Source organism: bacterium (assembly GCA_035703895.1).
Taxonomy (GTDB): Bacteria; Sysuimicrobiota; Sysuimicrobiia; order Sysuimicrobiales; family Segetimicrobiaceae; genus Segetimicrobium.
In genome coordinates, this window is sequence record DASSXJ010000169.1 from 1 (window position 1) to 41469 (window position 41469).

Genomic DNA, 41469 nt, shown 5'->3' on the forward strand with positions numbered 1-41469 from the left:
CGGGGGCGAAGAACGCGCTGCCGGTCTTGAGCAGGCTCACGATCTCCGCGCCGCCCTTCCGAGTGCGTTCCGCGAGCGCCGCGATCTGCTCAGGGGGGAGCAGGGTGGCGAGCGGGATGCCTCCGACCGTCGCGAGGCTGCTCAGCGGGACCATGTGCGTATCGCTGTGAGCACCGATCACCATCGCGGAGACATCCTGCACCGAGACGCCGAGGGCCTGCGCGATGAACGTCCGAAACCGGGTGCTGTCGAGCGCGCCGCTCTGCCCCATCACCCGTTCTGGGGGGAATCCGCTCACCTTGAAGGCCAGGTACACCATCACATCGAGCGGATTGGTGACGACAATCAAGTGGGCGGTCGGTGAGCGCTTGGTCACCTGCTCGGTCACGCCTCGGACGATCCCGGCGTTTGTGGCGAGGAGGTCCTCCCGGCTCATCCCAGGCTTGCGGGCGATCCCGGCAACGATCACGACGATATCCGAATGCGCGGTCTCATCGTATCCGTTAGTGCCGGTAATACGGAAGTCGACGCCTTCGATCGGCTCCGCTTCCATGAGATCCAGCGCCTTCCCCTGGGGCATCCCCTCGATGACGTCCACCAGCACCACGTCGGCGAGCCGGTGCGAAAGCATCCACTGGGCGGCCGAATGCCCGACATTTCCGGCTCCGACAATCGTCACTTTTGCCCGCGTCCTGACCACCCGGTGTCCCTCCAATGCCTCACATGCTGTCGATGACGGACGTGGCGAACTCGCTGGTGCGCACCTCGTGCGCGCCCTCGGTGAGCCGCGCCAGGTCGTAGGTCATGATCTTGCGACGGAATGTTGCTTCCATTCCTTTGATGATCAGGTCCCCCGCCTCCCGCCATCCGAGGTGCTCCAGCATCATCACCCCGGACAGGATCAACGACCCGGGGTTCACCTTGTCCTGGTTTGCGTACTTGGGTGCGGTACCGTGCGTCGCCTCGAACACCGCGTGGAAATCGCTGATGTTCCCACCCGGCGCCATGCCGATCCCACCCACCTGAGCGGCCACCGCGTCGGAAATGTAGTCACCGTTGAGGTTGCCGGTGGCGATGACATCGAACGACCTCGGCCGGGTCAGCAGGTGTTGGAACGTGACGTCGGCGATGTAGTCCTGGATCAAGATCTTCCCGGACGGGATCTTCCCGCGGTGCTTCTCTTCGACCTCGCCCCAACGGATCGTCCGATCGCCGAACTCTTCGCGGGCCAATTCATAGCCCCACTGCGCGAACGCCCCCTCAGTGTACTTCATGATGTTGCCCTTGTGCACGAGGGTGACGCTCCGGCGGCCGTGGTCGATCGCGTACTGGATGGCCTTGCGGACCAGCCGCTTGGTCCCAAACGGGCTCATCGGCTTGAGCCCGACCCCGGCGCCCTCGCGGATCTTCCACTTGAACTCGCGGCCCACAAAGTCGATCAGCTTCTTGGCCTCGGGGGTGCCGCCCGCAAACTCGTACCCGACGTAGATATCCTCGGTGTTCTCCCGGAACACGACGACGTCCACCTGCTCCGGGTGGCACACCGGGCTCGGCACGCCCTCGAAGTACCGCACGGGACGGATGCACGCGTACAGGTCGAGCTGCTGACGGAGCGACACGTTGAGGCTCCTGAACCCACCCCCGATCGGGGTCGTCAGCGGGCCCTTGATCCCGACGGTGTAGTACTCGAACGCGCGCAGGGTATCGTCGAGGAGCCAGGTCCCGAACTGGGTGTGGGCCTTCTCCCCCGCGAAGACCTCGAACCACACGATCTGCTTCCGCCCGCCATAGGCCTTCTTGACGGCCGCTTCCAGCACGCGCACGGTCGCCCGCCAGATGTCGGGTCCGGTGCCGTCGCCCTCGATGAACGGGATGATCGGAGTGTCGGGGACGTGCAGCGTGCCGTGGCGGATTTCGATCCGCTGCCCCTCGCGGGGAGGGGTGAGCGTCTCTAGGTTCAGCATCCCCCCGGTTCCTTTCTTCCGAGGATCGGGAGAAGAGCCCGCCAGTAGTCTTTCACAGCTTCATGAGGACGACCACGGTAAGGATGGTGCCGACAATGGCACTGCCGTAACACGCGAAGGCCACGAGACCCCGGCCGCCCTTTAACCCTAGGTCGACGAGCGCGAAGCGGAACCGGTGCGCCCAATGGAAGAGTGGGAGCGAGATCAGGACGAAGAGGTAGAGCCGGCTGATCGGGTGGGAAACCAGCGCAAGCACCCGGTCGTATTCGAACGACTCCCGAACCCAGCCCGCGGGCCCCGCGATCCCGGTGAGCACGATGTGGACCGGTACAAGGAAGGCGGCAACGACTCCTCCGACCGCGAAGAGCGCCCACCAGAACGGATCGTTTGACCTGGCCATTTCTCACTTCCACCACAGCACAATGGACGTCATGGCGATGGAGGCGCCAATCCACGCTACGTAAGTGCCACCCACGACGATCAGCGGTGGCACCCTCCGCTCTCCGAACTGCATTCGCATCGCCATCGGGGTGAGATTGAACCACGTGACGGTGTGGAAGAGTGCGGCGGCGAGCACCAGGACATGAAAGACGATCATCCCGGGGGATGCAAGAAACCGCAGGTAAGCCTCGTACGCTTCGCGTCCCTTGGCAAGGTTGTGCAGCATCAGCAGGAAGAGTATCAGATAGGCGACGATGAAGACGCTGGTCAGCTCCCGTATCATGAAGAGAAAGTAGGCGCGGTTGGTGAGCCACCAGGTAGGTGACATGGGACGGTGATACGGGCTCATCATCTCCCCCACGGCCAGAGGACGCTCTTAAACCAATCGATGGTGCTGGACACCTTGGCCTGCTGGATGGCCCCCGCAGGATCGACGTGTGCCGGACAGACGACAGTGCATTCGCCAACGAGGGTACACTCCCAGATGCCCTCATCGCCGGCGACGATCTCCTGGCGCTGCGGGCGTCCCTGGTCGCGCGAGTCCATGCTGTACCGCTGGGCCAGGGCGGTCGCCGCCGGGCCCAGGAAGCGATTATCCATGCCATAGACCGGGCAGGCGGAGTAACAGAGCATACAATTGATACACATGCTGAACTGCTTGTACCGATCCAGCTCGGCCGGATTCTGGAGGAACTCCCCCTCGGAGAGCGGTCTCTCCTCCTTGCGGATGATCCAGGGCTTGATGCTCGTGAGCTTCTCCATAAAGTCGTCCAAGACGATCACCAGGTCGCGCTCGACCGGGAAATTCGCCAGCGGCTCGACCCGTACCGGGGCCGGGTAATAGTCCTTCAAAAAAGTGGCGCAGCTGAGCTTCGGAACCCCGTTGATCATCATCCCGCAACTGCCGCACACGCCCATCCGGCAGGACCAGCGATAAGAAAGGGTTCCATCAATCTCGTCCTTGATGTAGTTGATGGCATCTAGGACCACCCAGTCGTCGCGATACGGGACACGATACGTCTGCAAGGTGGGCGCGGGGTCTTGCTCCCCTCGGTACCTGAAGATCTCCAAGGTCATCGTCGCCGCCGGCATCTTCATCTCCCGTACACGCGTTCCGCGGGCGGCCAGCGGGTGATGACGACATTCAGGTATTCGATCCGCGGCGCACCGCCGGTTCGATAAGCCATGCTGTGCTTGAGGAAGCGTTCGTCGTCGCGCTTCGGATGATCGGTCCGCTGGTGTGATCCGCGCGACTCGGTGCGCGCCACGGCCGAATGGGCGATCGCCTCAGCGACATCCAGCATGAAATCGAGTTCGAGCGCAGATGTGAGTTGGGTGTTGAAACTCAGGCTGCGATCGTCGAGGCGGATGTTCGAGAACCGTTCGCGGAGCCCCGCCAGCCGGTCGCAGGTCTCCCGGAGCGACGCCTCGTCGCGGTAGATGCCGGCGCCGGCCTCCATCGTCCGGGTCATCTCGGTCCGCAACGTTACAATGCGCTCGGTGCCCCCCTCTTTCCGGATGAAGTCGCTGGCGATGCGCTGCTGCTCGTCGCGTGCCTGGGCGGCCAGGGCCGTGCGGTCGATCTCCGAGTGCTCCAAGGCGAACGTGGCCGCACTCTTGCCCGCCCGGGCTCCGAACACCAACAGCTCCGGCAGCGAGTTCGACCCCAGCCGGTTCGCCCCGTTGATGCTGACGCAGGCGACTTCGCCCGCGGCGAACAGGCCGGTCAGGGATGACGCGCCGTGCACGTCTGTGTGCACACCCCCCATCATGTAGTGCACGACCGGCCGGACCGGGATGGGCTCGTACACCGGGTCGATGCCGACATAGCGGCGCGCGAGCTCGCGCAGGAAGGGGAGGTCTGCATTGATCTTCTTCTCGCCCAAGTGCCGCATGTCGAGAAGCACGACCTCCCCGTAAGGACCTTCGATGGTACGACCCTTTTGGGCCTCCTTCACAAACGCCTGCGACACCTTGTCTCGAGGCCCCATTTCCATGGCCCGCAACCGCGGCCAGGGCTCCGGGGGGCCCAGGCCGTAGTCCTGCAGATAGCGGTAGCCATCCTTGTTGACGAGGATGGCCCCCTCCCCCCGGGCCCCCTCGGTGATGAGGATACCCGTGCCCGGCAGCCCCGTGGGGTGGTATTGGACGAATTCCATGTCCTTGAGCGGCACCCCGGCCCGATAGGCCATGGCCATCCCGTCACCGGTCTTGATGGCCCCGTTGGTGGTAAAGGGAAAAACGCGACCCGCTCCGCCCGTACAAAGAATCACCGCCCTGGCCGCGATCAGCCGGACGTGCCCGGTGCGCATCTCGATGGCCGTGACGCCTTGACATCGGCCATTCTCCACGAGCAGCTTCGTCGCGAACCACTCGTCGTACCGCTTGATCGCAGCGAATTTCAGCGAGGTCTGGAACAGGGTATGCAGCATGTGGAAGCCGGTCTTATCGGCCGCAAACCATGTACGCTCGATCGTCATCCCGCCAAAGGGCCGGACGGCGACGCTTCCGTTCGGATCGCGGCTCCAGGGGCAGCCCCAATGCTCGAGCTGGATCATCTCGCGTGGAGCTTCCTTGACGAACGCTTCGACGGCATCCTGATCCGCCAGCCAATCGGACCCGCTGATCGTGTCGGTCATATGGTCCTCGACGCTGTCGTTCTCTTTGATCACCGCGGCGGCGCCCCCTTCGGCCGACACGGTGTGGCTGCGCATCGGGTAGACCTTCGAGACGATCGCGATGTCAAGCTCGGGATTCGTCTCGGCCGCGGCGATGGCAGCGCGCAGCCCGGCCCCCCCGCCGCCGATGATGACGATGTCGTGCTGGATGATCTCTGCCACTCTCCTAGGTGCCCCGCGGCTCCTTCTTTTTCCCGAACACCCGGAGGAGCGACCGCCAGGGATCAAAGTAGTCGTCCGCCATGCGCTCCTTGAGGGGGATGATGGCGTTATCGGTGATGTGGATGTGCTCCGGGCAGACCTCCTCACAGCACTTGGTAATGTTGCAGAACCCGATCCCGCCGCTCCCTCGGAGGAGGTCCGTCCGCGAGAGCGTGTCCTTGGGGTGCATTTCCAGGGCGGCAACCCGCACCATGAATCGGGGGCCCATGTAGCGGTCGAACCCATCGTGCTCCCGCAGGACGTGGCAGACGTCCTGGCAGAGGAAGCACTCGATACACTTCCGGAACTCGAAGAGCCGTTCCACGTCCTCGGGATACATCTTCCATGGTCCGGGGTCATACGGGCTGGGTGTAAACGGCGGGATCTGCTTGTTGACCCGATAGTTCCAGGAGACATCCGAGACGAGGTCTTTGATGACAGGAAAGGCTTTCATCGGCCGCACAGTAATCGGCTCGCCCTTGAAGTCGTCCACGCGGGTCTTGCACATCAACCGGGGGTGACCATTGATCTCCGCACTGCACGACCCGCACTTCGCCGCCTTGCAGTTCCAGCGGCACGCAAGGGTGCCATCCAGGTGAGCCTGGATGTAATGGATCCCGTCGAGTACAACCATGCCTTCGGTAACGGGCACCCCGTATGTGACCAGATCACCACCTTTGGCATCACCGCGGAATACGTGGAAGGTCGCCTCCGCCATTTCTCCTCCTAGGCCGTCTGTTGGATGAGCCGGGCGAGGTCGAGCGGCATCTGCGGGACCGGCCGCGTCGTCGCCTTCATCTTGCCGTCGCGGTACACGACGACGTTCAAGGTCCCCCACTGGGGGTCTTGGTTGGGGTAGTCCAGGCGCCAGTGTGCCCCGCGACTCTCCTGACGCTCGATCGCCGACCGGAAGATCGCTTCGCACAGCGTCAGCATGAAGCGGACGTCGCGGCACGCGTGCCACCCGGGATTGAAAAGCCTCGAGCCTCCGACCCGGAGTCCCTCGACGCGCTTCTGCAGCGCCCCCACCTTTTCGAGTCCTTGGGCAAGCCCCTCTCCGGTCCGCGCGATCCCGGCGTGTGTGCTCATCACCTCTTGCAACTCCTCGTGCAGACCGAAGGGATTCTCCTGTCCGTCCCCCTCGAACGGGCGCTGGAGTAGGGTCCGCTCTTCTTCGGCCTGGTGCTCGTCCACCTGCGGCGCGGCGCGGAGCCCCCCGACGTAGGCAGCCGCATGCTCGCCAGCCCGCTTGCCGAAAACCAGGAGGTCGCCCAGCGAGTTACCTCCAAGCCGGTTGGCGCCGTGAAGTCCCGCAGCCACCTCCCCGACGGCAAACAGGCCAGGCACAGTCGTCGCCCCAGTCCCCGCTTCCACGCGCACGCCACCCATCACGTAGTGGACCGTTGGCGCGACTTCCATCGGGGACTTCGTAATGTCGATATTCGCCAGCTTGAGGAACTGCTCGTACATGCTAGGCAGTTTCCGTTTGATGAACTCCGGCTCCCAGTGGGTGATGTCCAGAAACGCCCCGCCATGGGGGCTTCCGCGCCCCGCCCGAACTTCCTCATAGATGGACCGCGCGACTACGTCCCGACTGCTGAGCTCCTTTTTCTTCGGGTCGTACCGCTCCATGAAGCGCTCGCCCAGACTGTTCCGGAGGACTCCACCCTCCCCGCGGACCGCCTCGGTCACCAGGATGCCCCGCACGCCGGGAGGCCAAACCATCCCGGTAGGGTGGAACTGCACCATCTCCATGTCCATGAGTTCGGCGCCGGCATCGTAGGCCATCGCACACCCGTCCCCGGTGCACTCCCAGGAGTTGCTCGTGACCTTGTAGACTTTGCCCCACCCGCCGGTGGCCAGGATCACAGCCTTCGCCCGGAAGAGCACGAACCGCCCATCTTCGCGCCGGTAGCCAAACGCCCCGGCGATCCGTTCCGCGTCCTTGAGCAGCCAGGTGAGCGTCACCTCCATGTAGACCTCGATCCTACTGTGCACCGCCTTGTCCTGGAGCGTCCGGATGAGTTCAAGCCCGGTCCGGTCACCGACGTGACAGGCCCGCGGGTAGGTGTGGGCCCCGAACGGACGCTGGAGAATTTTTCCATCGGGTGTGCGGTCGAATAGACCTCCCCACTGTTCCAACTCGTACACACGGTCGGGCACTTCCCTGGCAAAGATCTCCACCATGCGATAGTCATTGATCAGCTTACCGCCGCGCATGGTATCGATGAAGTGTGCCTGCCAGTTGTCCCTAGGATCCACGTTCCCGAGGGCCGCAGCGATCCCCCCCTCCGCCATGACCGTATGGGCCTTGCCGAGGAGCGACTTGCACACCAAGCCGACGGAGAGCCCAGCCTCCACCGCGGCGATCGCCGCACGCATGCCGGCGCCTCCCGCGCCGATTACCAAGACGTCGTGCTCGAATGTCTCGTACCAGTCAGCCATTCACGCCTCCCACAAGATCCCAGGCTAGAACAAGGCCGGGTCGACGATCTCTTTCGCCATCAGCAGGCGCAGGTAGACGTCGACGGCGACGACGGAAAAGAGGCTCGCCCATGCCCACACTGCGTGCTCGTGGTTCAACGGCGTCACCCACTGCCACAGGCGAAAACGCGCTCGGCCGCCGCTGGCGCAGGAGTAGCAGTCGAGGTTGCCGCCAACGATGTGGCGGAACGCATGGCAGCCGAGCGTGTACCCGGAGAGTAGAACGACGTTGGCGAGGAACAGCAGCGAGCCCAGGTGGATCCCGAAACGCCCGTTAAACACAAACGCCTTGATCGCATCGATCCACAGGAAGACGAGCACCACGATTGCCGCGTACAGCAGGTAGCGGTGGAGGTTGTTGAGGACGAAGGGAAACGATGTCTCGCCGCTGTACTGACGGCGGGACTCAGGGATCATGCACGAGATGGGGTCGGCGAAGTAGGAGCGATAGTACGCCTTGCGGTAATAATAGCAAGTCGCCCGGAACCCGGCTGGGGCCCACAGCACCCAAAACGCCGGCGAGATCGGGATGGCAGCGATCGTCACCGGAGGCGAGTAGAATGGCGAGAGGTACGACCCGATAGACCCGTGCCCCTGGAACGCTACCCAGGTCGCGTAGACCACGAAGCCCGACAGGATGGTAACGGTGGCGGCCGGCTGGAGCCACCAGGGCATGGATGAGGCATACGAATGCGTCGCCGCATGGTCGGCCATGAGACTCTACCCGACTCCGACGTGGGACTGGGGAGCCTATTCCGCTCCGTCAGAGTCGTTTCCTCCCCCACTGACGACGCGCCCGCGCAGTATACTTGTTACGCCGAAAGCACTGTCGCTATGGAGGATGCCAATGAGCACGGACGGACAGTACCGGATCGAACGTGATGCCTTAGGGGAGGTGCGGGTTCCCGCCGATGCCTACTACGGCTCGCAGACCGCCCGCGCGATCGAGAACTTTCCCATCAGCGGCCTCAGGCTCCCACGGGCGTTCATCGCCGCCACCGCAATGATCAAGCGGGCGGCCGCAGAGGTGAATGCCGCGCTGAAGCTTCTCGATCCGAAGGTCGCGGACGCGATAGTGCAAGCGGCGGAGGAAGTCATCGACGGGAAGTGGGACGCGCAATTTCCGATCGACGCGTTCCAGATGGGCGCCGGCACGTCCCAGAACATGAACGCGAACGAGGTGATCGCCAACCGCGCGATCGAGCTGCTCGGCGGCAGGCGGGCTGACTACAAACTCGTCAACCCCAACGACCATGTCAACATGGCCCAGTCCACCAACGATGTCACGCCGACCGCGATCCGACTTGCCGCGCTGATGACCCTCGGCGACCTGCTCTCAGCCCTCGAGGGCCTTGTGGAAGCGCTGGGGCAGAAGGCCCACGAGTTCGACAGCATCGTGAAGGCCGGCCGCACCCACCTCCAGGACGCCGTCCCGGTTCGGCTGGGCCAGGAGTTCGGCGCGTACGCGCAGGCGGTCGCCATCGACATCGAACGCATCAAGAACGCTCGTGAACGCCTGCTCTACATCGGGATCGGCGGGACGGCGACGGGAACCGGGCTCAACGCCGATCCGCAGTATCACGTCCGGATGGTGCGCCGACTCTCCGAGTTGACCGGGCTGCCGCTTCGCAGTTCGGGGAACCTCTTCGAGTCGATGCAGAACATGGCGGATGCGCTCGAGTGCTCGGCCGCGCTCCGGACCCTCGCCGCCACCCTCACACGCATTGCCAACGATCTGCGCCTGATGGCCTCGGGGCCGAACACAGGCCTCGACGAGATCCGCCTCCCGGCGGTGCAGCCCGGATCCTCGATCATGCCCGGGAAGGTCAACCCATCGATGGCCGAGATGTTGAACATGGTCTGCTTCCATGTGATGGGCAATGATCTGACCGTCTTGACCGCGGTCCAGGCGGGTCAGCTCGAGCTCAACGTCATGCTGCCGGTCATCGCGCTCAACCTCCTTCAGTCGATCCAGATTTTGACCAACGCCGTCGGAGCGTTCACCGACCGGTGCGTACGGGGCATCGTGGCCAACGAGGAGCGGTGCCGTCACTGGGTCGAACACAGCGCGGCGCTGGCGACCGCGCTCAACCCGTACCTTGGTTACAGCACCGTGGCCGAGGTCGTGAAGGAGTTCGTCCGCACGGGCCGCCCGATCCGGCAGATCGTCTTGGAGCGGGGCCTCCTCTCCGAGGCGCAACTCAACGAGATCTTGTCGGTCCGCGCGATGACCGAGCCAGGGATTCCGGGCAAGGCCCGAGCGCTGTAGGCCCGCGCCGGAGGACCGAGGGGGTGGGCGATGCACATCTCGTTGTCCGACCTGCTATGGGTGTTTTTCATCATCTCCTTCCTCCAACCGCTGCTCTCCCGACAGTGGCAGCAGACAAGCCGCCTGCGGCTGTTCCAGCAGCTGGAACGCAGCCGGGGCAGCCGGGTCATCGCCCTGATCCACCGCGAAGAGACGATGAGCCTGCTGGGGTTTCCGATCGTCCGGTACATCGACATCCAGGACTCGGAGGAGGTGCTGCGGGCGATCCGGCTGACGCCGCCCGAGATGCCGATCGATGTCATCCTCCACACGCCCGGCGGGCTGGTGCTCGCGGCGGAGCAGATCGCACGGGCGCTCCGCGATCATCCGGGGCGGGTCACGATGTTCGTCCCGCACTACGCGATGTCGGGCGGCACCCTGGTGGCCCTGGCCGCCGACGAGATCGTCATGGACCCCCACGGGGTGCTGGGCCCGGTTGACCCGCAGCTCGGCAACCATCCCGCCGTCTCGATCATCGCCGCAGTGAATCGCAAGCCGGTGGAGCGCGTTGACGATGAGACGTTGATCCTCGCGGACATGTCCCAAAAAGCGCTGCAGCAGGTCCGGGCGGTCGTGGTCGAGTTGGCGTCGCGGCGGCTTCCGACCGACCGGGCGGAGGCGCTGGCCGCGCGCCTGACCGGCGGCGGCTGGACCCACGACTATCCGATCACGGTGACGGAGGCGCGGGAGCTCGGATTTGCGATCTCCACGGAAATGCCGAGAGCCATTTACGATATGATGCAACTCTACCCGCAGTCGGGGCGCCGCCGGCCCTCCGTGGAATATGTGCCGCTTCCCTACCGGGCGCCGGCCGCTCCCCTCCCGCGCGACCGCGAACACCGCTAGGGCGGGGCGGGCGGGAGTTTCCGTCGGGTCAGCGAGAGGCGATCCAGGTCACGTCGGGTCGCCCCGACATGTGGTTGGCCGCGCGCGCCAACACGAAGAGGAGATCGGAAAGCCGGTTGACATACTTCAGAAGCTCGGGGTTGACCGGCTCTTGCCCGGCGAGCCGTACGATCTCCCGCTCCGCCCGGCGGGCGACTGTACGCGCGTGGTGGAGGGCGGCGGCCGCGGGCGTGCCGCCGGGGAGCACGAACTCGCGTAGGGCCGGCAGCATGGCCTCGAAGCGATCAATCTCCCCTTCGAGGGCTGCCACCCGCTCCGCGGGCGTGCGCATCACGTGCCCGGCTGCCCGGGAAGCCGCGTCGGGCGTCGCAAGCTCGGCCCCAAGATCGAACAACTGATGCTGCAGGCGCTCGAGGACGCCGTCGATCTCCTGGGGCATCTCAGTCGAGCGGGCTAGGCCGATGACCGCGTTCAACTCGTCGACGGTGCCGTAGGCGCAGACCCGAAGGGCGTCCTTCGAGACCCGTTCGCCGCCGAAGAGGCTCGTCTCGCCGCCATCCCCCGTTCTCGTATAGATTCGCGTCACGGGACGCTCATTCGTCCGCGGCCACACCCTCTCTACGCAATGCGGGGGCCGCGGCGTCACGCTCGCTCCGACCTGCCATCACGTAGGTGCGGAACCAGGCCAGGATGTGCTTCAGCCGTTCGATGCGATGCTTGGGCTGGCCGTTCCGGGAGAGATCGTGGCTTTCCCCCGGGAACCGGACGAACAGCGTCGGGACGCCCTGCTTCTTGAGCGCTACGAAGAGCTGCTCGCCCTGCTCGATCGGGCAGCGCAGGTCGTTCTCGCTGTGGAGAATCAGGAGCGGCGTCCGCATCTGACGCACGTAGGTGATCGGCGACCGCTCCAGATAGAACTCCGGCGATTCCCACGGATCACCGGGAAACTCCCAGAACCCCTTCTGATACGCGAGGTCCGAGGTCCCCCACTGGCTGTACGCGTTACTGATGCTCCGCATCGTGACGCCGGCCGCAAAGCGTTGGGTGTGCCCCACCACCCAGTTGGTCATAAACCCACCGTAGCTGCCCCCCGCGACACCGAGCCGGTCGGGATCGATCCAATCGTAGCTGGCGAGCGCGTGATCGACTCCGCGCATGAGGTCCGCGTAGTCCTTCCCACCCCAGTCGTGGCGGGTGGCCGCGGTGAACGTCTGCCCGTATCCCTGACTCCCGCGTGGGTTCATGTAGATCACGCCGTACCCCGAGGCGGCAAGCACTTGAAGCTCGTGGAAGAACGCGTTCCCGTACGCGCCGTGAGGCCCGCCATGAATCTCGAGCACCGTCGGGATCCGCTTCCCGGGCGTCGTGCCGCGGGGCCGTAACGCCCAGCCCTCGATCTTCCACCCGTCCACGCTGGAAAATTGAAACCGTTCCGGGACGGCGAGGGCCAAGGTCCCGAGCGATGGGCCGTTCCAGTCCGAGAGCCGTCGAAGCGGGGCCGCGCCCGCCCCCAGCTCCTGGACCGCGAGCTCCCCTGGGGTCAGCGGATCGCTTTCCACACAGACCACCCGCCGGGCGCTCCGGTCCAGCGAGCACCCGATCAATTCGTGATCTCCTGCCGTCTCTTGACGCACCGCGCCATCGAGGACGGCGGCCGACGCAATCTGCGTGTTGCCGCCGTCGGCGTACATAAAGAACACCCGCGATCCGTCGGGCGCCCAGCTGAGGCCGCCGGCGCCGGGGTGCGCGCGCGTGTCGGAGATCACGTGATGATCGGCGCTCCGGTCGAACCTTCGCGTCAAGCATGTAGGATCGCCGCCGGTCACTCGAACGATCCAGACTTGAGCATTGGTCGCCCCCCGGCACGCATTGTCGTGCCCAACGTACGCGATGCGGGTGCCGTCGGGAGACCAGGCAGGCTGCCCCGCAGGTCCGATGCCCCGGGTCAGGCGGCGCGGGGATCCCCCTCCCTCGACGGCCGCAACCCAGATGTCGGTCACGTTGGTGAGATCGGCGTTCGGGTCGGGGTTGGCCGCGTAGGCGATCGACTTCCCGTCCGGCGACCAGGCGGGGTTGGTGTGGTCGCACTCCTCATGGGTCAGCGGATGCGCCTCGCCGCCGTCCGCGGGAAGCACCAGCACCTGCTTCCAGCGTCCGTCCCAGAACCCCTCGCCGTCCAGCTTATAGCGCAGCCGTGAGATCACGCGGACGTCGCTCTCGTCCGGCCCGGGCTTTGGTTGCGGTTTTCCGACGAGGGCCAGCCACCGGCTGTCGGGCGACCAGGCCAGCTCGGATGGCACGGAGGCGCCCGAGGTGAGAGGTCGGGCCTCCCCACCGTCCGGATCGATGATCCAGATCTGCTTCTCTCCGCTCCGGTCCGAGATGAACGCGATCCGCCGGCCGTCGGGGGACCAGCGGGGGCTCGTGTCGCGGCCCCGCGCGGTGGTCAATTGTCGCGGCGCGCCGCCGTTGGTCGGGACGATCCACAGATGAGTGTGGTAGGCGTTGGCCCCGCCGTCGGCGGTCGTCACCGTGCAGACCACGCGAGACCCGTCCGGAGACAGTTGCGGGTCGCCGACGATCTTGAGCGCAAGCAGATCCTCGATGGTGACCTCACGCAGGCTCATCACAAGATCTCCTCCTCAGGATCCCCGGCCGAGCAGTGGGGGCGGCAGACCATCGGTCCAAGAACACACCCGGTGTCCTCATCGTTCTGCGACGGGCGCGTGCGTCCCTCCGGCCGCCTCCGCCGTCACCGCCCCAGCGCGAGCCGCTGAGCGAGTTGGATCGGAAGACCCCGCGCCGTCATCTTCGCCTGGGTGGCCGCGAAGGGATAGGGGAGACGCTGGAGCGTCACGGTACGCGTCTCGGTATCGAGCAGCAGGTACGAGGCGCGTGGATCTCCATCCCGCGGCTGCCCGACGCTCCCGACGTTGACGATGTACCGGGACGACCGGGCGAGCGGGACGCTGTCGCCCGCCGGCAGGGCCCGCGCGCTCACTGTCCCGTCGGCCTCCAGGATGAACGTGCCGGGGACGTGCGAGTGCCCGACCAGGCAGAGCGAGAACGCGTGCTCAGAAAAGATCGCGAGCGAGGTCGGAAGATCGAGGATGTATTCCTCGAAGGGGTCCCGCGGGCTTCCGTGGACGGCGAGGAAGTCGTCGATCACGAGCCGGTCGGGCAGCGTCACCAGCCATCGGCGTGTGTCCTCGCTCACGACGCCCATCGTCCACTCGATGGCCTGGCGCGCAAGTGGGGTGAACACGCTGATGTCGAGCGCGCCGATGGCCGCGAGGTCGTGGTTCCCCGCGATGACCGGACCCGCGAGTCCTCGGATGCGCTCGACACACTCGTTGGGATCGGGGCCGTACCCGACCGTGTCGCCGAGGCAGAGACAGACGTCCGGCCGGCCGCGGCGGACGTCGGCCAGGACGATCTCGAGGGCCTCAAGGTTCCCGTGAACATCCGACAGCACTGCGTATCGCACAGAATGACCCCTGACCCTACCGCCGCCGTTTGCCGAGCTCGGCGAAGACGTCGTCCGGACTGAGGCCGAGGAACACAAGGAGCGCGATCGAGTGAAACCAGAGGTCGGCGGTCTCCTCGACGAGCCGCTCGCGGGTTTCCTTGCGGGCGGCCCGCGTCACCTCTGCCGCTTCTTCCATAATCTTCTCGTTGAGCCGCGCCAGGCCCTCGGCGAACAGCCCGGCGGTGTACGATCCTTCGCGCGGGCGCGCCCGCCGGTCCGCCAGCACCGTGGCGATCTCGTGGAGGACCCGAGCTGACCCAACCGGTGGCGCGGGCGGCGGGCCGTTCTCGGGCTCGATCGCCGCCTCGCCCTGCCGCTCGGCAACGGACCGATAAAAGCAGGTTCGATGCCCGGTATGGCAGGCGGGTCCGGTTTGTTCCACACGGAGCAGGACGGCATCACCATCGCAATCGGCGCGGATCGCGGTCACCCGCTGGGTATGGCCCGACTCCTCCCCCTTCCGCCACAACCGCTGGCGGCTCCGGCTCCAGTACCACGCCTGCCCGGTCTCGAGGGTCCGCCGCAGCGCCTCGCGGTTCATGTGCGCCACCATCAGGACCTCGCCGGTGCCGGCGTCCTGCGCCACCGCGGTGACCAGGCCGCTCGGGTCGAACCGGAACGTATCGCTCTCCATAGGCCCAATCCCCCCGCGGATCAGCGGCGCACCGGAATCCCGGCCGCAGCCATGTGCGCTTTCGCCTCGGCGATGCTGTGCCGGCGGAAATGGAACATCGACGCGGCAAGCACGGCGTCGGCATCCGCCTCCCGTATCACGTCGACGAAGTGCCGGGGATGGCCCGCGCCCCCGGAGGCGATGATGGGAATGCGGACCGTGTGTGTCACCGCCCGCGTCAGCGCCAGGTCGTACCCTTGCTCATGCCCGTCCTGATTCATGCTCGTCAGGAGGATCTCCCCGGCCCCCCGATCGGCCGCCTCACGGGCCCACTCGACCGCATCCCGCCCCGTTGGCGCGCGTCCCCCGTGCGTGTACACTTCCCACCGGCCGGGGGCGATCTGCCGCGCGTCGATCGCCACCACGATGCACTGGCTCCCGAACCGCAGGGCGGCTTCCCGAATCAGCTCGGGTCGCTCGTGCGCGGCGGTGTTGATCCCGACTTTGTCGGCCCCGGCGCCGAGCATCCGTCGCAGATCCTCGACCGTTCGGAGCCCGCCCCCCACCGTGAACGGGATCGTGAGCACCTCCGCCGTCCGACGGACGACCTCCTCCATGATCCCGCGCCGCTCGTGGGACGCCGTGATGTCCAGGAACACGACCTCGTCGGCTCCCTCTCGATCATACAGAACGGCCAGTTCCACCGGATCCCCGGCGTCGCGGAGATTCACAAAACTCGTGCCCTTGACGACCCGGCCGGCGTCAACGTCGAGGCAGGGAATGACGCGTCGTGCCAGCATCGACTCAGGCGGCGGCCGCCAGCAGGTCCTCGAGCCGCACCAGGCCCTCGTACAGCGCCCGCCCCACGATCACCCCTTCGAGTCCCATCGCCTCGAGGGGACGCAGGTGCTCAATATCCTCGACCGAGGCAACCCCGCCGGCAGCGATCACCGGCACGGTGACGCCGCGCAGGAACCGCTCGATCGCGGCCACGTTGGCGCCTCCGAGCGTCCCATCCGGATCGATGTCGGTATAGATGATGCGCGGCGCTCCCGCGTCGATGACTTGAGCCGCGGCCGCGGCGGCGGCCGTCCCCGTGCGGGTCACCCAGCCCTCCGTCCTCACTTCGCCGTCGCGCGCATCGATCCCGACCACGATGCGGTCGCCGAACCGACGGCAGGCCTCCTGCAAAATCTCTCGGCGGGACAGCGCGACGGTGCCGAGGATCACGCGGGCGGCGCCCGCATCGAGCCACCGCTCGACCGTCGCGAGATCCCGCATCCCCCCGCCTACTTCGACCGGGATGGCCGCCGCCTTGATGAGGCGCTGGATCGCGTTCGCGTTGGCCTGGGCGCCCGTGAACGCGCCGTCGAGGTCGACCACGTGCAGCCAGCGTGCGCCCGACGCCACCCACCGCAGGGCCGCCGCGGTAGGATCGGCATCAAAGAGGAGCTCATGGTCCGCCGCGCCTTGAATGAGGCGCACGCAGCGGCCGCCCCGGACATCAACCGCGGGGAGCACCAACACCGGCGACCCACCTGGCGAAGTTCTCCAACATCCGGATCCCGACACCGCCCGATTTCTCGGGGTGAAACTGGGTGGCCCACACGTTGCCGCGGCCGACCACCGCGGCAACCGGCCCCCCGTACTCCGCCATCGCGGCGATGAGCCCGTCATCCGCCGGCACCGCATGGTATGAGTGGATGAAGTACACGTGATCGCCGGGGGTGCACCCGTCGAGCAACGGAGACGGACGCAGAAGTCTCAGGGCGTTCCATCCCATGTGGGGGATCTTCACGCTCCCGGAGAGGCGAACGACCCGGCCCGGGAACAGGCCGAGCCCGCGATGTACCCCGTCCTCCTCGCTTTCCTCGAACAATAGCTGCATCCCAAGACAAATTCCTAGAAACGGCCGGCCGGAGTCCACAAACGCCCGGATGCGATCGGCAAATCCCTGGGACCGGAAGCGGGCCATCGCCGGGCCGAACGCCCCGTCCCCTGGAACGACGAGCGCGGCGGCCCCCTCGAGGGGGGCCGGTTCGTCGATGATGCGGACCGCCAACCCTTGGCGCTCCAGCGCCTTCTGAATGCTCCTGAGGTTCCCGGCCCCGTAGTCCACGACCGCGATCATGTCAGGGTTCCCTTAGTCGACGGCACGCCCTGCACCCGCGGATCCAGCCGCACCGCCCGGTCGAGCGCAAGCGCGAGCGCCTTGAACATCGCCTCGATAATGTGGTGGGCATTCCGGCCGTGCACGAGGAGGATATGCAGCGTGATCCCCGCGTTTGTGGCAAACGCCCTGAAGAACTCTTCGGTCAGTTCGGTGTCGTACTCGCCGAGCCGCTGCCGCGGCACCGCCACGGCATAATGTAGATACGGCCGCCCGCTCACGTCCACCACGGCGAGCACCAACGCCTCGTCGAGCGGCGCGTGCTCGGAGGCGAACCGGGCGATTCCGGCCCCATCTCCCAACGCATCCCGGAGCGCCCGCCCGAGCGCGATCCCCACGTCCTCGACGGTGTGATGGGCGTCGATCTCCAAATCCCCGGAGGCGTTGACGGTCAAGTCGAACCGGCCGTGTCGGGCGAGCTGCGCCAGCATGTGGTCGAGGAACGGCAGACGGGTCGACCCGGTGAAGGCGCCGCTGCCGTCGAGGTTCCACATCACCTCGACCTGGGTCTCCGTGGTCTTTCGGACCGTCCGGCCGATGCGGCTCAATCCGGCCCTCCCCTGGCCTGAACGGCCAGCACATGCGCGGGGAAGTCCTCGTAGTGCCCCAGGCGCTCGACGACCGGCCGCACTCGCGCCAAGCCTTCCGCGGACAGGTGCGCTACCGACGTCGCCTTGAGATAGCTGAGCACCGTCACCCCCGAGGTCACGCGTGCAAACCCGCTCGTCGGCAACGCCGCGGGTACGCCGATCGCGTAGTTGCCTGCCGAGAACGGCGTGTGCTGACCGAGCAGGATCTCTCCGGCGTTGCGGATGCGCTGCAGCGTCGCATACGGATCCCTCGTCGCGACCTGCAGGTGCTCGGGCGCATAGAGATTGACGAATGCCACCGCTTCCTCCATCGAGCCGGCGACGATCACCCCACCGTAGTGGCTCATCGCGGTCTGCGCGAACTGACGCCGCTGGACCGGCAGTTGGTCCAGATACCGCGGCATGCGCTCGTGGACTTCCGCGGCGAGCGACTCGGCGGTCGTGACCAGAATCGCGGCAGAATCCGCGCCGTGCTCGGCCTCGTTCAGCAGGTCGAGGGCAAGTCGGTCCGGATCGGCGGACTCGTCGGCCAGGATCATCGATTCGGTGGGGCCGAGGAACGAGAGCAGCCGGACGCCGTAGGCCTGGACGGCGATCTGCGCGGCGGTCACATACGGATTTCCTGGGCCGCCTAGGAGTTGGACCCGGGGCACGGACGCGGTCCCGCACGCCAGCGCGGCAATGCCCGCGACGCCGTTGCAGCGGAATACCTGCGACACCCCGAGCAGATCAGCCGCGACCAGCACCGCCGGATCCGCGCTGCCGTCTTGGCGCGGTGGAAGGACGATGGCGATCTCCTCCACGCCGGCGACGACGGCCGGGGTTACCAGCGTGATCAAGGTCGAGGGAAAGGCCCCTTTCCCGCTCGGAATGTACACGCCGACGCCTTCCACGGGCGTGTATTTGACGCCGGCGGTGATCCCCGGTTCCATCTCCTCAAGCTGGACGCCCGGCGGCCGCAGCCACTCGTTGTACCGACGGGCCCGCTCGATGCTGCTCGCCAGCGCCGACCGCAGCCCGTCGTCGACCACGTCGTAGGCGCGCCGCATCTCTTGACGGTCGACCCGCAGACGGTCCGGCGAGAGGGTCACGCCATCGTACCGCTGCGTGTATTCCACCACGGCGGCGTCGCCGCGCTGCCGGACATCCTCGACGATGGCACGCACGTGCGCGACCCGCTCGGGATCAAACACCTCCACCCTCGACCGCTGCAACATCTGCCGGAGCCGCTCAGGGGGGGCCTGCCCCAACCGAAGAATGTCCACGTGGACCGCTCTCCTTTTATGCCGATGATCGGGGCCGAGCCGCGGCAGCGGTCCGGAGGCGCTCGACCACCGTCTGCACCGCCTCGGCGCGCGTGCGCAGGCTCACCCGATTCACGACGAGGCGGGCGGTCGAGCGAAACACCTCCGCCACCTCCACCAGATGGTTTTCAGAGAGGGTGCGCCCGGACATCACCAGGTCGAGGATGCCGTCGGCGAGCCCGACCTGTGGGGCCAGCTCCACCGTGCCGTTCAGTTCGATGATCTCCACCGAACGTCCCCGGCTCCAGAAGTACCGTTCTGTCGTGCGGGGGTATTTCGTCGCGATGCGGATCGGGCTCAGCAGCTCCCACGCCGCCGCCCGTTCCTCCGGGAACGCCACCACCCCCCGGCATGCGCCGAACCCGAGATCGACGAGCTCGTACACATCCCGGCCCTGCTCGAGGAGCATGTCCTTCCCGGCGATCCCGAGATCCGCGGCGCCGTGCTCCACGTAGGTCAAGAGGTCCGCGGGCTTAGCCACGAGCACCCGCACGGTCTCATCGACACACGGCAGGATGAGGCGCCGCGTCGACCGCCAGGCGTCGAAGGTAAGATAGCCTGCCGCCTCGAGCGTTCGCATCGAGTCCTCCAGCAGCCGCCCAGAGGCGACCGCCACCGTGAGGCCGTTCATGGCGGCGTGAGGAGATCGGCGAGTGCCACGGAGCGTTCGGGGCCGCGCGCCTCCCGGACGATCGCGCGCGCTCCAGCCACGAAGACCACGCGGGGCACGCCCGCTGCGATCGCTTCGCGCGCGACTTCGTCCCATGGCCGGCCGAGAATCTCAACCGTCACCGATAGCTCGCGTTCGCGCAGCGCGCCGGCGAGCCGCAGCGCATCGACGCGGGCGCCGTCCGCAAAGGTCACCGCCACGTCCGGCGTCCACCCGGACTCCCCGGGGTCGGAGGACGCCAGCACGCGGTCCACCCGCACGGCAAACCCCGTGGCGGGATACGGCGCGCCGAACCCCTCGAGGAGCCGATCGTACCGGCCCCCGCCTAACAACGAATAACCCAACGCCGAGGTGTGCCCCTCGAACACGATCCCCGTGTAGTACTCGAAGTCTCGAATGATGCTCAGATCCACCCGCACGATGTCCCCGACCCCGTAGGCGGCGAGCATCTTCATCAAATCCTCAAGATCGCCCAGCACGCGCTCGCTCTCGGGGGTGCCGGCGAGACGGCGGGCGTCGTGAATCGCGCTGGGGCCGCTCAGGACGGGCAGGTGGGAGAGCGCGTCGGCCCGCGCCGGCGGGATCCCGTACCGGTCGAGGATCGCGCGGAGTCCGACGAAGTCCTTTTGATAGAGGAACGCGCGGACCTCCCGGGTCCCCTCATCGGGCAGGGCCAGGCCGTCCAGCATGCCCCGCAGAAACCCCACGTGCCCCAGACTGATGGAGCATCCCTGGGTGCCGGACGCCTCGAGCGCCTCCACCGCGAGGGCTACGATCTCCGCGTCCGCTTCCAGGGTGCCCGCGCCGATCAACTCGCATCCCACCTGAGGAAACTCCCGCAGCCGGCCCGAGCCGGTCTCCGATCCCCGGAAGACCTGGCCGGCGTAGGCGACCCTGAGGGGCAAGGGATGACCGCGCAGGTGGGTGGTGATGAGCCGCGCGACCGAAGTCGTCATCTCGGGGCGGAGCGCAAGCAGCTCACCACCCCGATCAACGAGTTTGAAGAGACGGTCCCCCGCCTCCGTGCCCTCGCCGCGGACCAACGTATCGAAGTACTCCATCGTCGGAGTCACCACTTCCCGGTAGCCCCACCGCTGCATCCGTGTCAGGATGCGGTCGCTCACCTTGCGGGCCCGGGAAGATTCGCCCGGGAGAAGATCCCGCATCCCTGGGGGCACCTGCTGCCAGCGTTCACGCCGCAGCATGCGCTCGCCCCCTCACGTGTCTCATTGTGGCGTCCTCTTTATCGTGATAAAGCACTACAGTGTCAAAGTACACCCGGCCATGGTACCACACGCTCGGCCGCGCGGTCAATGCCCATTCGGGGTGCCGGCTATGCGGACGCGGCTCGGGTCCGTGAGCGACGGATGAAGACGATGGCGATGGCGAGGCCGGCGATGAGGGCGAGCGGCGGCGCGGCGTACAGAATCAAGGAAATACCTCCGGGCCCGGGCTCGGCCAGGACGCTCTCCCCAAACTGCCCCACGAAATAGCGAAGGATCTGATCGGAGGTCTCCCCGGCCTCGAGCTTTTGCCGGATGATCACCTTCATCTCCCGGGCCAGGGCGGAATCGCTCTCGGCCACCGTCTGCCCGGCGCACACCGGGCACATCAGTTGCCGGGCGATCGCATAGACGTGATCGTCGAGCGATGCCCCCGACGCCGCCGCGGCCAGGATCGCCCACGCCGCGAGCGCCGTGACGGTAGAGAGGAGGACGCGCGTCGCGCGCTCAGCGGCGCGGCTCACGCCTCCGCCTCCGTCCCTCGACAGGGGCCGCATACCCCATACGCTTCAGCACCAGGGCGTACCCGTCCGCTCCGTAGGTGAGAAACCGGCGGACGCGACTGATCGTGGCCGATGAGGCTCCCGTTCGGGCGGCGATCTCCTCATAGGTTTTCCCCTGGTGCAGCATTCGGGCGACCGCGAAGCGCTGCGCGAGGGCCCTGACCTCCCCGATCGTGCAGACGTCCTCGAAGAACCGGTAGCATTCTTCTACGGTGCGGAGCTGCAAGACCGCCCGAAAGAGGGAGTCGGCCAGAGGACCCCGGAGTTTCGGATTCACCACGCTACGCGCCGTGGGTGGCCGCAGCCTTCCGCTCATGAGGGCGGAGCACCGCGACGACTGCAAAGTTCAGAGGCGTGGGCACACCGTATTGGCGCCCCATCCGGACAACCGCGCCGCAGAGAGCGTCGAGCTCCATCCGCCGGCCCGCCGCGAGATCGTTGTAGAGGGACGAACGCGTGTCAAACCCACTGCCCTTCACCAATCGCTCCGCCACTGCCATCTGCCGCTCCACGACGTTGTCGAGAGGGATCCCCTTGGCGGCCCCCACTGCCGCGGCTTCCTCCATCAGCCCGCGATACATGGCACGGGATTCGGCATGCGACAACACCTCTCCCACGGGGACACGCGTCGTGGCGGTCATGCCCGCATTCGCGCAGATGAAGACAAACTTCTCCCACAGCCGGAGTCGGATCACCTCTGTCGCCTCGGCCGCCACACCCGCACGCGCGAGCATCGTCTCGATCGCGCGGACCCGGGCCGTCGTTCGACCGTCCATCTCGCCAAAGATGATGTCCCCGGTCGAGCCGGTGTGGGCGATCACGCCGGGGCTCTCGATCACGGCGGAGACGTAGGTGACCCCGCCCAGGACGTGCCGGTGACCATACATCTCTCCCAGCCGGTCCTCGGTCTCAACCCCGTTCTGCAGGCAGAGGATCGCGGTGTCGGGGCCCGCCACCGGCCGGATCGCCTCCGCCGCAGAGGCGAAATCGTACGTCTTGACGGCAAACAGCACGAGGTCCACAGGCCCGGCTTCGGCCGCGCGGTCGGTTGCGCGGACCGGCAGGGTGAAATCGCCGTCGGGGCTCGTGACCCGGAGGCCGCCCGACTGGAGCGCGCGCAGGTGAGCGCCCCGGGCAACGAAGACCACTTCTTCGCCGGCCCGCTGGAGGAGGCCCCCAAAGTAGCCCCCCAGACCACCAGTTCCCATCACCAGAATCCGCATGGATGACCGCTGATCAGTGGAACCGGGCGAGGACGGCATCGGTCATCGCTGCGGTCCCGAGCGCGGGGCGGTTGCCGGCCATGTCCGCCGTCCGGCTTCCGTCCGCCAGTGCGCGAAGAACCGCTTCTTCGATCGCCGACGCGGCGGCTTCGTGACCGAGTCCGTAGCGAAGCAGGAGCGCGCCGGTCAAGATCGCGGCCAGCGGATTCGCGATCCCTTTGCCGGCGATGTCGGGCGCGGTCCCGTGCACCGGCTCGAACAACCCCGGCGGGTGGTCGCCAAGGCTGGCCGACGGCATCAGGCCGAGCGACCCCATCACGCCCGCCGCTTCATCACTCAGGATGTCGCCGAACATATTCTCGGTCACGATAACGTCGAACTGTTTGGGGTTGACCACGAGTTGCAGCGCGCAGTTGTCCACAAGCATATGCTCGACCCTCACGTCCGAAAACTCTCCCGCCGCCTCGGTCGCGACTTCGCGCCACAGCCGGGAGGTCTCGAGCACGTTGGCCTTGTCCACGGAGGTGACTTTGCGACGGGGCCGCGTCCGGGCGAATTCACAGGCCTTGCGGACGACCCGGCGCACCTCGGCGGCCGAGTACGGCAAGGTATCCATCGCCGCGACCTCGCGGCCCTGCCCGGTGCGGGACTGCGCGCCGAAGTACAAGCCCCCGGTCAGCTCACGGACGATGAGGATGTCTGCGCCTTCGACCACCTCCCGCCGCAACGGAGAAGCGGCCAGGAGGGCGGGAGATATCGTGGCCGGGCGCAGGTTGGCGTAGAGCCCAAAGGTCTTCCTCAGCGTGAACAGCGCCTGCTCGGGGCGCAGCTCTCGCGGGCCGCGGTCCCACTTCGGGCCACCGCACGCCCCGAGCAAGATCGCCTCGGAACGCCGGCACAGCTCTATCGTGTGCTCGGGGATGGGATGACCGACGGCGTCGATCGCTCCGCCCCCCGCGATGCCCTCCTCAAACTCGAGCCCAAGCTCGTACCGGCGATCGACCTCCGCCAGCACCCGCACGGCCTCGCCGATGACCTCGCGGCCGATGCCGTCCCCGGGGATGACGGCAACGCGACGAGTGCGTGCAGCGCTCATCGCGATGCCCCAACCCGTTCACCGAGCAGCACGTACTCCAGGCTGTCGACGAGGGCCTGCCAAGATGCCTCGACCACGTTCTCCGAGACCCCGACGGTCCCCCACGTCCGGACGCCGTCCGTCGACTGGATCAGCACCCGCACCTTGGCCGCCGTGGCGGCGTCGGCGTTCAGCACGCGCACCTTGTAGTCGACCAGACGCACTTTGCCGATCTCCGGGTAGAAGCGCTCGAGCGCCTTGCGGAGCGCGCGGTCGAGCGCGTGCACCGGGCCGTTCCCTTCGGCCGCGGTGTGCTCTTCCTGGCCGTCGACGGCCAGACGGATGCTCGCTTCCGCGGCCGCCTCTCCGTGGGGCCCCTTCTCGACCATGATCCGCAGCCCTTTGAGGGTGAACGCGGGGCGGTGCTGGCCCAACGTCCGCCGCACCAAGAGTTCGAACGACGCCTCAGCGCCCTCAAACTGAAACCCGGCATGTTCCAGCTGCTTGAGCTGGCCGAGGATCTCGCGGACTTCCGGCCGGTCCTTACTAAGGTCCAGTCCCATCTCTTCGGCCTTGTAGAGCACGTTCGCCCGCCCGGAGAGGTCGCTCACCACCACGCGGCGCTCGTTGCCGACCGATTCCGGAGGCACATGCTCATACGTCGGCGGATGGGCCATGACGGCGCTCACGTGGACGCCGCCCTTGTGCGCAAAGGCGTTCTTCCCCACGAACGGCTGGTATTCATTCGGAGCCATGTTGGCCAGCTCGCTCACAAACCGGGCGAGCTCCCCAAGACGGCGGAGGGAGGCCTCCGGCACACACTCGTATCCCAGCTTCAGCTGCAGGTTCGGGATGATCGAGATGAGGTTGGCGTTGCCGCACCGCTCGCCGATGCCGTTGACGGTGCCCTGAACGTGCACGGCCCCGGCCCTGACCGCTACGATCGCGTTGGCGACTCCCACCTCGCCGTCGTTGTGCGTATGGATGCCGAGCGGCCCATCGATCGCCGCCCGCGCAGCCTCGAGGCCTGCGCGAATCTCAAACGGCAGGCATCCGCCGTTGGTGTCGCAGAGGACGACGACGTCGGCCCCGCCGGATCGGGCGGCGGCCAGGGTCGCGCGCGCATAGTCCGGGTTGGCTTTCCAGCCATCGAAATAGTGCTCGGCATCGTAGACGACCTCGACACCCCGGGCCTTAAGATACCGCACCGAGTCTTCGATCATCCGCAGGTTTTCGTCGAGCGTGGTGCGCAGCGCTTCCCGCACGTGCAGATCCCACGTCTTCCCGAACACGGCGGCAGTGGGGGTGCCGGCCGCCAGCATCATCTGGAGATTCTCGTCCTGCTCCGGTGCGATCCCCGCGCGGCGCGTGCTCCCGAACGCGGTGATCCGCGCGTGCCGCCACGAGCGGACGGCGGCCTGCGCGAAGAATTCCAGGTCTTTCGGGTTGCTGCCCGGCCAGCCGCCTTCGATATAATCGACGCCAAAGTCGTCCAACCGCTCCGCGATCGCGAGCTTGTCCTGGGCCGACAGGGTAATCCCGGCGCCCTGGGTGCCGTCCCGGAGGGTGGTGTCGTAGAGGGCGATGCGCACGGCGGCCACGGGCTAGCTGTAGACGTTGGTCATCCAGTGCTGGCGCTCATGGATAATCTTGTTGACGGCGGCGAGGTACGCCTTCGCGCTCGCCTCCAGGACGTCGGTGCTCGTCCCACGCCCGATAAAGAGTCCGTCCCCGTCACGCACCTTGACCGTCGCTTCACCGATGGCATCGGTCCCCCCGGTGGCGGCCTTGATCGCGTAGTCCGCCAGGGACGGGCTCAGGCCGACGATCTTGTTGATGGCGTTGTACATCGCATCCACCGGACCGTCTCCGGTGGCTTCCTGGGTAAACAGCTCCCGACCCCGGGTCAGCGTGATCGACGCCATCGGGGGGAGTGTGCTGCTCGTGGAGATGTGAAAGGACTTCAATCCGAAGGTATGCGGCGTCCCCCGCAGCTCGCCTTCGACCAGCGCCAGGATGTCGTCGGTCGTGACCTGCTTCTTCTTGTCACAGAGCGCCTTGAACTCCTCAAACGCGCGCTGCAGGTCGACATCAGACAGCCGCACCCCGTTGCTTTCCAGGAGGTTCTTGAAGGCGTGGCGGCCAGAGTGCTTACCGAGCACGAGCTTGTTGCTGGGGATGCCGATCGCCTCCGGGGTCATGATCTCATACGTCTCACGGTTGGCCAGGACGCCGTGCTGATGGATCCCGGCCTCGTGGGCGAAGGCGTTGTCGCCGACCACGGCCTTGTTGGGCTGGACGGGAATGCCGGTGATCGCGCTGATGAGGCGGCTCGTGCGATAGATCTTCGTCGTGTCGACGGACGTCTCGAGCTTGTAGTGGTTCCGGCGAGTGTGGAGCGCCATCACGAGCTCCTCGAGCGACGCGTTGCCGGCGCGCTCGCCGATCCCATTCATCGTGCACTCGATCTGGCGGGCGCCCACCTGCACCGCCGCCAGGGAGTTGGCCACCGCCAGTCCGAGATCATCGTGGCAGTGGACGCTCCAGATGACTTTGTCGCTGTTGGGGACGCGCTCCATGAGCGTCCGGAGCAAGGACGCGTACTCCTCGGGGGAGGCGTAGCCCACGGTATCGGGGACGTTGATCGTCGTCGCGCCGGCCTTGATCGCGCCCTCGAACACGCGGCACAGAAACTCCTGATCCGACCGGCTGGCGTCCTCCGCGGAGAACTCGACGTCGTCCGCAAACCGCCGCGCGTATCGCACCGCTTCGACCGACGCCTCATACACCTGGTCGGGAGTCATCCGGAGCTTGTGCTCCATGTGAATCGGAGACGTGGCGATGAACGTATGGATCCGGGGGCGCGCGGCCTCCCGCACTCCCTCGACGACCGCGTCGATGTCCTGGCGATTCGCTCGGGCCAGCCCGGCGATCGTGGCCTCCCGCACCTCGCGCGCGATCAATTGAACGCCCTCGAGGTCACCCTTGCTGCTGATGGGAAACCCGGCTTCGATGATGTCCACGCGCAGCGCTTCGAGCGCCCGGGCGACCTCGAGCTTCTCCTCGGTATTCATCGTGAACCCGGGAGATTGCTCGCCGTCCCGCAAGGTGGTGTCGAAGATCCGAATCCGCTCCATGGCCTGCTCCTCCTGCGTCGTTCGGTGCGTCCCGCGAGCCTGCTTACCGCTTGGCCTTCGCTTCGGTTTTCCTCCCGGCGGGCCGCGGCGCGTTGCCGTCGCGCCGCAACCACGGCATCATGGCCCGCAGGTGGCGCCCGATCTCCTCGATGGGATGCTCGGCCTCCTGGCGGTATCGGGCATTGAACACGGGCCGGCCGGCCTCGTTTTCGAGGATCCATTCCTTGGCAAAGACGCCGGTTTGGATCTCGGCGAGAATCCGCCGCATCTCCGCGCGGGTCTCCTCGGTGATGATCCGGGACCCCCGCGTGAAATCCCCGTACTTCGCGGTATTGCTCACCGAATACCGCATCAACCCCAGCCCACCCTCATAGATGAGGTCCACGATGAGCTTCATCTCATGGAGGCACTCGAAGTAGGCGATCTCCGGGGCGTAGCCGGCCTGCACGAGCGTCTCGAACCCCGCCTTGATCAGCTCCGTGATTCCCCCGCAGAGGACGGTCTGTTCTCCGAACAGATCGCTCTCGGTTTCCTCCCGGAACGTCGTCTCGATCACGCCGGCGCGCAGGCTGCCGATCCCGTGGGCGTAGGCGAGCGCCAGGGCCTTGGCCTTCCCGGTGAAATCCTGGTGCACGGCCAGCAGCGAGGGGACCCCCCTCCCCTCGACATACATCCGGCGGAGCAGGTGCCCCGGGCTCTTCGGCGCGATCATGAACACGTCGGCGTCGGCCGGCGGCACGATCTGATTGAAATGGATGCTGAAACCGTGGGAAACGCCGATCGCCTTGCCGCCCGTCAGGTGAGGCAGGATCTCCTCGCGGAAGACCCGCGCCTGAATCTCATCCGGGATGAGGATCTGGATGATGTCGGACTGGGCGGCCGCCTGCGGCACGGTCGTGACCTCGAGGCCATCTTGGGCCGCGAGCTCCCAGGACCGGCTGCCTTTGTACAGGCCGACCACCACCGAGACCCCGCTGTCCCGCAGGTTTTGGGCCTGCGCGTGCCCCTGACTCCCGTAGCCGATCACGGCCACGCGCTTGCCGCGGAGAAGGTTCAGGTTGGCGTCCTGCTCGTAGTACACCTTGGCCGGCATTCGTGCGGGCCTCCTTAGGTGGGCTGGGTACCCCGGACCAGCGTCACCTGGCCGGTTCGCACCATCTCCCGAATCCCGTACTTTTGCACCAGCGACAGGATCGCGTCGATCTTGTCCGACCGCCCGGTCACTTCCAGAGTCATCGTCTTCTCGGTCAAGTCGACGACGTTCGCCCGAAAAACGTTGCAGATCTCCATGATCTCCATTCGCGTCGCCGGTGTGGCGTTGAGCTTGATCAACGCCAGTTCCCGATCGACGGTGCTGAACCCGGTGACATCGTTGACCTTGATGACCTCGATGAGCTTATTGAGCTGCTTGATGATCTGTTCAAGGACCTCGGGCTCGCCGTCCACGGCGATGATCATGCGGGAGACCGTGGGCTGCTCGGTCACCCCGACCGCCAGGCTGTGGATGTTGTAGCCTCGACGGCGGAAGAGACCCGACACCTTCGTCAGGACGCCGGGCGTGTTGTCGACCAGCACCGAGATGGTATGCTTCATCCTCCGCACCGGGACCGGCGCCCCGGTCAGCACGTCCAGCACCGACGTCCTCACGTTCCCTCGATGATCATCTCCTTGATGGATTGTCCAGACGGGATCATCGGGTAGCAGTTCTCGCCCGGATCGCACTGCACGTCGACGACGCACGGCCGGTCGGTGACCTCTAGCGACCGCTCGATCGCCGGGGCGACCTCTTCCGGCCGGTGGACCGCGATGCCGACCGCGCCGAACGCCTCGGCCACTTTGGCGAAATCAGGGTTCCGCAGCCAGACGTGCGAGTACCGCTCCCGGTAGAACAGCTGCTGCCACTGCCGGACCATGCCCAGGCATTTGTTGTTGATGATGTAGATCTTAATCGGGAGACCCCATTCCACCGCGGTCGCCAAATCCTGGAGCGTCATCTGGAACCCGCCGTCGCCCACGATCGCGCAGACGAGCGCATCAGGCCGCCCCATCTGCGCCCCCACTGCGGCCGGGAACCCGAACCCCATCGCGCCGAGGCCGCCGGAGGTGACCCACGTGCGGGGTTGTGTCGAAAGATAGAACTGGGCAGCCCACATCTGGTGCTGGCCGACATCGGTGACCACGATGGCCCGCCCCCCAGTCGCCCGGTAGATCGCGTCGATCGCAAACTGCGGCTTGATCGTGTCGCCCTCTTGGCGGTACCGGAGCGGGTGACGCTCCTTCCACTCGGCGATCTGCCGATGCCAGGCCTCGCAATCCGGCGGGGTCACCTGCGCGGCGAGTACACGGAGCGCCTCCCGGGCGTCTCCGACGATCGGGACGTGGGCCGGCTTGTTCTTGCCGATCTCCGCCGGGTCGATATCGATGTGAATGAACCTGGCCTGTGGCGCGAAGTCCTTGAGGCGGCCGGTCACTCGGTCGTCGAATCGCACGCCCACCGCGAGGATGATGTCGGCGGCGTTGATGGCGAAGTTGGCGTACGCGGTGCCGTGCATCCCGAGCATGCCAAGCGAGAGCGGATCCGTTTCCGGGAATCCCCCCTTTCCCATCAGCGTCGTGGTCACGGGGATCCGGGCTTTGCGGGCAAAGGCCGTCAACTCCGGCGCGGCGTTGCTGCTGATGATCCCCCCCCCCGCGTAGACGATCGGCCGGGAGGCCTGGCTCAGCAGCGCGGCGGCGGCCGCGATCTGGTTGGGGCTCGGGACCGCGGGCGGCACTTTGCCGCTGCGCAGGGTGACCTGCTCGGGAAATTCGAACTCCGTCTCGGTCTGGGCGACGTCACGCGGAATGTCCACCAGCACCGGTCCCGGACGCCCCGTTGCGGCAATCAAGAAACACTGCAGGACCATCCGAGGGAGGTCGGTCGCCGTCTGAACGAGGCAGTTGTGCTTCGTGATCGACATCGTCATGCCCATCACGTCGGCCTCCTGGAACGCGTCGGTCCCGATCGCGAGGGTGCTGACCTGCCCGGTGATCGCCACGATACCCGCCGAATCCATCATCGCGTCGGTAATCCCCGTGAGAAGGTTGGTCGCGCCCGGGCCGGAGGTCGCCATACACACGCCGACCTTTCCGGTGACGCGGTGATAGCCGACAGCCGCGTGGGCTGCGACCTGCTCGTGGCGGACCAGCACGTGCCGGATCTGCCGGGCATCGTACAGCGCATCGTAGAGTGGGAGCGCCGCGCCTCCCGGATGCCCGAACATGACCTCCACCCCGGCGCGATCGAGACATTCGATGAGCGCGCGGGCTCCGGACATGCGCTTGGTGGCGCCGGCCGCAACCTGCTTTGCCGCGGGCATCGTCTGTCGAGCCATGCTCGTGTCCCCTTTCGCGCATCCCAGCGACGCGACATTCCTACATAAAAGAGAAACCGCGCGAAGCCCTCTAAGGACGGGACTCCCCGCGGTACCACCTTAATTCCGTCCCGGCATTTCGGCCCGGACGGCTCTCGTCCCCGATCTCGGCGGGTTCCGGCGGGTGCTACTCGGCGCCCTGTGCGGCGACCTTTGGTTCCCGCAGCTCAGAGATGAGAGGCCGCAGCGTCGGATACTGGCTCACACCTGACCCAGCTCTCTCGGATCCGATGTGCTGCGTCCCGCTCTCTTCATTGCCCGGTATGGAAGTTACCGCCGACTGTACCAAACCCGGCGGGTTTTGTCAAATAAACCTTGGGTGAACAGGGTGAAGCGGTACGGGATGACCTCTTACCGGCCCAACACGCCGGTCATATATGCGCGGAGGACAAGCGCAGCGAGAAACAGGCAGACGAGCACGAGCCACCGCGATTCTCGAAAATGTGCGTCCTCTCCAGATCTCCGGTGAATCCATCCCCCGGGCCTCAGGCCGACCAGGCCCACCAGCGTGGCGAGAATCAGGGCACCATACATGAGATGGTACGCCGTTCGCGGGTGGGCTCCGCCGGCGAGCAAGGCGATCCCGAGGGCGACTTGCACGCCGAGGGGAATTTGGGCGAGCCACAGAATCCACCAGAAAACGTGCGGCATGGTATGGCGCCGGGTGAGATCGCCGAACGCGGCCAGGGCGATGCACAGTCCATCCCCCAACAGCGTGAGGAAGATGAGGAGCGTGTTGGCATGCCACTGCGCGAGGCTCATAGCGCGTTCACCGCGGTGAGGTTCGGTCGATCGCACGGAGCTCCTGCCGGAGCACGATGATGAGCAAGGACCGCAAGCAGGCTGTGCAGGCGCAGTTCGGACGTCAGGCTTCCTTATATACAGTCAGTCAGGTCCACCGCGAGTCTACGGGGCTGGCGGAGCTTCTCCGCCTCGCGGCGCCGGCTTCGGGCGCGCGCGCACTGGATATCGCCACAGGCACCGGGTTCACCGCGCTCGCCGTGGCGCCGCAGTGCCGCCGGGTCATCGGATTGGACCTCACCCTCGGGATGGTGCGCGAGGCGCGGCGGCTCGCCGGCGAACGAAGGGTGTCCAACGTCCGGTTTTGCTTGGGAGACGCCGAGGCCGTGCCGTTCCGGGACAACACATTCGACCTCGTGACGTGCCGCCACGCGGCTCATCATTTTCCGAACCTCGCTCGGGCCTTCTCGGAGATGGCACGCGTGGCGTCCCCCGGAGGCCGCGTCATCCTCGATGACACCTGCACGCCCGAGGCCCCAGAACTCGCGGCGCTGATGAACGAATGGGAGGTGAGGCGCGATCCCTCACACGTCGCGAATCATCCCCCGAGTCTGTTGCGGGCGATGCTCGAGGAGAGCGGCCTCGAGGTGGACGCGGATACTATGACGCATGTGCCGCTGGTGTTCAGCGATTGGGTCCGGCGGAGCGGCATCCCGGAGTCCAACGCGGCCTCGCTGCGCGCCAGCCTAGCCGGCGCCGGCCCTGACGCGCGTTCGGCGTTCCGGATCGAGTCCGTACCCGGGGATGTCTGCTTCGCGTGGCCCGAGGTCGTCATCCTGGGCGTGAAGCGGTAACCTATCAGGTAAGCTCTGGCGCGCCCGGAGGGATTTGAACCCCCGACCTACGGCTCCGGAGGCCGGCGCTCTATCCGCTGAGCTACGGGCGCGCTTCCATTATTATAGCAGAGGACCGCCGCTGCGCGACTCATCTCAGACCGTCGCCGTTGGTCCCTGTGGTTGCTGCGGCGATGGAGCCTGGGGAGCCGGCGGTTGGCGGAACCGTCGCTCACCGACAAGCACCAGGAGCACCGCCCCGAGCCCCCACGTCGCCACGGCGAGCCCGAGCAGACCTCCGAGGCCGGGAATGCTAAACACGATCGCAAGGAGGACGGCGCCGATGATGACCTCGCGGACGGGGCCGGAGGGCCGGATCCGCCGCCCCACGACGAGGGCCACGGCGGTCGCGCCGAACTGCACCGCGGTGAAGACGGCGATCGGGACCAGCAGCACCAGTGTGAGCCCCACGACGCTGACGATCAATACGGCAGTGATCACGGCAACGAGGGGCCACCCCAAGAGTCCCGCGCCGAGGGCCAGCACCGGATCGCGCTCGAGCACACCGCCGAGCCGGGCGAGCGGACCGGGGAAAAGCGCGGCAAGCAGCCACGCCGAACCGACGAACAGGATCACCAGGGTCAGATGAATGAGCCAGAACAGCGACTTGAGCATGAGGAACGCAGCGGCAAACATGCCGGGGAACCACCACGACGCGGGAGGCACGGACTCACTCCCCGGCGGAATCGGCCCCGGCACCGGAAGGTACGTCGGCGGCGGCGATGGCGTCGAGCGCCGGCCGCCGATCGAGGCTCCGGGCTCGCGCCACACCGACCCGCCCACCGAGGTCACTTCACCGCCGACGATCGCGGTCGAGTACAGTACGACATTCCCACCCGCTGCGCGTACCGAGCCGGCGACGTGCCCGCGGATCTCGACGTTGCCGCCGACCGCGACCGCATCGCCCTCAACGGTGCCGTCCACATAGGCGGTTCCACCGACGGCAACCACGTCCCCGTACACCGCGGTGCCGGCCGGCACCTGGAGATCCCCCACCTTCAAGAGCAGCTCCTTCGCCGACGATGGGGTGACATTTCCGCTGATCAACACGGCACCCAGCACGACGGCGAGGATGAGCAGCATCGTGCGTGGCCTGAGAGATCTCTGTGTCGTCGTCATCATCGTTCACGCTCCGTGCGTGAGGAGGAATTCCTTTTGCGGCACTGGAATAGAGGCCGCCCAGGAGGGGCCATGCCTCGAATCGCGGCGATCATTCCGGCGTTCAACGAGGAACGGACCATCGGCGATGTCGTCGGGGCAGTGAGGCGGTGTCCCCTCGTCGACGACGTGATCGTCGTCAGCGACGGCTCCCGTGACGCGACCGTGCTAGCTGCGCAACGACACGGGGCGCGTGTGATCGAACTTTCCGAAAACATGGGAAAAGGCGGGGCCATCGCCGCCGGGCTCGAATCCACGCCGGCCCAGGTCATCCTTCTGCTGGATGGCGATCTCGTCGGGCTCACCACCAAGCACATCGAGGATCTCCTCACTCCCGTCCTGGCCGGCAGGGCGGTCGTCAGCGTCGGCCAGATCAAGCGCGATTTGATTCAAACACTGTTCCCCAACTTCTCCGGACAGCGGGCATTGAAACGAGAGGTCCTGGAGGCGATCCCCAACCTCGAGAACACTGGATTCGGGATCGAAGCGGTCCTGAGCCGGCATGTCAAGACGTCCGGTCTTCGGGCGTGCACCGTGGAGTTGGGCCACTTGACTCACATCCCGAAACAGGAAAAGCATGGATTCCTCAGGGGGTACGTGGGCAAGCTCAAGGCAACCTGGCAGATCGCCAAGTGGAGCGGCCGAAACGGTGGCGCCAAGGCGTAACGCTTCACCCCGCCACCATCCGCACGCGCTCTCCCACCTTGGGTACCAGTGACGACCGATCGACCTCGGCGCAGTAGTCGAGATCGCCCGCCAGCCCAATCTCGATCACATTCTGTCCGGCGCGTGTCTGGCGGAACAGCACGGCCGGATCCTCTACGCTTCGGTAGAGCATCCGGGCCGCCGACGCGGCATCCGTCAGGGTGAGATCGGGTTGCAGATCCACGGCGGCTGCTACGATAGCGCCCGCTGTGTACGCGTCATCGAGACTGAACCGACCTTCTCGACCCGCGCACATCACGGAGAGCTCGTGATCGGCTCCGGCCGCCGCTGCGAGGGCGACCCGGGCCGCCGCCGTTCGGTTGCGAAGACAGCCCATGAAGATGGCGGCACCGTCACGGGCCGCATGGACGGCCCGGGTGCCGTTTGTGGTCGCAAACACCACGCGCCGCCCGGCCAGGCGAGCGTCCGAGAATGCGGGGGGGCTGTTCCCGAAGTCGAACCCGACCGGCGTGCGCCCGTGCTGCTCGCCTGCCAGCAAGACCTCTGAGTGTGCTCGGCGATAGGTCCGGGCCGCCTCAAGGGTGGGCGCGATCAACACCTCGGCACAACCCCCTTCGAGCATGGCGAGCACGGATGTCGTGGCCCGGATGACATCGATCACCACAACGATGCGGCCGCGGAGGGGCCCGGCTTCCTCGGGGAGGAACGCGACGTGCACTTCCACCAGGGCTAGAACACCGCGCCCCCGCCCGTGCCCAACTTCCTCTTCTGCGTGTCGTACGTGATCGCGTCGGCCAGCTGCTTCCGGAACTGCTCGGCCAGCGCCCGCGGGGACATCTTGGAAAACGCGGCGTCTTGCGCGGTGACATCGAACAACCGGATCTGGCCGCCGATCACCGACCACTGATCCGTGATGTTCACGGCCCGGACATCGTACGGCCCGGGATCGGTGTTGAAGAATAGATTGAGCCGGTCGAGCAGCGCCTTGGCGCGCTCCGCCACCGGTTGCCCCGCCCCCCCTGCGCCCAACTGAATGACCGGCCGGCCGTCCACAAGGATGGTGACGGGTTGGTTGTCGACGGGAAACTGCGGGTCGAGCGCGAGCCGGAGGTACCCTTGCGCGACCCGGCGGACGATCGGGACGCCGCGCGTTACCAGGTCTCTCTGGATGTAGGCGACGCGCTCGTCCGGCCTCGGGTGATCGTAGTACAGCTCCGCATAGTCCGGCTGACCGGTCAGCTTGTCCGCCTGGGCGAGATGTTCCATGAGCGTCAGCATCGCCACCGGAGAGTAGTTCGTCTTCGCAAGATAGGTAATCCCGGTGAGGTCGGCCTCCTTCTCAAGATCGCGCTGATAGTTGGCGAGGGCCCCCTGGGTGGATACCGCGACACCGTACAGCGGTGCCGCCGAATGCGCCAGCACCGCAATGGCCGCGGAGATGATGAGGGCCGGAAGCATGCGGCGCTGTCGCTCCTGTTGAATGAAGTAGTGCCGGTGGGCTACGTGGGTGAGCTCGTGCGCCAGCACCGCGGCGAGTTCGTGATCCGACCGCACGAACTTCATCATTCCTCTGGTAACGTACACCCAGCCGCCGGGGACGCCGAGGGCGTTCACGCCGGGGATATCGATGATCTTGAAATGATACTGAATATCCTGGCGGTCCACGACCCGAACGAGGGTGTCCGACACGGCGGTGAGCCGATCGTTCATCACGGGATCGGTGACGACCCGAAAATGAGACTCGATCTCCTTGGCGGCCTGGGCGCCGAGCTTGACCTCGTCACTCGTCTGATCCGCGCGGGCACCCACGGGCAAAAGCAGCGCACAGAGGGCCGCGCCGAGAAAGACCGTCGCCGCCTGCCGTGTCCGTCTTGAGAACCCGAGATGACGCTGCATAGGCCTCTACGCGGAATCACGGAGCCGTGAACGCCGTCCTAAGCCCGGCTCCCTCGCGCACCCTTCCATTATATACAATCTATACCCACGGTTTTGCATCCTTACCCTTCTAAGATCCGGGCCGGGGCGCACGGACTCTCTCAGCGAGGGCGGGCAACCATGACGGCGATCAGTCCGGCGATGGCAACGATCTCTCCAAGAACCGCAGCCCGTGCCGTGCGCGGAGAGGCGCCGCGGCTGTTATATGGGGCCGCGGCAATGAAGACCCCCAAGCGATCCGTGTTCGCCAGAACCTGCTGGCTGCCGGTAAACACCTGCGCCGTCAGAGGGACCCACGCCGGCTCGCCCAGCCGTAGAAGCTGAGGGGCGTGCACCGGGTAGCGGAGGACGATGGTGGCGGGAGCCGTGAGCACGGCCGGCGCTCCTGAAGCCGCATAACTGGCTTCGACCCTGTACGCGTTTCCATCGAAGCGGCGCGCATTCGGGGGCGGAGCGACCGTGGCCGGATCGAGGGGGGTAATCTTCACCTTCACCGTCGACTCGCCTGCCTGGGATGCGAGAACGCCTTGGGGAAGAGTGACCAGGGCTTGATCGTCATCGGTGGAAATCTCGGACGCCCGCGACGGAGGACCGAGGGCGACGGTCCCGGATCCCGGCAAGGCAGGCTGGTTGTCCCGCACGCGCCAGGCCGGTGGATGCACCCAGCGGTAGGGAGGCAGCGGAACGAGACCGTCATACAGCAGCCTCGTGGGAAATGGCCACGCGAGTAAGACGGTTCCGAGGTAGCAGGCCACGGCCGCGACCCCACCGACGAGCCAGGCCGCGGCCCCGCGCGCGCGGGAACGGCTCATAGGGTCGCCACGGCGTCGCGCACCCAGCGGAGCATCACGATCCGGCGGCGAGGCGGATCGCCTCGTCCGAGAGCGCGAAGACGCTCCGAGCATTCTGCGCGAGGGCGGTTTCAAGTGATGCACTGTCTGTTCCGCGGGCGGCGGCCAGGGCGCGCGCGGTGTGGACCAAAAACGCCGGTTCGCACCGGCGTCCTCGGAACGGCTCCGGAGCCAGGTACGGGGCGTCGGTCTCCACCAGCAGACGATCGATCGGGAGGGCCCTTGCCACCTCCCGCAGTCCCGCGGACTTCGCGAAGGTGAGCGGGCCGGCAAACGAGAGCATCCATCCGGCGGCCGCGCAGCGCAGGGCCATATCGGGAGTGCCGGAAAAGCAATGGAGGACGACCCGGGCCGCCCCCTCCTCTCGGAGGATCTGTTCCACGTCCTCGTGCGCCTCGCGATCATGCACGACAAGCGGGAGATCCGCCTCGCGCGCAAGGCGGATCTGCGACCGAAACGCCTTGATCTGATGGGTGCGAGGGGCGTGGTCGCGATAGTAGTCCAGCCCAACCTCTCCGATCGCCACAACCCGAGGATGACGGGCCAGCGTGGCGAGCGCCTCGAAATCCGCCTGGGTCGCGTTCCCGGACGCCTCAGGATGGATTCCCACTGCGGCCACCACGGAGGAATATCGCTCAGCCAGCGCGAGCGCGCGGCGGCTCCCATCGACCGAGGTTCCGGCCGAGACCATCAGCGCCACACCGGCCGACGCGGCGCGCGCGACCACTTCGTCGCGATCCGCATCGAACGCGGGCGCATCCAGATGTGCGTGTGCGTCAATCCACATCCCAGGCCTCTCGCGCGGCGGCACACAAACCCCATCCACGGCGCCCACAAAGATCGGGCGCCGTGGACGGACAGCTGGAGACGGCTTCTACGCGCCGGGGAGCTCTCCTCCGGTTGCCGCGGGCCCCGGAACGCCTCCAGAGGGCCGTGGGGGAACCCGACGGGCAGGCGCTGCAGACACGGCGTCCGGAGAGGCCACGGCGAGGGGCGGCGCCGGCCGACGGCGCAACGGAAACGGCGGAGGGGAGATTGAGAAGCCGCGGATCGCATAGTAGCGCGCCTGCCACAGTGGGAGGGGTCGAGCCGCGCCTGCCAGTGCGATCACCGCCCCGTCGGGAATCCGCGTGAGATCCTCAACCGCCATAAGTGGGCGGACGTGCGGACGCACCGTCGTGCTGCGATCTCCCCGGCCCCGGGTCGTCACCGATACGGCCGGGACGGTCGTGCGGCCCAGCCACGCGCTGATCATTCGGGCGGTCTCGAGATCTCCAGCCCGGAACAGCAGCTTTGTCTCTGTGTTCCCGACCAAGGTCCGGGCTTCGACCCGGCCGTAGACTTCCTCGATCTGACTCAGCACTTGGACGCCGAGCAGGACGCTGATCCCGCGCTCCCGGAGCGTCGGGAGCGATTCGCTGAGGCCGGGGAGGTATCCGAATTGCCGGAACTCATCAAGATACACGCGCACCGGGACGCGGAGTCCCTCGCGTTCCGCCAGCTCGATCAACTCATCGAGCAGATCCGCCACCAACCATGCGATCAAGGGCTGCTGCTGGGGGGCGTCGGCCTCCGGCATCAGGATGTACAGCGCCGATGGTCCCCGGCCCAAGGCGGTCAAGTCGAAGTGACGTGCCGTCGCCTCCACCACCAGCGGATCGGCCCAAGGCGCCAACCGTTCGAGCAGGCCGGTGACCGCCGCCTCCTGCACGCGCCGCTCCCGCGCCGAGAAGATCCCGTGCCGCTCGCGGACCTCGGCGACGCGGCTGGATCGGAGCGTCTCCCGGATGCACGCCGGCCCTCCCATAACGAGGCGGTAGACGGCACCAACGGTGTGACCGCCCCGAGGACGGTCCTGCTGCACATGCAGAAAGAGCAGCATCGCGAGATCCGCGGTGGCGGCGGCGTAGACGTGCGCGTCGCCAGAGAGATTCCGGGGCGTCGTGTTCTGGACGAGCAGGGTCGCCTTGCGTTGCGCCGATCCGATCGAGTCAACGCGGGACAGCGGGTTGTAGCCAATCGACCCCTCGAAGTAAGGGCAGAACAGGTGGGCCCGCGCCCCATACCGGCCCGCTGTCACGTTCCAAAGGGACCGCGGGCCGGTCTTGACATCGAGGACCACCACACTCTCGCGGGCAGGGTCGCGAAGAAGGAGGTTGGGGGCGATCGCCCCCGCGGTCTTCCCGGTCCTCGACGGACCCACCACCAGCACGTGGCCGGAGAGTTGCTCCTCCGTCAGGTAGAGAGGCGTCCGGGAGCGGCCCCACAGGCCGAGCAGAAATGGACCTCGGGCCGCGCACGGAGCCGCATCCTTCCAGGTCCCCCAACGCGCGCCGGCCAGGGGGCTCGGCCGTTCTTGCAAGACGCGCCCAGCCCGCAGGAACGCGATGATCAGCGTCACGGTCAGCGTGAGCGCCCAGGACATCGCGGCAAGACCGCCGTGCGCTCCCAACCAGACCACCGCTGCCAGAAGAACGATCCGGCCGATCCGATACCATCTCATCGTCGTCCCTCCGTTCCATCCGGCGGGACGACCCCACCCGAGAGCCCCAACAGAGCGTCCGGCGGAAGCACCGGGTCCAGGCCAACCGAGTCCGCGAGCCCCGCCGGAAGTTCGGCCGCGGTCCCGGCCCAGAACCGCTCCAGGCCGGACTCAGCGGCCAACCGCGCGGCGACAGCGGCGCGACAGGCGTCCTTGCAGGCGAACAGGATCCAACTCAAGGCGCGGGCCTCCCAGATGGGCTCTACTCGTCGCATCTCGGCCACCCGCTGGAGGTAACGATACCGCCTGAACTTTGCGGCCAGAGCGGCGGCGGCCATTGTCCCCTGATCGAGCTCAACGCAGTACATCCACGCGGCGCCACCGGCCGCGGCGGCCAGGATCATGGCGTCTGGGACCACGCGCGTGTCGTCGAGATCAACCCCGGCGTGGTGGCTTCCATACCAGCGAAACGGTCCCAAGCGACGCTCTCGGTACAGCGTGCACAGGTCACAGAAAATCTGGTTCGTGGCGATCAGGTGATCCATCTGGAGGGCGGCCAGGGCGTCCGAGCGGGGTGTTCCGTGAACAGATTCTCCAAGTTGAGCCGCGACCGCGCGGCCGAGGGGCGTCAGGCACCAGAATGCCCGGCGGTCGTCAAACGTCCGGTGCGTAAGACAGTCTATCACCCCGCGACGGCGCAGCAACGTCAGCCGCTGAGACGTGGTCGTGAGGGACGCGGAGAAAAAGCAAGCTTGCCGGATCTGCGTCGTGGTGAGGTAGCGCAGTTCGCGCAGAAGCGTGACGAGCGCGCAATCACGCGGGGTCATCCGCATGATCGCGGCCGCGGAGTCGGAGCCCATTTCGATCATCTCCTTTCCTACCGATGTCACCGCACGGATCTCAGGGCTGCATGGATAGCCGGCCGACGTCAAGCCGTTGTGGGGGAACCCGGCGGCACGCCGTCACCCGTGGTGAGGGGTACGAGACGATGATAGTGAACCGGTCGTGCGGGGGGAGCGCAGGGCATGAGGGTTCCACGACCGGGCCTCCGGTCCGGCGGTCCCCTCAACGCCGATCGATCAGGATGGGCGGATCAGGCTAGCAGGTCACGGCCGGAGTGCGGCCGCGGGCAAACGGGGTACGTGCGCCGGCCAAAGCTCCGGGCGGATGGATCAGCCGGGCGCAGCTGACGTTAGGCGCTCTCGGGCGAGGCTTCAGGGTCCTCGATCACATCGGGATGAGCTTCCCCGGCCTCTTCGGAAGATCGATCGACATCGGCCTCGACCTTTGGCTTGTCGAGGAACCACACGCGATCGCCGATCACTTCGGTCACCCGGCGGCGTGCGCCGTCCTGGGTCTCGTATGAACGGGTCTGGAGCCGCCCCTCTACGGCGACCAGGCGGCCACGGCTGCAGTATTGTCCTACCTGCTCTGCGAGCTTTCGCCAGGCAACGCAGTTGATAAAATCCGCGTCGCGGTCTCCCGCCGCATTCTTGAAGTCGCGGTCGACGGCAAGCGTAAACTGCGCCATGGGATGTCCGTTGCTTACGTAGCGTAGTTCTGGATCTCGAGTGAGTCGTCCAATCAGCTGAATGCGGTTCAGCATCGCTCCCTCCTCTCCGATCAAAGATACTCTCTGAACCTGTGACCCGGAGCTCTACGCGATTTCGACCTGAGGCTCCACGATGGGCCGCCCCGTCTGCACCTGCCGCTGCCATCGGCCTGCGACAGATCCTCACCGTACATTGCCTGCAGAGTAACAGAGTGATGTTATAATGTCAAGATATACATATGTTCGGGCAATAGCGGTGAAACGCGGCAGAGGTGTTTATGGACGTGCTTACAGGATGCGCCGAGCCGGCCGATTCCGGCGGGTTCGGGACATTCTAGGGTGCCGTGAGGAACACGACCATCAGTATCCGGTCTGGCAGTCAAATAGGCAACCTCTGATTCTTTCTACAAAGTTCGTTGAACCACGTTTACCCTGCGGCGCCCGCAACCCGGCGTACAGCGACGCCAAAGGCCAGTTAGTTCAACAAAGAGCGACGGACCTCGATACGTGATGCCCGAGGTCCTACCATCCCGTGCCAACGGGTGGTTTTGCGGTGCAAAGGTCGCGGGACGTGCAAATTAACCCCAAATTGACTTCTTCCCACAAACACTGGGTTCAACGTTCTGCTACACTGTAGATGCTCCCCATTCGACAAAGGCATATGAAGGCGGTGGTTCGCATGAGAGTCGGGGCTGCCCTGACGCTCGCTTCGCTCTTAGCTGTTTTTGGAATCGGACTCAATACCGACGCAAAGCCGGG

General features: G+C 66.5%; 41 protein-coding genes, 1 tRNA gene and 1 pseudogene. 4 read left to right on the forward strand and 39 right to left on the reverse strand.

The genetic code is table 11. The features are described 5' to 3' along the window. The 9 genes from VFP86_11880 to VFP86_11920 form a co-directional block, all read right to left on the reverse strand. On the reverse strand, nt 1-631 hold a 631-nt coding region (locus tag VFP86_11880), incomplete at its 3' end, for a malate dehydrogenase (protein HET9000337.1). Between the two features lie 88 nt (nt 632-719). Next, nucleotides 720-1964, reverse strand: a complete 1245-nt coding sequence (gene icd, locus VFP86_11885) for an isocitrate dehydrogenase (NADP(+)) (protein HET9000338.1) — start codon at nt 1962-1964, stop codon at nt 720-722. A 52-nt stretch (nt 1965-2016) separates the two neighbouring features. Then, nucleotides 2017-2364: a fumarate reductase subunit FrdD gene (frdD, locus tag VFP86_11890; protein ID HET9000339.1), complete on the reverse strand. Its 348-nt coding sequence runs from the start codon at nt 2362-2364 to the stop codon at nt 2017-2019. Nucleotides 2365-2367: 3 nt separating this feature from the next. Beyond that, nucleotides 2368-2754, reverse strand: coding sequence for a fumarate reductase subunit C (locus VFP86_11895; GenBank protein ID HET9000340.1), 387 nt, complete (start codon nt 2752-2754; stop codon nt 2368-2370). After that, a complete protein-coding gene (locus tag VFP86_11900) occupies nt 2754-3497 on the reverse strand; it encodes a succinate dehydrogenase/fumarate reductase iron-sulfur subunit (protein HET9000341.1) in 744 nt (247 codons plus the stop codon). Before VFP86_11900 ends, VFP86_11895 begins: the two co-directional genes overlap by 1 nt. A gap of 2 nt (nt 3498-3499) precedes the next feature. Further along, nucleotides 3500-5245, reverse strand: a complete 1746-nt coding sequence (gene frdA / locus VFP86_11905; GenBank protein HET9000342.1) for a fumarate reductase (quinol) flavoprotein subunit — start codon at nt 5243-5245, stop codon at nt 3500-3502. Between the two features lie 4 nt (nt 5246-5249). After that, complete coding sequence (locus VFP86_11910) at nt 5250-6002, reverse strand: succinate dehydrogenase/fumarate reductase iron-sulfur subunit (GenBank protein HET9000343.1); 753 nt, start codon at nt 6000-6002, stop codon at nt 5250-5252. 8 nt (nt 6003-6010) lie between these two features. Continuing rightward, a complete protein-coding gene (locus tag VFP86_11915; GenBank protein HET9000344.1) occupies nt 6011-7729 on the reverse strand; it encodes an FAD-binding protein in 1719 nt (572 codons plus the stop codon). Nucleotides 7730-7753: 24 nt separating this feature from the next. Beyond that, nucleotides 7754-8482 carry a succinate dehydrogenase gene (locus tag VFP86_11920; GenBank protein HET9000345.1) on the reverse strand — a complete coding sequence of 243 codons (729 nt, stop codon included), beginning with the start codon at nt 8480-8482 and terminating at the stop codon, nt 7754-7756. Between the two features lie 133 nt (nt 8483-8615). Here VFP86_11920 and VFP86_11925 point away from each other — a divergent pair, with 133 nt between their 5' ends. Beyond that, on the forward strand, nt 8616-10037 hold the full coding sequence (locus VFP86_11925) for an aspartate ammonia-lyase (protein ID HET9000346.1): 1422 nt from the start codon (nt 8616-8618) through the stop codon (nt 10035-10037). Between the two features lie 30 nt (nt 10038-10067). After that, complete coding sequence (locus VFP86_11930; GenBank protein HET9000347.1) at nt 10068-10922, forward strand: hypothetical protein; 855 nt, start codon at nt 10068-10070, stop codon at nt 10920-10922. Between the two features lie 28 nt (nt 10923-10950). On the opposite strand, the gene VFP86_11935 is transcribed toward VFP86_11930, so the two are convergent. The 21 genes and pseudogenes from VFP86_11935 to VFP86_12035 form a co-directional block, all read right to left on the reverse strand. Next, entirely contained in the window at nt 10951-11508 is a 558-nt protein-coding gene (locus VFP86_11935) for a cob(I)yrinic acid a,c-diamide adenosyltransferase (protein HET9000348.1), read from the reverse strand. 7 nt (nt 11509-11515) lie between these two features. Beyond that, complete coding sequence (locus tag VFP86_11940) at nt 11516-13549, reverse strand: S9 family peptidase (GenBank protein ID HET9000349.1); 2034 nt, start codon at nt 13547-13549, stop codon at nt 11516-11518. A gap of 125 nt (nt 13550-13674) precedes the next feature. Further along, nucleotides 13675-14409: a metallophosphoesterase family protein gene (locus VFP86_11945; protein ID HET9000350.1), complete on the reverse strand. Its 735-nt coding sequence runs from the start codon at nt 14407-14409 to the stop codon at nt 13675-13677. Between the two features lie 16 nt (nt 14410-14425). Further along, complete coding sequence (hisIE, locus tag VFP86_11950; protein HET9000351.1) at nt 14426-15085, reverse strand: bifunctional phosphoribosyl-AMP cyclohydrolase/phosphoribosyl-ATP diphosphatase HisIE; 660 nt, start codon at nt 15083-15085, stop codon at nt 14426-14428. Nucleotides 15086-15105: 20 nt separating this feature from the next. Beyond that, nucleotides 15106-15864: an imidazole glycerol phosphate synthase subunit HisF gene (gene hisF, locus VFP86_11955; protein HET9000352.1), complete on the reverse strand. Its 759-nt coding sequence runs from the start codon at nt 15862-15864 to the stop codon at nt 15106-15108. A 4-nt stretch (nt 15865-15868) separates the two neighbouring features. Then, nucleotides 15869-16591 (reverse strand): 1-(5-phosphoribosyl)-5-[(5-phosphoribosylamino)methylideneamino]imidazole-4-carboxamide isomerase, encoded by a 723-nt coding sequence (gene hisA / locus VFP86_11960; GenBank protein HET9000353.1) that lies wholly within the window; start codon nt 16589-16591, stop codon nt 15869-15871. Continuing rightward, nucleotides 16569-17195, reverse strand: a complete 627-nt coding sequence (gene hisH / locus VFP86_11965; GenBank protein HET9000354.1) for an imidazole glycerol phosphate synthase subunit HisH — start codon at nt 17193-17195, stop codon at nt 16569-16571. The genes hisA and hisH overlap by 23 nt, the downstream gene beginning before the upstream one ends. After that, a complete protein-coding gene (hisB, locus tag VFP86_11970; protein HET9000355.1) occupies nt 17192-17773 on the reverse strand; it encodes an imidazoleglycerol-phosphate dehydratase HisB in 582 nt (193 codons plus the stop codon). Before hisB ends, hisH begins: the two co-directional genes overlap by 4 nt. 5 nt (nt 17774-17778) lie before the next feature. Beyond that, the gene (hisD, locus tag VFP86_11975) at nt 17779-19089 is read right to left on the reverse strand and encodes a histidinol dehydrogenase (GenBank protein HET9000356.1); all 1311 of its coding nucleotides are present in this window, start codon (nt 19087-19089) and stop codon (nt 17779-17781) included. 16 nt (nt 19090-19105) lie between these two features. Further along, nucleotides 19106-19759, reverse strand: a complete 654-nt coding sequence (gene hisG / locus VFP86_11980) for an ATP phosphoribosyltransferase (protein ID HET9000357.1) — start codon at nt 19757-19759, stop codon at nt 19106-19108. Further along, complete coding sequence (gene hisZ / locus VFP86_11985) at nt 19756-21003, reverse strand: ATP phosphoribosyltransferase regulatory subunit (GenBank protein HET9000358.1); 1248 nt, start codon at nt 21001-21003, stop codon at nt 19756-19758. Before hisZ ends, hisG begins: the two co-directional genes overlap by 4 nt. Nucleotides 21004-21131: 128 nt before the next feature. Beyond that, nucleotides 21132-21545 (reverse strand): cytochrome c-type biogenesis protein, encoded by a 414-nt coding sequence (locus VFP86_11990; protein ID HET9000359.1) that lies wholly within the window; start codon nt 21543-21545, stop codon nt 21132-21134. Continuing rightward, nucleotides 21529-21864, reverse strand: a complete 336-nt coding sequence (locus VFP86_11995; protein HET9000360.1) for a YerC/YecD family TrpR-related protein — start codon at nt 21862-21864, stop codon at nt 21529-21531. The genes VFP86_11990 and VFP86_11995 overlap by 17 nt, the downstream gene beginning before the upstream one ends. Before the next feature lies 1 nt (nt 21865). Further along, nucleotides 21866-22792, reverse strand: a complete 927-nt coding sequence (locus VFP86_12000; GenBank protein HET9000361.1) for a ketopantoate reductase family protein — start codon at nt 22790-22792, stop codon at nt 21866-21868. Nucleotides 22793-22820: 28 nt separating this feature from the next. Then, nucleotides 22821-23903: a 3-isopropylmalate dehydrogenase gene (gene leuB / locus VFP86_12005; protein HET9000362.1), complete on the reverse strand. Its 1083-nt coding sequence runs from the start codon at nt 23901-23903 to the stop codon at nt 22821-22823. Next, a complete protein-coding gene (gene cimA, locus VFP86_12010) occupies nt 23900-25474 on the reverse strand; it encodes a citramalate synthase (protein ID HET9000363.1) in 1575 nt (524 codons plus the stop codon). The genes leuB and cimA overlap by 4 nt, the downstream gene beginning before the upstream one ends. Before the next feature lie 12 nt (nt 25475-25486). Further along, nucleotides 25487-27028: pseudogene (locus tag VFP86_12015) on the reverse strand (2-isopropylmalate synthase). 34 nt (nt 27029-27062) lie between these two features. Next, on the reverse strand, nt 27063-28112 hold the full coding sequence (ilvC, locus tag VFP86_12020; protein HET9000364.1) for a ketol-acid reductoisomerase: 1050 nt from the start codon (nt 28110-28112) through the stop codon (nt 27063-27065). Nucleotides 28113-28126: 14 nt separating this feature from the next. After that, nucleotides 28127-28612 carry an acetolactate synthase small subunit gene (gene ilvN / locus VFP86_12025; GenBank protein ID HET9000365.1) on the reverse strand — a complete coding sequence of 162 codons (486 nt, stop codon included), beginning with the start codon at nt 28610-28612 and terminating at the stop codon, nt 28127-28129. Between the two features lie 50 nt (nt 28613-28662). Beyond that, nucleotides 28663-30393, reverse strand: coding sequence for a biosynthetic-type acetolactate synthase large subunit (gene ilvB / locus VFP86_12030; protein HET9000366.1), 1731 nt, complete (start codon nt 30391-30393; stop codon nt 28663-28665). Nucleotides 30394-30783: 390 nt separating this feature from the next. After that, the gene (locus VFP86_12035) at nt 30784-31194 is read right to left on the reverse strand and encodes a hypothetical protein (GenBank protein HET9000367.1); all 411 of its coding nucleotides are present in this window, start codon (nt 31192-31194) and stop codon (nt 30784-30786) included. A 59-nt stretch (nt 31195-31253) separates the two neighbouring features. Here VFP86_12035 and VFP86_12040 point away from each other — a divergent pair, with 59 nt between their 5' ends. Beyond that, nucleotides 31254-32027 (forward strand): methyltransferase domain-containing protein, encoded by a 774-nt coding sequence (locus VFP86_12040; GenBank protein ID HET9000368.1) that lies wholly within the window; start codon nt 31254-31256, stop codon nt 32025-32027. A gap of 16 nt (nt 32028-32043) precedes the next feature. On the opposite strand, the gene VFP86_12045 is transcribed toward VFP86_12040, so the two are convergent. Then, nucleotides 32044-32119: transfer RNA gene (locus VFP86_12045), tRNA-Arg, on the reverse strand. Between the two features lie 43 nt (nt 32120-32162). Then, nucleotides 32163-33188, reverse strand: a complete 1026-nt coding sequence (locus VFP86_12050) for a polymer-forming cytoskeletal protein (GenBank protein HET9000369.1) — start codon at nt 33186-33188, stop codon at nt 32163-32165. 69 nt (nt 33189-33257) lie between these two features. Here VFP86_12050 and VFP86_12055 point away from each other — a divergent pair, with 69 nt between their 5' ends. Next, complete coding sequence (locus tag VFP86_12055; GenBank protein ID HET9000370.1) at nt 33258-33890, forward strand: glycosyltransferase; 633 nt, start codon at nt 33258-33260, stop codon at nt 33888-33890. A 4-nt stretch (nt 33891-33894) separates the two neighbouring features. Here the strand turns inward: VFP86_12055 and VFP86_12060 are convergent, their stop codons facing one another. The 7 genes from VFP86_12060 to ssb all read right to left on the reverse strand — a co-directional run bounded on the left by VFP86_12060 (nt 33895) and on the right by ssb (nt 40764). Continuing rightward, nucleotides 33895-34614, reverse strand: coding sequence for a 2-phosphosulfolactate phosphatase (locus VFP86_12060; protein HET9000371.1), 720 nt, complete (start codon nt 34612-34614; stop codon nt 33895-33897). A 5-nt stretch (nt 34615-34619) separates the two neighbouring features. Continuing rightward, nucleotides 34620-35786, reverse strand: a complete 1167-nt coding sequence (locus VFP86_12065; GenBank protein HET9000372.1) for a M48 family metalloprotease — start codon at nt 35784-35786, stop codon at nt 34620-34622. 140 nt (nt 35787-35926) lie between these two features. Next, nucleotides 35927-36637 carry a hypothetical protein gene (locus VFP86_12070; protein ID HET9000373.1) on the reverse strand — a complete coding sequence of 237 codons (711 nt, stop codon included), beginning with the start codon at nt 36635-36637 and terminating at the stop codon, nt 35927-35929. Between the two features lie 34 nt (nt 36638-36671). Continuing rightward, nucleotides 36672-37463: a TatD family hydrolase gene (locus tag VFP86_12075; protein HET9000374.1), complete on the reverse strand. Its 792-nt coding sequence runs from the start codon at nt 37461-37463 to the stop codon at nt 36672-36674. An 87-nt stretch (nt 37464-37550) separates the two neighbouring features. After that, nucleotides 37551-39179, reverse strand: coding sequence for a type IV secretory system conjugative DNA transfer family protein (locus tag VFP86_12080; GenBank protein ID HET9000375.1), 1629 nt, complete (start codon nt 39177-39179; stop codon nt 37551-37553). Beyond that, nucleotides 39176-40018 carry a replication-relaxation family protein gene (locus tag VFP86_12085; GenBank protein ID HET9000376.1) on the reverse strand — a complete coding sequence of 281 codons (843 nt, stop codon included), beginning with the start codon at nt 40016-40018 and terminating at the stop codon, nt 39176-39178. Before VFP86_12085 ends, VFP86_12080 begins: the two co-directional genes overlap by 4 nt. A gap of 332 nt (nt 40019-40350) precedes the next feature. Further along, nucleotides 40351-40764: a single-stranded DNA-binding protein gene (ssb, locus tag VFP86_12090; protein ID HET9000377.1), complete on the reverse strand. Its 414-nt coding sequence runs from the start codon at nt 40762-40764 to the stop codon at nt 40351-40353. Nucleotides 40765-41469 lie beyond the last annotated feature (705 nt).

Coding starts and splice junctions, on each gene's coding strand:
- VFP86_12080 (HET9000375.1), bottom strand. CDS start 39,179: ATGAGATGGTATCGGATCGGCCGGATCGTTCTTCTGGCAGCGGTGGTC.
- VFP86_11900 (HET9000341.1), bottom strand. CDS start 3,497: ATGCCGGCGGCGACGATGACCTTGGAGATCTTCAGGTACCGAGGGGAG.
- frdD (HET9000339.1), bottom strand. CDS start 2,364: ATGGCCAGGTCAAACGATCCGTTCTGGTGGGCGCTCTTCGCGGTCGGA.
- ssb (HET9000377.1), bottom strand. CDS start 40,764: ATGCTGAACCGCATTCAGCTGATTGGACGACTCACTCGAGATCCAGAA.
- VFP86_12065 (HET9000372.1), bottom strand. CDS start 35,786: ATGCAGCGTCATCTCGGGTTCTCAAGACGGACACGGCAGGCGGCGACG.
- VFP86_11925 (HET9000346.1), top strand. CDS start 8,616: ATGAGCACGGACGGACAGTACCGGATCGAACGTGATGCCTTAGGGGAG.
- VFP86_12055 (HET9000370.1), top strand. CDS start 33,258: ATGCCTCGAATCGCGGCGATCATTCCGGCGTTCAACGAGGAACGGACC.
- VFP86_11895 (HET9000340.1), bottom strand. CDS start 2,754: ATGAGCCCGTATCACCGTCCCATGTCACCTACCTGGTGGCTCACCAAC.
- icd (HET9000338.1), bottom strand. CDS start 1,964: ATGCTGAACCTAGAGACGCTCACCCCTCCCCGCGAGGGGCAGCGGATC.
- VFP86_12050 (HET9000369.1), bottom strand. CDS start 33,188: ATGATGACGACGACACAGAGATCTCTCAGGCCACGCACGATGCTGCTC.
- hisG (HET9000357.1), bottom strand. CDS start 19,759: ATGAACGGCCTCACGGTGGCGGTCGCCTCTGGGCGGCTGCTGGAGGAC.
- VFP86_12000 (HET9000361.1), bottom strand. CDS start 22,792: ATGGGAACTGGTGGTCTGGGGGGCTACTTTGGGGGCCTCCTCCAGCGG.
- VFP86_12085 (HET9000376.1), bottom strand. CDS start 40,018: ATGGGCTCCGACTCCGCGGCCGCGATCATGCGGATGACCCCGCGTGAT.
- VFP86_12070 (HET9000373.1), bottom strand. CDS start 36,637: ATGAGCCGTTCCCGCGCGCGCGGGGCCGCGGCCTGGCTCGTCGGTGGG.
- ilvN (HET9000365.1), bottom strand. CDS start 28,612: ATGAAGCATACCATCTCGGTGCTGGTCGACAACACGCCCGGCGTCCTG.
- VFP86_11920 (HET9000345.1), bottom strand. CDS start 8,482: ATGGCCGACCATGCGGCGACGCATTCGTATGCCTCATCCATGCCCTGG.
- VFP86_11930 (HET9000347.1), top strand. CDS start 10,068: ATGCACATCTCGTTGTCCGACCTGCTATGGGTGTTTTTCATCATCTCC.
- VFP86_12075 (HET9000374.1), bottom strand. CDS start 37,463: ATGTGGATTGACGCACACGCACATCTGGATGCGCCCGCGTTCGATGCG.
- VFP86_11940 (HET9000349.1), bottom strand. CDS start 13,549: ATGAGCCTGCGTGAGGTCACCATCGAGGATCTGCTTGCGCTCAAGATC.
- hisZ (HET9000358.1), bottom strand. CDS start 21,003: ATGCTGCGGCGTGAACGCTGGCAGCAGGTGCCCCCAGGGATGCGGGAT.
- VFP86_12035 (HET9000367.1), bottom strand. CDS start 31,194: ATGAGCCTCGCGCAGTGGCATGCCAACACGCTCCTCATCTTCCTCACG.
- hisH (HET9000354.1), bottom strand. CDS start 17,195: ATGATCGCGGTCGTGGACTACGGGGCCGGGAACCTCAGGAGCATTCAG.
- hisIE (HET9000351.1), bottom strand. CDS start 15,085: ATGGAGAGCGATACGTTCCGGTTCGACCCGAGCGGCCTGGTCACCGCG.
- leuB (HET9000362.1), bottom strand. CDS start 23,903: ATGAGCGCTGCACGCACTCGTCGCGTTGCCGTCATCCCCGGGGACGGC.
- VFP86_11910 (HET9000343.1), bottom strand. CDS start 6,002: ATGGCGGAGGCGACCTTCCACGTATTCCGCGGTGATGCCAAAGGTGGT.
- hisF (HET9000352.1), bottom strand. CDS start 15,864: ATGCTGGCACGACGCGTCATTCCCTGCCTCGACGTTGACGCCGGCCGG.
- VFP86_11915 (HET9000344.1), bottom strand. CDS start 7,729: ATGGCTGACTGGTACGAGACATTCGAGCACGACGTCTTGGTAATCGGC.
- VFP86_12040 (HET9000368.1), top strand. CDS start 31,254: ATGAGCAAGGACCGCAAGCAGGCTGTGCAGGCGCAGTTCGGACGTCAG.
- ilvC (HET9000364.1), bottom strand. CDS start 28,112: ATGCCGGCCAAGGTGTACTACGAGCAGGACGCCAACCTGAACCTTCTC.
- ilvB (HET9000366.1), bottom strand. CDS start 30,393: ATGGCTCGACAGACGATGCCCGCGGCAAAGCAGGTTGCGGCCGGCGCC.